The 55,178-nt window shown below is 70.2% G+C and carries 54 protein-coding genes and 1 rRNA gene; 35 read left to right on the plus strand and 20 right to left on the minus strand.

Going from position 1 to position 55,178, the window contains the following annotated elements; genetic code table 11:
• A 5S ribosomal RNA gene (rrf, locus tag ACIA6A_RS21565) occupies positions 1-88 on the plus strand; the annotation flags it as partial.
• Between the two features lie 65 nt (positions 89-153).
• On the opposite strand, the gene ACIA6A_RS21570 is transcribed toward rrf, so the two are convergent.
• Genes ACIA6A_RS21570 through ACIA6A_RS21585 form a run of 4 tightly spaced genes read right to left on the minus strand, consistent with a single transcriptional unit; the run spans position 154 to position 2,161 of the window.
• Positions 154-933 carry an SAM-dependent methyltransferase gene (locus ACIA6A_RS21570; RefSeq protein WP_396099559.1) on the minus strand — a complete coding sequence of 260 codons (780 nt, stop codon included), beginning with the start codon at positions 931-933 and terminating at the stop codon, positions 154-156.
• 51 nt (positions 934-984) lie between these two features.
• Positions 985-1,107, minus strand: a complete 123-nt coding sequence (locus tag ACIA6A_RS21575; protein WP_396099561.1) for a hypothetical protein — start codon at positions 1,105-1,107, stop codon at positions 985-987.
• On the minus strand, positions 1,088-1,315 hold the full coding sequence (locus tag ACIA6A_RS21580) for a hypothetical protein (protein ID WP_396099562.1): 228 nt from the start codon (positions 1,313-1,315) through the stop codon (positions 1,088-1,090). Before ACIA6A_RS21580 ends, ACIA6A_RS21575 begins: the two co-directional genes overlap by 20 nt.
• Positions 1,316-1,369: 54 nt before the next feature.
• The gene (locus tag ACIA6A_RS21585) at positions 1,370-2,161 is read right to left on the minus strand and encodes a L,D-transpeptidase family protein (RefSeq protein WP_396099563.1); all 792 of its coding nucleotides are present in this window, start codon (positions 2,159-2,161) and stop codon (positions 1,370-1,372) included.
• Positions 2,162-2,290: 129 nt separating this feature from the next.
• Here ACIA6A_RS21585 and ACIA6A_RS21590 point away from each other — a divergent pair, with 129 nt between their 5' ends.
• A complete protein-coding gene (locus tag ACIA6A_RS21590) occupies positions 2,291-2,920 on the plus strand; it encodes a CGNR zinc finger domain-containing protein (RefSeq protein WP_396099564.1) in 630 nt (209 codons plus the stop codon).
• A 73-nt stretch (positions 2,921-2,993) separates the two neighbouring features.
• On the plus strand, positions 2,994-3,830 hold the full coding sequence (locus ACIA6A_RS21595) for a zf-HC2 domain-containing protein (RefSeq protein WP_396099565.1): 837 nt from the start codon (positions 2,994-2,996) through the stop codon (positions 3,828-3,830).
• 17 nt (positions 3,831-3,847) lie between these two features.
• On the opposite strand, the gene ACIA6A_RS21600 is transcribed toward ACIA6A_RS21595, so the two are convergent.
• The 3 genes from ACIA6A_RS21600 to ACIA6A_RS21610 all read right to left on the minus strand — a co-directional run bounded on the left by ACIA6A_RS21600 (position 3,848) and on the right by ACIA6A_RS21610 (position 5,043).
• The gene (locus tag ACIA6A_RS21600) at positions 3,848-4,081 is read right to left on the minus strand and encodes a hypothetical protein (RefSeq protein WP_396099566.1); all 234 of its coding nucleotides are present in this window, start codon (positions 4,079-4,081) and stop codon (positions 3,848-3,850) included.
• Between the two features lie 55 nt (positions 4,082-4,136).
• Positions 4,137-4,577, minus strand: coding sequence for a large conductance mechanosensitive channel protein MscL (gene mscL / locus ACIA6A_RS21605; RefSeq protein ID WP_396099960.1), 441 nt, complete (start codon positions 4,575-4,577; stop codon positions 4,137-4,139).
• 112 nt (positions 4,578-4,689) lie between these two features.
• Complete coding sequence (locus ACIA6A_RS21610) at positions 4,690-5,043, minus strand: STAS domain-containing protein (RefSeq protein WP_015618359.1); 354 nt, start codon at positions 5,041-5,043, stop codon at positions 4,690-4,692.
• A gap of 188 nt (positions 5,044-5,231) precedes the next feature.
• On the opposite strand from ACIA6A_RS21610, the gene ACIA6A_RS21615 reads away from it, so the two are divergent.
• The 8 genes from ACIA6A_RS21615 to ACIA6A_RS21650 all read left to right on the plus strand — a co-directional run bounded on the left by ACIA6A_RS21615 (position 5,232) and on the right by ACIA6A_RS21650 (position 12,320).
• Positions 5,232-6,080 carry an STAS domain-containing protein gene (locus tag ACIA6A_RS21615; protein ID WP_396099567.1) on the plus strand — a complete coding sequence of 283 codons (849 nt, stop codon included), beginning with the start codon at positions 5,232-5,234 and terminating at the stop codon, positions 6,078-6,080.
• Complete coding sequence (locus tag ACIA6A_RS21620; RefSeq protein WP_396099568.1) at positions 6,080-6,487, plus strand: STAS domain-containing protein; 408 nt, start codon at positions 6,080-6,082, stop codon at positions 6,485-6,487. Before ACIA6A_RS21615 ends, ACIA6A_RS21620 begins: the two co-directional genes overlap by 1 nt.
• On the plus strand, positions 6,484-6,885 hold the full coding sequence (locus ACIA6A_RS21625) for an ATP-binding protein (RefSeq protein ID WP_396099569.1): 402 nt from the start codon (positions 6,484-6,486) through the stop codon (positions 6,883-6,885). Before ACIA6A_RS21620 ends, ACIA6A_RS21625 begins: the two co-directional genes overlap by 4 nt.
• Positions 6,882-7,913: a SpoIIE family protein phosphatase gene (locus ACIA6A_RS21630; protein ID WP_396099570.1), complete on the plus strand. Its 1,032-nt coding sequence runs from the start codon at positions 6,882-6,884 to the stop codon at positions 7,911-7,913. The genes ACIA6A_RS21625 and ACIA6A_RS21630 overlap by 4 nt, the downstream gene beginning before the upstream one ends.
• Positions 7,910-9,253, plus strand: coding sequence for a sensor histidine kinase (locus ACIA6A_RS21635; protein WP_396099571.1), 1,344 nt, complete (start codon positions 7,910-7,912; stop codon positions 9,251-9,253). Before ACIA6A_RS21630 ends, ACIA6A_RS21635 begins: the two co-directional genes overlap by 4 nt.
• Entirely contained in the window at positions 9,250-10,800 is a 1,551-nt protein-coding gene (locus ACIA6A_RS21640; protein WP_396099572.1) for a SpoIIE family protein phosphatase, read from the plus strand. The genes ACIA6A_RS21635 and ACIA6A_RS21640 overlap by 4 nt, the downstream gene beginning before the upstream one ends.
• A 114-nt stretch (positions 10,801-10,914) precedes the next feature.
• On the plus strand, positions 10,915-11,721 hold the full coding sequence (locus ACIA6A_RS21645; RefSeq protein WP_396099573.1) for an alpha/beta hydrolase: 807 nt from the start codon (positions 10,915-10,917) through the stop codon (positions 11,719-11,721).
• Positions 11,722-11,780: 59 nt separating this feature from the next.
• Positions 11,781-12,320: a TIGR03086 family metal-binding protein gene (locus ACIA6A_RS21650; RefSeq protein ID WP_396099574.1), complete on the plus strand. Its 540-nt coding sequence runs from the start codon at positions 11,781-11,783 to the stop codon at positions 12,318-12,320.
• Here the strand turns inward: ACIA6A_RS21650 and ACIA6A_RS21655 are convergent.
• Positions 12,317-12,979, minus strand: a complete 663-nt coding sequence (locus tag ACIA6A_RS21655; protein ID WP_396099575.1) for a hypothetical protein — start codon at positions 12,977-12,979, stop codon at positions 12,317-12,319. The genes ACIA6A_RS21650 and ACIA6A_RS21655 overlap by 4 nt on opposite strands.
• Before the next feature lie 52 nt (positions 12,980-13,031).
• Here ACIA6A_RS21655 and ACIA6A_RS21660 point away from each other — a divergent pair, with 52 nt between their 5' ends.
• Genes ACIA6A_RS21660 through ACIA6A_RS21670 form a run of 3 tightly spaced genes read left to right on the plus strand, consistent with a single transcriptional unit; the run spans position 13,032 to position 15,696 of the window.
• Positions 13,032-13,568 carry a PadR family transcriptional regulator gene (locus ACIA6A_RS21660; RefSeq protein ID WP_396099576.1) on the plus strand — a complete coding sequence of 179 codons (537 nt, stop codon included), beginning with the start codon at positions 13,032-13,034 and terminating at the stop codon, positions 13,566-13,568.
• The gene (locus ACIA6A_RS21665) at positions 13,565-14,254 is read left to right on the plus strand and encodes an ABC transporter ATP-binding protein (RefSeq protein WP_396099577.1); all 690 of its coding nucleotides are present in this window, start codon (positions 13,565-13,567) and stop codon (positions 14,252-14,254) included. Before ACIA6A_RS21660 ends, ACIA6A_RS21665 begins: the two co-directional genes overlap by 4 nt.
• Positions 14,251-15,696: an FtsX-like permease family protein gene (locus ACIA6A_RS21670; protein WP_396099578.1), complete on the plus strand. Its 1,446-nt coding sequence runs from the start codon at positions 14,251-14,253 to the stop codon at positions 15,694-15,696. Before ACIA6A_RS21665 ends, ACIA6A_RS21670 begins: the two co-directional genes overlap by 4 nt.
• Positions 15,697-15,730: 34 nt before the next feature.
• Here ACIA6A_RS21670 and ACIA6A_RS21675 read toward each other — a convergent pair whose 3' ends face one another.
• On the minus strand, positions 15,731-17,818 hold the full coding sequence (locus tag ACIA6A_RS21675; protein ID WP_396099579.1) for a S9 family peptidase: 2,088 nt from the start codon (positions 17,816-17,818) through the stop codon (positions 15,731-15,733).
• Between the two features lie 125 nt (positions 17,819-17,943).
• Between ACIA6A_RS21675 and ACIA6A_RS21680 the strand changes: the two genes are divergently transcribed.
• Positions 17,944-19,113 (plus strand): FAD-binding oxidoreductase, encoded by a 1,170-nt coding sequence (locus ACIA6A_RS21680; RefSeq protein WP_396099580.1) that lies wholly within the window; start codon positions 17,944-17,946, stop codon positions 19,111-19,113.
• Between the two features lie 42 nt (positions 19,114-19,155).
• Positions 19,156-19,869: a class I SAM-dependent methyltransferase gene (locus tag ACIA6A_RS21685; protein WP_396099582.1), complete on the plus strand. Its 714-nt coding sequence runs from the start codon at positions 19,156-19,158 to the stop codon at positions 19,867-19,869.
• A 16-nt stretch (positions 19,870-19,885) separates the two neighbouring features.
• Here the strand turns inward: ACIA6A_RS21685 and ACIA6A_RS21690 are convergent, their stop codons facing one another.
• On the minus strand, positions 19,886-20,509 hold the full coding sequence (locus ACIA6A_RS21690; RefSeq protein ID WP_396099583.1) for a dihydrofolate reductase family protein: 624 nt from the start codon (positions 20,507-20,509) through the stop codon (positions 19,886-19,888).
• Between the two features lie 58 nt (positions 20,510-20,567).
• Positions 20,568-21,215, minus strand: a complete 648-nt coding sequence (locus ACIA6A_RS21695) for a TetR/AcrR family transcriptional regulator (protein WP_396099584.1) — start codon at positions 21,213-21,215, stop codon at positions 20,568-20,570.
• Positions 21,216-21,295: 80 nt separating this feature from the next.
• Between ACIA6A_RS21695 and ACIA6A_RS21700 the strand changes: the two genes are divergently transcribed.
• Positions 21,296-22,393 carry an FAD-dependent oxidoreductase gene (locus ACIA6A_RS21700; RefSeq protein ID WP_396099585.1) on the plus strand — a complete coding sequence of 366 codons (1,098 nt, stop codon included), beginning with the start codon at positions 21,296-21,298 and terminating at the stop codon, positions 22,391-22,393.
• On the opposite strand, the gene ACIA6A_RS21705 is transcribed toward ACIA6A_RS21700, so the two are convergent.
• Entirely contained in the window at positions 22,390-24,405 is a 2,016-nt protein-coding gene (locus ACIA6A_RS21705; protein WP_396099586.1) for a SpoIIE family protein phosphatase, read from the minus strand. The genes ACIA6A_RS21700 and ACIA6A_RS21705 overlap by 4 nt on opposite strands.
• Before the next feature lie 113 nt (positions 24,406-24,518).
• Here ACIA6A_RS21705 and ACIA6A_RS21710 point away from each other — a divergent pair, with 113 nt between their 5' ends.
• Both ACIA6A_RS21710 and ACIA6A_RS21715 read left to right on the plus strand, forming a co-directional pair.
• Positions 24,519-28,937, plus strand: a complete 4,419-nt coding sequence (locus ACIA6A_RS21710; protein ID WP_396099587.1) for a HAMP domain-containing protein — start codon at positions 24,519-24,521, stop codon at positions 28,935-28,937.
• Positions 28,930-29,478 carry a two-component system response regulator gene (locus ACIA6A_RS21715; RefSeq protein WP_396099588.1) on the plus strand — a complete coding sequence of 183 codons (549 nt, stop codon included), beginning with the start codon at positions 28,930-28,932 and terminating at the stop codon, positions 29,476-29,478. Before ACIA6A_RS21710 ends, ACIA6A_RS21715 begins: the two co-directional genes overlap by 8 nt.
• Here ACIA6A_RS21715 and ACIA6A_RS21720 read toward each other — a convergent pair whose 3' ends face one another.
• Positions 29,479-30,453: a zinc-binding alcohol dehydrogenase family protein gene (locus tag ACIA6A_RS21720; protein WP_396099589.1), complete on the minus strand. Its 975-nt coding sequence runs from the start codon at positions 30,451-30,453 to the stop codon at positions 29,479-29,481.
• Between the two features lie 62 nt (positions 30,454-30,515).
• Between ACIA6A_RS21720 and ACIA6A_RS21725 the strand changes: the two genes are divergently transcribed.
• Positions 30,516-31,211, plus strand: a complete 696-nt coding sequence (locus tag ACIA6A_RS21725) for a TetR/AcrR family transcriptional regulator (protein ID WP_396099590.1) — start codon at positions 30,516-30,518, stop codon at positions 31,209-31,211.
• Here ACIA6A_RS21725 and ACIA6A_RS21730 read toward each other — a convergent pair.
• Entirely contained in the window at positions 31,182-31,508 is a 327-nt protein-coding gene (locus ACIA6A_RS21730; RefSeq protein WP_396099591.1) for an STAS domain-containing protein, read from the minus strand. The genes ACIA6A_RS21725 and ACIA6A_RS21730 overlap by 30 nt on opposite strands.
• Positions 31,509-31,642: 134 nt before the next feature.
• Here ACIA6A_RS21730 and hemL point away from each other — a divergent pair, with 134 nt between their 5' ends.
• Genes hemL through ccsB form a run of 6 tightly spaced genes read left to right on the plus strand, consistent with a single transcriptional unit; the run spans position 31,643 to position 37,636 of the window.
• On the plus strand, positions 31,643-32,989 hold the full coding sequence (gene hemL, locus ACIA6A_RS21735) for a glutamate-1-semialdehyde 2,1-aminomutase (protein ID WP_396099592.1): 1,347 nt from the start codon (positions 31,643-31,645) through the stop codon (positions 32,987-32,989).
• A 2-nt stretch (positions 32,990-32,991) separates the two neighbouring features.
• Entirely contained in the window at positions 32,992-33,651 is a 660-nt protein-coding gene (locus ACIA6A_RS21740) for a histidine phosphatase family protein (RefSeq protein WP_396099593.1), read from the plus strand.
• 46 nt (positions 33,652-33,697) lie between these two features.
• The gene (locus ACIA6A_RS21745; protein WP_396099594.1) at positions 33,698-34,261 is read left to right on the plus strand and encodes a TlpA family protein disulfide reductase; all 564 of its coding nucleotides are present in this window, start codon (positions 33,698-33,700) and stop codon (positions 34,259-34,261) included.
• Positions 34,261-35,055: a cytochrome c biogenesis CcdA family protein gene (locus ACIA6A_RS21750; RefSeq protein ID WP_396099595.1), complete on the plus strand. Its 795-nt coding sequence runs from the start codon at positions 34,261-34,263 to the stop codon at positions 35,053-35,055. Before ACIA6A_RS21745 ends, ACIA6A_RS21750 begins: the two co-directional genes overlap by 1 nt.
• Positions 35,052-36,662, plus strand: coding sequence for a cytochrome c biogenesis protein ResB (locus ACIA6A_RS21755; protein WP_396099596.1), 1,611 nt, complete (start codon positions 35,052-35,054; stop codon positions 36,660-36,662). Before ACIA6A_RS21750 ends, ACIA6A_RS21755 begins: the two co-directional genes overlap by 4 nt.
• On the plus strand, positions 36,662-37,636 hold the full coding sequence (ccsB, locus tag ACIA6A_RS21760; RefSeq protein ID WP_396099597.1) for a c-type cytochrome biogenesis protein CcsB: 975 nt from the start codon (positions 36,662-36,664) through the stop codon (positions 37,634-37,636). The genes ACIA6A_RS21755 and ccsB overlap by 1 nt, the downstream gene beginning before the upstream one ends.
• Here ccsB and ACIA6A_RS21765 read toward each other — a convergent pair.
• Positions 37,633-38,307 (minus strand): hypothetical protein, encoded by a 675-nt coding sequence (locus ACIA6A_RS21765; protein WP_396099598.1) that lies wholly within the window; start codon positions 38,305-38,307, stop codon positions 37,633-37,635. The two genes, ccsB and ACIA6A_RS21765, sit on opposite strands and share 4 nt — an antisense overlap.
• A 319-nt stretch (positions 38,308-38,626) precedes the next feature.
• Between ACIA6A_RS21765 and ACIA6A_RS21770 the strand changes: the two genes are divergently transcribed.
• Genes ACIA6A_RS21770 through ACIA6A_RS21790 form a run of 5 tightly spaced genes read left to right on the plus strand, consistent with a single transcriptional unit; the run spans position 38,627 to position 43,321 of the window.
• Positions 38,627-40,078, plus strand: coding sequence for a menaquinone biosynthesis decarboxylase (locus ACIA6A_RS21770; RefSeq protein WP_396099599.1), 1,452 nt, complete (start codon positions 38,627-38,629; stop codon positions 40,076-40,078).
• Positions 40,075-40,971, plus strand: coding sequence for a menaquinone biosynthesis prenyltransferase MqnP (gene mqnP, locus ACIA6A_RS21775; RefSeq protein WP_396099600.1), 897 nt, complete (start codon positions 40,075-40,077; stop codon positions 40,969-40,971). The genes ACIA6A_RS21770 and mqnP overlap by 4 nt, the downstream gene beginning before the upstream one ends.
• Before the next feature lie 31 nt (positions 40,972-41,002).
• Positions 41,003-41,530, plus strand: coding sequence for a SigE family RNA polymerase sigma factor (locus ACIA6A_RS21780; RefSeq protein ID WP_396099602.1), 528 nt, complete (start codon positions 41,003-41,005; stop codon positions 41,528-41,530).
• A 1-nt stretch (position 41,531) separates the two neighbouring features.
• Positions 41,532-42,632 (plus strand): hypothetical protein, encoded by a 1,101-nt coding sequence (locus tag ACIA6A_RS21785; protein ID WP_396099603.1) that lies wholly within the window; start codon positions 41,532-41,534, stop codon positions 42,630-42,632.
• 17 nt (positions 42,633-42,649) lie between these two features.
• Positions 42,650-43,321 carry a UbiX family flavin prenyltransferase gene (locus tag ACIA6A_RS21790; protein ID WP_396099604.1) on the plus strand — a complete coding sequence of 224 codons (672 nt, stop codon included), beginning with the start codon at positions 42,650-42,652 and terminating at the stop codon, positions 43,319-43,321.
• Here ACIA6A_RS21790 and ACIA6A_RS21795 read toward each other — a convergent pair.
• Positions 43,294-43,575 carry a BldC family transcriptional regulator gene (locus ACIA6A_RS21795; RefSeq protein WP_396099605.1) on the minus strand — a complete coding sequence of 94 codons (282 nt, stop codon included), beginning with the start codon at positions 43,573-43,575 and terminating at the stop codon, positions 43,294-43,296. The two genes, ACIA6A_RS21790 and ACIA6A_RS21795, sit on opposite strands and share 28 nt — an antisense overlap.
• 220 nt (positions 43,576-43,795) lie before the next feature.
• Between ACIA6A_RS21795 and ACIA6A_RS21800 the strand changes: the two genes are divergently transcribed.
• From ACIA6A_RS21800 to ACIA6A_RS21810, 3 genes are read left to right on the plus strand one after another with little or no spacing between them, the layout of a single operon-like run.
• Entirely contained in the window at positions 43,796-44,251 is a 456-nt protein-coding gene (locus ACIA6A_RS21800) for an Lrp/AsnC family transcriptional regulator (protein ID WP_396099607.1), read from the plus strand.
• Complete coding sequence (locus tag ACIA6A_RS21805; RefSeq protein ID WP_396099608.1) at positions 44,251-45,330, plus strand: PLP-dependent cysteine synthase family protein; 1,080 nt, start codon at positions 44,251-44,253, stop codon at positions 45,328-45,330. Before ACIA6A_RS21800 ends, ACIA6A_RS21805 begins: the two co-directional genes overlap by 1 nt.
• 59 nt (positions 45,331-45,389) lie before the next feature.
• Positions 45,390-46,811 carry a hypothetical protein gene (locus tag ACIA6A_RS21810; RefSeq protein WP_396099609.1) on the plus strand — a complete coding sequence of 474 codons (1,422 nt, stop codon included), beginning with the start codon at positions 45,390-45,392 and terminating at the stop codon, positions 46,809-46,811.
• A 90-nt stretch (positions 46,812-46,901) separates the two neighbouring features.
• Here ACIA6A_RS21810 and ACIA6A_RS21815 read toward each other — a convergent pair whose 3' ends face one another.
• The 4 genes from ACIA6A_RS21815 to ACIA6A_RS21830 form a co-directional block, all read right to left on the minus strand.
• Positions 46,902-47,513, minus strand: a complete 612-nt coding sequence (locus ACIA6A_RS21815) for a putative glycolipid-binding domain-containing protein (protein WP_396099610.1) — start codon at positions 47,511-47,513, stop codon at positions 46,902-46,904.
• Between the two features lie 87 nt (positions 47,514-47,600).
• Positions 47,601-49,496 (minus strand): DEAD/DEAH box helicase, encoded by a 1,896-nt coding sequence (locus tag ACIA6A_RS21820; protein ID WP_396099611.1) that lies wholly within the window; start codon positions 49,494-49,496, stop codon positions 47,601-47,603.
• 242 nt (positions 49,497-49,738) lie between these two features.
• Positions 49,739-50,695, minus strand: a complete 957-nt coding sequence (locus ACIA6A_RS21825) for a hypothetical protein (protein WP_396099612.1) — start codon at positions 50,693-50,695, stop codon at positions 49,739-49,741.
• Between the two features lie 1,362 nt (positions 50,696-52,057).
• On the minus strand, positions 52,058-53,815 hold the full coding sequence (locus ACIA6A_RS21830; RefSeq protein ID WP_396099613.1) for an NlpC/P60 family protein: 1,758 nt from the start codon (positions 53,813-53,815) through the stop codon (positions 52,058-52,060).
• Between the two features lie 163 nt (positions 53,816-53,978).
• Here ACIA6A_RS21830 and mqnE point away from each other — a divergent pair, with 163 nt between their 5' ends.
• A complete protein-coding gene (gene mqnE, locus ACIA6A_RS21835) occupies positions 53,979-55,148 on the plus strand; it encodes an aminofutalosine synthase MqnE (RefSeq protein ID WP_396099614.1) in 1,170 nt (389 codons plus the stop codon).
• Positions 55,149-55,178: the final 30 nt, after the last annotated feature.

The following is a 55,178-nucleotide window of genomic DNA, read 5'->3' on the forward strand; positions in this document are numbered from 1 at the left end:
CGGTCTCATTCCGAACCCGGAAGCTAAGCCCTCCAGCGCCGATGGTACTGCACTCGGGAGGGTGTGGGAGAGTAGGACGCCGCCGGACTCAACGTGACGGAACGCCCGTCCGAACCTTTAACCAGGTTCGGACGGGCGTTTCTGCGTTTGTACCTAGGACTGCTTACGCGCTACGGCTCCGTAGGCGTCGATATGCACGGCATCCGGATCTGCCACGCGCCATTTGGTGATCTGTGCCAGGCCCGGCTCGACGAGTGTCAGACCCTTGAAACAGCTTTCGATCTCCTCGGGGGAACGCAGGATGTACGGCACGCCGCCGCTCTGGGCGAGGCGTTCCGCTCCCTCGACCACGGCCGGCGTGGTGTTCGTGCCGTCCCAGAAAACCAGGTAGCTGCCCGGGACCGTCCGGCTCATCATGGTTTCCACGATGGACCGGACCACCTGGAGGTCGGGTTCGTAGCCCATGACACCCATGAACATCACCGCCACCGGCTGGTTGAAGTCGAGCGTTTTCGCTGCCTCGGTGAGGATGTGGACCGGGTCGTGGTAGTCGGCATGGACGTAGGTGGTCGCGTCGTCGGTCAGCAGGGCCCGGGCGTAGGCGAGGACCAGCGGGTCGTTGTCCACGTACACGATGCGGGCCTCGGGGGTGATCTCCCGGGCGACCTCGTGGGTGTTCTGCATGGTGGGCAGGCCGGTGCCGATGTCGAGGAACTGGCGGATGCCGGCCTCGGCGGTCAGGTGGCGCACCGTACGGATGAGGAAGCCGCGTGATTCGCGGGCCATGTCGACGATCTCGGGATAGACCGTGGCGACCGCGTCACCCGCGGCCCGGTCAGCGGCGAAGTTGTCCTTGCCGCCCATCCAGTAGTTCCAGATACGTGCCGCGTGCGGCACCTCGGGCTGCAGGTTCGGGGCCTCGCCGTCAGTCATGCGGATGTTGTATGCCCGGACCGGTCCGTTCGCAAGGGACAAAGTGGATGGTCAGGGAGCGGGATCGCCGAAGGCCAGATTGAGTACGGCATGCGCGACCCAGATGGCGTGCTCCTTGGTGTCGTACGGCCCGACCCGCAGCTCGACCGCCTTGTCACCGAACAGGGCGCGCACCGTCCAGCTGTTGGGGGTGGCGGTCGTCCTCGCGGCTGTGGTTGACGATCACCTGGGTGGACGCGCGGACGTTGACCACCGACCATTTTTCGTCACCGGTCGGCCAGGCCCGGAACCAGCCGGGGGCCACCGCCATGGCTTCCTTCTTGGCCTCGGTGAGCGCCCACTTCAGCTCGTCCGGCAGCGCGGCCGGCATGTCGTTTGTCACCCGTACTACCCCCGTAGTCCCTATGCCCTGAATGTCAGGATAAGGGACCGGTGGTCAGTACACCCAGACCTTGGTATCGAGCGGGATCTTGTCGTTGCTCCAGAGGTAGTTCATCGCCGAGATCGACAGGCGGGCACAACCGTGCGAGGCGGGGTACGGGGGGACGCTGTTGGCGCCGTGCACCGCGATCCCGCCGTTGAAGTATTTCGGGCGCCACAGCATCCCGAGCGGCGCGTTGCGCCAGCCGTCGATCTGGCGGGACACGGCGAACCTGCCGCTCGGGGTCGCCGCGGTGTGCGTCGCGCCATCCTGCTGATACTGCTGGTAGGAGCCCGTGGACGTGTTGAACGTCTGGGTCACTTCGCCGTCCTTGACCAGCATCAGCAGTTGGCGCTTCTTGCTGATCTCGATCACATAGCCGGTGTCGCTCTCGGCTTTCGGGCGTACCCCCTGGTCGAGAGCTTTTTGGGTCTTGGTGCCGACGACCCCGTCGCGGGTCAGGCCGGCCGCCTTCTGCAGGGCGAAGACCGCCTGCTGGGTCTGGCCGCCGAACGAGCCGTCCGCCTTGCCGTTCCAGTAGCCGAGTTCGGTCAGACGCTCCTGCAACGCGGTGACCCGGTCGCCCTCCGCGCCGCGGCGAAGCTTGTCCGGTGTGGGGTCCGCGGTGGGGGTCGCGGACGGCTCCGGGGAAGCCGAGGTGGACGGCGTGCCTGTGGACGGAGCTGTGGATGGAGCTGTGGAAACGGGCGCCGGCGTCGCGGCCCGGTCGGCGTCGTCCGAGTCGCAGCCGGCTGCCAGGGTCGCCACCGCGGCGACCGCCACGACGAAAGTCAGAGCTTTGCGCACCGCTGATCCCCTCCCCGCTCGATCATCACACGCGAGAAACTTTTCAGTGTGCCAATGATGCGTCAAGCCCCGGAACCCCGCCCCGACCTGCGGCTGAGGAAGTGAAAAAGAATCAAGTACCCTTCGCCTATGTCATGGAAGGCGAGTGCGCGGCACGGCGTACGTGAGGCACCGGCCGGACTCGCCCTGCTGCAGGACCTCCTCAACACCCGTGGGTCCATGTCGTACGCGCCTGACCTGCTCGCCAACCCGGACGATGCCCAGCGGTGGCTGGGTGACGCGCTGGCCACCTGGTCCCGGGTCGCCGCCCTTCCGGCCCCCGTCCTGCTGCTCTCGTCGACCGACATGCGGTCGCTGCGCCGGCTGCGTACCACGTTCGAAGGGGTGATTCTGGCCGCCGGTGGCCGGGACCCCGGGCAGGACGGTGCGCTGCCGCCCGCCGATGTGCCGGTGACCCTGGTGCCGGAGGCCGACGGCTGGGTGCGGATCGTGCCGGCCGGTCGTGGCACCCGCTGGCTGGCCTCGGCGCTGTGGGCGGAGGCGCTGCTCGCGCAGCAGGCGGGGCTCTGGTCGCGGCTCAAGCTCTGCAACAACGTCGAGTGCCGGGCGGCGTTCTTCGACACGTCCCGCAACAACAGCGGGGTCTGGCACGACGTGAGCACCTGCGGCAACACGGCCAATCTGCGCGCCTTCCGCGAGCGGCGGCGACTGATGGGCGGTACGGGTGGCTCGGCCGTCCAGCCGCCCGAAATGTCCTGATCTGTCGATCGGGTGGAGTGATGACCCCGGTCCGGGTGGGAACTACCGGCGCGCCGCGCGCGACTATGGGGATATGGCGTGTGAGCAGTGGCGCGAAATGCTGTCCGCGCAGTTGGACGGCGAGGACGATCCGGCCGATCGGGTACGGGTCGACGAGCACCTGTCCGGCTGTGCCGGTTGCCGGGAGTGGCTGGACCGGGCGGCCACGGTCAACCGGCTGACCCGGACGGGTCTGGTCGCCGAGGTCCCGGACCTCAGCGCCGCGATCATGGCCGCCCTGACCGGCGGCCCCGCCGCGGTGCCGTCCCCCGCCGCGATGCCGGCTGGGCGTGCGTGGAGGCTGGGGGAGCGGTTCTGGCGGGGGCGGGAGGCCCGGGCCGCGGCGGTGCTCTATGTGGCGCTGGCCGTGGTGGGCGCGGTGCAGCTCATCCTGGGGCTCGCTCAGGTCGGTGGCGGGGCCAGCAGCCTGCATGTGCACACCGGGCTGGACGCGACGCCCGGGCATCTCTGGCACGAGTCGGCCGCGTGGAACGTCGCCGTGGGCGCCGGGTACCTGTTCATCGCGCTGCGGCGGAGCCGGCCTACCGGGCTGGTGCCGATGCTGACCGCGTTCGTGGGGATGCTCCTGCTGCTGTCGGTCAACGATCTGTCGGCCGCCCGGGTCGACGGGGCGCGGCTGATCAGCCACGGGTTCGTGATCATGGGGTATCTGATCGTGGTGGCGCTGTCGCGGGTCGCCGGCGGATTCGCCCAGCCGCCGGGGGATCGGGTGTCCGGTGGCATCGGGTGGCACCTGGTGCAGGACGACGAGGCCGGGGAGGCGCCACGTCAGACTCGGCTACGGCTGGTGCCCCGCGGGCCGCTGACCGCGCAGTACGACGGCGACCGGGAGCGTCAGGAGGCCGCCTGAGGCCTCGGGAGGGGTCGTCAGCGGGGCCGAGGGCGGACGGAGAGCTCACGCCAGGGGTCGGGGCCGGTCAGCAGGGCCCGGACCATGTCCGTCGCGGTGTCCTCGGAGTCGTACTCGAAGAAATGGGACACCCCGTCGGTGCCGCCCGCTCGCTGTTCCACGTACCACTGGTCGCCGCTGGTGCGAAGGTAGACGTCCTTGCGGGCGACGTGTCCCCATTTGCCGTTCCACCAGTGCTTACGCTGCTCCATCCCGGCACTGTATCGAACATTTGTTCGAACAGTGCCGGGTGGGTTGATCTTTTGGTCAGCGGGGCGGCTGCTGCTCGTGCCGGCCGAGGATGTCGTTGACCGCGCCGGGGGCCACCTGCTGGCGGACCAGGGCGTCGCGGATCTCGGTCAGGAGCTTGACTTCCTCGCTGGGGGCCTCCGGCGGCGGCTCCTCGCCACGCTTGCGGCGCTCGGCGAGCCGGTTGAGCGGGAAGACCACCAGGAAGTAGAGGACCGCGGCGGTGAGCAGGAACGTGATGACCGCGTTGATGAACACGGCCCACTCGAACCGGACGTCGCCGACCGTCCAAGCGCCGGCGTTCACTCCGGTGTCGCCACCCAGAAGCTGGATCAGCGGCTTGAGGAACGCGTTGGTGAACGCGGTGACGACCGAGGTGAAGGCGGCGCCGATGACGACACCGACCGCCAGGTCGACGACGTTGCCGCGCATGATGAAGTCTTTGAAACCTTTGAGCATGGAACTCACGAGCACTCCTGCGTTACGGGGGGTCGAGGGTGTCGACGGCGCAGTTGCCCGCGACCGACCAGCGACAAACTACGCTGATCGGCCACTTCATGGAACGTCTGTCTCAGTCGAGGGCCGGTTCCTCGGCGGTTACTGCCTCATCGACCGTCGGGTATGTGTGCAACACCTCGACGAGGCCGCTGACCTCGAGGATGCGCAGGACGCCGCGTTGCGGGGCGGCCAGGCGCACGACGCCACCCGCGTCGTCCGTGCTGTTCTTGGCGCGGACGAAGACCGACAGCCCGGTGGAGTCACAGAACGACACCTCGGCCAGGTCGAAGACCAGACGGGTGCGGCCCTTCTCCAACAGATCACTGATCTGGTCCTGCAGCTGCGGGGCAGTGGCCATGTCGAGCTCACCGCCGACAGACACGACGACGACGTCGCCCCGCTGTTCCGTTTGTACCGTCAGGGACATTCAGGACCTCCCGGTTATGCGCTGAACGTTACTCCACGCGGCGGGAAGACCGCAGAACGGGGAGACGCGGCTGAGCATGGAATATTAATTGGTCTAAGGCAAGTAAAGAACAGCCCGATGGTAAAGTCCGCCGCGGCTGCCCGCGACCTGCGGCAGGCTCAACCCGGCGAAGGTTACGGGAGGCAGCGGTGGCGCTGAGTTCGCATGAGGGAAGTCGCTTCGCCGACCTGCTCAAGGAGCACGAGGAAACCCTCGTCAAGTCCTGGGCGGAAGAGGCGTCGAGGTCGTTGCGCGGCCGGCTGAGTCACGCCGAGCTGCAACGACAGGTAGGGGAGTTGCAGAAGGGCTTCCTGGGAGCACTCGAGGGCGGCGCGCGGGAACTCACCGACGACGCGGCCGCCGAGCTGCGGGCGCAGCTCAGCGAGCTGTCCAGCACCCGGGCGCGGCAGGGCTTCACCGCCAACGAGACCGCGGTGAGCGTGTTCGCGCTCAAGGACGCGGTGCTCAAGGTGGTCGACAGCGAGGGCGGCGCGGACGCGCAGACGCTGCGTGACTACGTGAGCTTCTCCACGTTCGTGGACCGGGCCGCGCTGTTCACCTTCGACAGCTACGTGCGGATCCGCGAGGAGCTGATCTCCGACCAGGCCGAGCAGCTTCTCGAGCTCTCCACCCCCGTGGTGAAGCTGTGGGACGGCGTGGTCGCGGTGCCACTGGTCGGCACGCTGGATTCGGCGCGGGCCCAGGTGGTCATGGAACGGCTGCTGCAGACGCTGGTCGACACCGGGTCCCCGTACGCGATCATCGACATCACCGGTGTGCAGGCGGTGGACACCCAGGTCGCCCAGCACATCCTCAAGACCGTCGTCGCCGCCCGGCTGATGGGTGCGGACTGCATCATCTCCGGCATCCGGCCGCAGATCGCCCAGACGATCGTCGCGCTCGGCATCGAATTCGGTGACATCGCGACCAAGGCCACGCTCGCGGACGCGCTGCGGCACGTCCTCAAGCTGACCGGGACCAGGAAGCAGGAGCGCTAGTGGAGCGCGTACCGGTTCTGAAGATCGGCGGCATCCTGCTGGTGTCGATCCAGATCGACATGGAGGACCAGGTCGCCCTGCAGCTGCAGGAGGACCTGGCCGACAAGATCGTGGCGACCGGCTGTCACGGTGTGATCATCGACATCAGCGCGCTGGACATCGTCGACTCGTTCGTCGGGCGGACGCTGGCCACCATCGCCTCGGTCTCGAAGGTGCTGGACGCCGACACCGTGGTGGTCGGGATGCGCCCCGCGGTCGCGATCACCCTGGTCGAGCTGGGGCTGTCGCTGCCGGGCATCCGGACAGCGCTCAACGTCGAGCTCGGCATGGCGCTGCTGGCCCGCGAACGCGTCACGATCGACCTGGACGACCTGGACGACGACGAGCCGGTGGTCACCAACCCATGACGACCGGCGAGCAGCTCGCGATCGGTTCCGACCAGGATGTCGTCCGGGTCCGGCAGCTCGTACGCACCCTCGCCGTGGCGGTGAAGCTGTCGCTGGTCGACCAGACGAAGATCGTTACAGCGGCGAGCGAGCTGGCCCGTAACACCCTGGTCTACGGTGGCGGTGGGACGGCGGAGGTGTCACGGGTCGACAACGGCCGCCGGCCCGGGATCCGGATCGTGTTCGCGGACGAGGGGCCCGGCATCCCGGACCTCGACCTGGCGCTCACCGACGGCTACACCACCGGCGGTGGCATGGGTCTGGGCCTGAGCGGTGCACGGCGGCTCGTTGACGAGTTCGAGATCGACACCGAGGTCGGGCGGGGTACGACCATCATTGTTACCAAGTGGTGCCGATGAGCGGAGGCGCAGTGGCGTCAATCCCCGAGGGCCTGCTCGACGAGGGCGTGTGGTTCCGGGTGGAAGCCGCGAGCACCGCCGCCGCCGTCCGGCGCGCCGCCGAGCGCCTCGCCACCGAGCTGGGCATCCCCGAGAAGGACATCGCCGACCTTTCGATCGTCGTCGCCGAGGCGGCCGGCAACCTGGTCAAGCATGCCGATGAGGGGATTATCCTGGTCCGGCCGGTCCGCGCCCGGGAACGGGCCGGGGCGGAGATCATCGTGATCGACAAGGGCCCCGGCATGGCCGACGTGCGGCACTCCGCCGACGACGGGTATTCCACGGCCGGCACGCTGGGCATCGGGCTCGGTGCCATCACGCGTCAGGCCAGCTGGTCCGACATCCACTCCGTCCCGGGCCGGGGCACCGTGCTGGCCGCGCAGATCTGGCCCGGCGGCGAGCCCGAGCAGGCGTGGGCGGCGGGGATCACCCGGCCGCTGACCGGCGAGCAGGTGAGCGGGGACGCGTACGCGATCCGGGAGGTCGACGGCCGACACCAGGTGCTGGTAGTCGACGGGCTCGGGCACGGGCCGCTGGCGAACGTGGCCGCGCTGGAGGCGGTGCGGGTGTTCCGGGCCGCACCGGCGGTGCCGCCGGCCGCGCTGGTGGAGACGTTGCACCGTGCCCTCAACCACACCCGCGGGGCCGCGCTCGCCGTCGCGGAGCTGGACCTCGGCCGGGGTGTGGTCCGGTATGCGGGCCTGGGGAACATCTCCGGCACGATCTTCGCACCCGACGGATCCCGCAAGGGCCTGGTCTCGCTGCCCGGTATCGCCGGGCACCAGAAGCGCCAGATCCGGGAGTTCGACTACCCACTGGCCGCGGAATCGGTGCTGCTCATGCACTCCGACGGGATCGTCGACCGGTGGAACGCCGGCGACTACCCGGGGCTGCTCACGCACTCCCCGCAGGTCATCGCCGGCACCGTGCTGCGCGACGCCGGCGTGCGGCGCGACGACGCGGGCGTACTCGTGGCGAGGCTGTCATGACCGTCGAGTTGCTGATCCGGATCCGGGTGCGGGTGGAGCAGGACGTCTTCACCGCCCGGCAGCTCGGCCGGGAGGTGGCGCGGGAGGTCGGCCTCGAGGCGCAGGACCAGACCCGCCTCGCCACAGCGCTGAGCGAAGTGGGCCGGCTGATGGTGGCCGCGGGCCGCGAGGCCGAGGTGGTGTTCGTGGCGACCGCCGACGGGGTACCTACGCTCTCGGTGGAGATGGCACATCCGGTGCCGGGCGACGCGGAGCTCCTGGGGCCGCAGCTCGCCCAGATAGGCCGTCTGGTCGACGTGATGGAGGTAACCGATGGCGATCCCGGCACTGTCGTACGGATGTCCCGGCGGCTCCCGGCGAGCGCGCCGCCCCTGAGCGGCGACCGGATGGACGAGATACGCGAACGCCTGGCCGGGCACGTCCCGGGCACCCCGTTCGACGAGCTGACGGTGCAGAACCAGCAGCTGATCGCGGCCCTCGACGAGGTGCGCGCGCAGCGGGACGACCTGGCCCGCCTCAACGAGGAGCTCGAGGAGACCAACCGCGGCGTGATGGCGCTCTACCACCAGCTCTCCGACGAGCTGGAGGAGACGAACCGCGGCGTGGTGGCGCTCTATGCCGAGCTGGACGAGAAGTCGGTGCAGCTGCGCGCGGCCAGCGAGGCGAAGAGCCGGTTCCTGGCCAACGTCAGCCATGAGCTGCGCGCCCCGGTCACCGCGATCATCGGGCTGGGCCGGCTGCTCACCGACGAGTCCTCCGACCGGCTGACCGACGAGCAGGGCCGCCAGGTCGAGCTGATCCGCGGCTCCGCCGGAGACCTGCTCACCCTGGTCAACGAGCTGCTCGACCTGGCCAAGGCGGAGGCCGGCCGGATGGACCCGAACTGGTCCGATGTCGATCTCAAGGCGGTCTTCGGGCAGCTCCGGGGCACGCTGCGGCCGCTCGCCACGCGTCCCGAGGTGGACTTCGTCGTCGAGGAGCCCGCGGTGCCGCGGCTGCGCTCCGACGAGGTGCTGCTCGCCCAGGTGCTGCGCAACCTGCTGACCAATGCGATCAAGTTCACCGCGCGGGGCGAGGTGCGGCTCAGCGTCGCACCGGCCGGCGCCGACGTCCGGTTCACGGTCGCGGACACCGGCGTCGGCATCGCTCCCGAGCTGCACGAGCGCGTCTTCGAGGAGTTCTACCAGGTGCCCGGCAGCCATGCGCTGAGCGGCACGGGGACGGGTCTGGGTCTGCCGTACGCCCGCCGGCTGGTCGGCATCCTCGGCGGCGCCCTGCACGTCGTCTCGGAGCCCGGAAAGGGCAGTACGTTCACCGTGTCGTTGCCGGTGGCGCCATGATCGAGGCGACCGTGCTCGTCGTCGACGACAGCGCGACCAAGCGGTACCTGCTGGTGAGCTGGCTGTCGCGGGCGGGCTTCACCGTGGTCGAGGCGGAGACCGGCACCGCGGCCCTCGAGATGCTGGCCGGCGGCGACACCGGCATCGAGCTGGTCGTGCTGGACGTGAAGCTGCCGGACATGAGCGGCTTCGAGGTCTGCGAACGGATCAAGACCGATCCCGGGTACGGTGTCCTGCCGGTCATCCACGTGTCGGCGCACGCGGTCGACGTGGTGGACCGGACCCAGGGACTCAACCGGGGAGCGGACGCGTACCTCGTCGAGCCGATCGAGCCGGATGAGCTCATCGCGACGTCGCAGGCCGTGCTGCGGTACTACCGGGCCCGGCAGCGCGCCGAGTCGCTCGCCGCGCGGATGGTCCGGCTCGCCGAGACCACGCTCGCGATCAACTCGGCGCCGACCCTGGCCGCCCTGCTGCAGGCGGCGGCGGACGGGGCTCACGGGATCTTCGGTGGCCCGGCGGTGGTGGTCACCGAGACCGCGGAGGGTGACAGCCTGGCCGCCGTCGCGACCGGAGGACCGGCGTCGGTGCGGCCCTGGACGGTCGAATACCACGAGACCGCGGTCGGATCGACCGTACGCACCGAGGCGCCGGAGGACTGGAACGTCGTCGACTGGCCCGCGGGGGAGTCGGTCGCGGTCGCGGCGGCCCGGCTGCGCGACGACCGTACCCCGGTCTACGTCGCGGTGCCGGCCAGCTCGCAGAGCGCCGGTTTCCCGGTGCTGCGTCAGCTGTCCCAGGCCGTGGCCGCGGCGGTGGAGGCGCAGCGCTCCTTCGACGAGGAGCACCGGATCGCCGTCACCCTGCAACGCAGCCTGCTGCAGTCCCGCCTGCCCGACGTGCCCGGCCTGGAACTCGCCGTGCGCTACGAGCCGGCCGGAGCGCAGACCGAGGTGGGCGGCGACTTCTACGAGCTGACCATGTTGGACGGACGGCTCCTGGTCGCGATCGGGGACGTGGCCGGCCACTCGCTGCACGCGGCCACGGTCATGGCCGAGGTGCGGCACGCCGTGCGCGCGTACGCGGTGGAGGGTCATCCGCCGGGTGCGGTGCTGGAGCTGGTCAACCGTTTCATGCGGACGGTGCTGCCGGCCGAGTCGGCGACGTTGTGCCTGCTGACCCTCGAACCGGACACCGGCCGGATCCGGCTGGCCAGCGCCGGCCACCTCCCGCCGCTGCTGCACGTGGCCGGCGAGGGCGCCCACTTCCTGGCGCCGCGCGGCCCGTTGCTGGGCATCAACGCGCCCCGCCCGGTGGATCTCGAGTTCGTCCTGCCCCCGGGCGGCACCCTGGTGCTGTACACCGATGGCCTGATCGAGCGCCGGGACGCGGACATCGACGTCGGGCTGGCCGCGCTGGCCGAGTGCTCGGCCCGGGTGGAGCCGAGCCTGGACGCGTTCTGTCAGCGGCTGCTGGGCACCCTGGCGACGGCCGAGGATCAGGCGGACGACATCGCGGTGGTTGCGCTGCGCCGTACCGCCGTCTAGGTAGAACGAACGTTCTTTCTCTCACATCTTCTTGTGGTGCCTGCTCCGCCGTGGTTCTCTGTGTCCGAGGGAGAACGAACGTTCTTTCTCCCAGGATCAACCGGGAGGCCCGCCATGTCCACCACCCCCGTTCTCTTCGTCCACGGCCTGTGGATCCACGCCACCGCCTGGCAGCCCTGGATCGACCTGTTCGGCGCCGCCGGCTACGAGTCGCAGGCTCCCGGCTGGCCCGGCGACGACAGCACCGCGGCGCTGACCCGCCAGGCCCCGGCCCGCGTCGCCGGCATCGGCATCCAGGACGTCGTCGACCATTACACCCGCCACATCGCCGGGATGCCAGCGAAGCCGATCGTGATCGGCCACTCGTTCGGCGGCCTCATCGCGCAGAAGCTGCTCGCGAACGGCCAGGCCGCGGCCGCGGTCGCCATCGACCCGGCGCCGATCAAGGGCGTCAAGGCGCTGCCGTTCTCGCAGATCCGTGCGGCGCTGCCGGTGCTCTCCCGCAGGGCCAACCGGGACCGGGCGATCATGCTGACCCGCCGCCAGTTCCGCTACGGGTTCGGCAACGCGCTGAGCAGCCAGGAGTCCGACGAGCTCTACAACCGGTGGGTCATCCCCGGCCCGGGCCGGCCGATCTTCGAGCTGACCGGTGCCAAGAAGGACCCGGCGTCCCCCGCCGCCGTCGACCTCGACGACAGCCGTCGCGGCCCGCTGCTCGTCATCGGCGGCGAGCGCGACCACACCGCGCCGGAGATCGTCGCGCGGCAGACCGCCGAGCTCTACCGGCCCGGCACCAACACCGAATACCGCAAGCTCGACGGCAAGGGTCACTCCCTGGTGTTCGACAGCGGCTGGCGCGAGGTCGCGGCGCCGGTCCTGGAATGGGTACGCCGTCAGGACCGCGCCGCGACGAAGCGCTGAAGGCCGAAAAACGGTCGCGACTGGAGACACGGGTTTGCGCGGGACAATAAGGTGTCACCGTGAGCGCGGCGACCGTTGATCAGTTGGCTGTGGTGGCCGATCGGGTGGGGCTGTTGATCTCCGGCATCAAGCCGGACCAGTGGGACGATCCGACACCGTGCCCCGAGTGGGACGTGCGGGCCCTGGTCCGGCATCTGGTGCTGGGCAACGTCATGGACACCTCCGGCCTGCTGACCAGGCCACCCGCGCACCGGGAGCTGCTCGCCGGCTTCGACGAGACCGCGGTCGCGTTGCTGGCCGCCTTCCGGGTGCCGGGCGTCGCCGACCGGATCCTCGAGGTGCCGTTCGGCCGGGTCTCCGGGCTGATGGCGCTGCATCTGCGGCTGACCGAGCTGCTCGTGCACGGGTGGGACATCGCCCGGGCGACCGGTCAGGAGACCGCGTTCCCGGACGACGTGATCGAGCAGGAGCTGGGCTTCACGGCCCGGGCGCTGGCCTCGATGCCGTCGCCCCGCCGCCCGTTCGCCCCGGCGATCGCGTCACCCGCGACCGCACCCGTCCTCGACCAGCTCGTCTGCTCCCTGGGCCGCGTCGCCTAAAGATCCCCGTCGCGGTAGGGGAGGCCTTCCATCCAGCCGGGGGCGAGCCTGATCCGCGCCTTGTCCGCCTCCGGGTCGTCCGGGTAGTGCGGGCCGAACTGCGCCCAGAAGCTCGCGAAGACCCAGGGATTGTCCACGCCGGAGCGATCCTCCGGGAAGGCCTTGCCGTGATCGACGAACTCGCCGTCGTGGTCCAGGTCCGCATGCACCAGGTACGGCGCGAGCTGCGCCGTCGTGCAGCCGACGGCCGCGGCCACGACCGCCGGGTGCCCGGCGAACCTCGCGCGTAGCCGGGCCACCTCGCCCGGGTCGTCGGTGAAGTACTCGGGCATGCTCGCGAACCTGTCCAGCACGTCGCCGTCGCGCAGCAGGACATGGCGCCAGTAGTCGCCGTCGTGGACCCGGACGGAGCTGGCAAGGACGCCGAGGCCGCGCGACATGAACCGGGCCGCCGCCTCCTCGATGAACGAGGGCGGCCACAGGACCACCGTCCAGCCGTTCTCCGGAGCGAAGACGCGGATGTCGTCGGCTGTCGCCGCGCCGTTGCCGGTTATCTGCTCGGTGGGCCAGGAGTTCGTGCGGAAGAAGATGGGCACGGCGTCGAGCACCGCGTCGAGGTCCTCGGTCCGGAACGCGGATGTTGCCAGGAAGAGGCCCATGAACGCGAGAGTATCTTGACGGCAGCTATTCACTCAGTGAATAGTAACGGCCATGTCGACCTCGCACGTGCTGCTCGGGCTGCTGGCCGCCGGGCCCCGGCACGGCTACGAGCTCAAACGAGCCCACGACGAACGGTTGCCGCAGGCCAAGCCGCTCGCCTTCGGCCAGGTCTACGCCACGCTCGGCCGCCTCGAACGCGACGGCCTGGTCGAGCAGAGCGGCCAGGATCGCGACGGTGGTCCGGACCGCACGTCGTACGTGCTGACCGCGGCCGGGCGGGCGCACCTGGACGCCTGGCTGTCCGCCGTCGAACCGCCCGCACCGTATGTGACCAGCGCACTCTTCGCCAAGGTGGTGGTCAGCCTGCTCGCTTCCGGCGAGCGGACGACCACCGGGTACCTCGTCGCCCAGCGGGCCGCGCACACCGCCCGGTTGCGCGAGCTGACCGCGATCAAGACCGACCGTGACGCCGGCGTCGGGGACGTCGTCGCCGCCGACTACGCCATCGCCCACCTGGACGCGGACCTGCGCTGGTTGCAGACCACGCTGCTGCGCGTCGCCGACCTCCACCACGAGGTGAATCAATGACCACTCTGCTGCAAGGAACCGGCCTGCACCGCGCGTACGGGAACACGCCCGCCCTGCGCGGCATCGACATCGAGATCGCCGAGGGCGAGACGGTCGCCGTCACCGGGCCGAGCGGCTGCGGCAAGTCGACGCTGCTGCACTGCCTCGCCGGGATCATGCGGGTCGACTCCGGCGAGGTCCGCTACCGCAACGAGGACATCGGCCGGTGGTCGGAGGCGGAACGGTCGCGCTTACGGCGTACCGAATTCGGGGTGTTGTTCCAGTTCGGCCAGCTGGTGCCCGAGCTGACCGCGGGGGAGAACGTCGCCTTGCCACTGCTGCTCGCCGGTGCGAAACGGCGCGAGGCGAAGGTGGTCGCCCAGCGGTGGCTCGACCGGTTCGGGGTCGGTGAGCTGGCCGGCAAGCTGCCCGGGGCCATGTCCGGGGGTGAGCAGCAGCGCTGCGCGGTGGCACGGGCGCTGGTCACCGAGCCGCGGGTGCTGTTCGCCGATGAACCGACGGGTGCCCTCGACGTGCTGACCGGCGAGCAGGTGCTGACCGGGATCGTGCGGGTCGCCCGGGAAGAGGGGATGGCGGTGGTGCTGGTCACGCACGAGGCGCAGATCGCCGCGTACGCGGATCGGGAGATCTCCCTGCGCGACGGTGCCCTCGATCCCACCGGTCTCGGCCTGCGGACCGGCGCATGAGGCCGGCGACGCTGTGCCGGCTCGCGGTGGCCGGGAACCGGACCGATCATCTGCGGACGGCCCTGACCGCCGCGAGTTCCGCGACCGCGGTGGTCGCGTTGCTCGCCGCGGCGACCGTGCTCGCGATCGAACGCGCCCCGGATGTGATCCTTCCGGGCGGCGGGATCGAGGCCGGGCCGAACGCGCACTACTCGACGACACTGCTCGCCGAGGCGGGGCTGCGGGTCGGGGTGGTCATCGCCCTGGTGCTGCTGACGCTGCCGGTGCTGGCGCTGGCCGGGCAGGCCGTCCGGCTCGGCGCCCCGGCCCGGGACCGCCGGCTCGCCGCGATCCGGTTGGCCGGTGCCACACCCGGCGAGGCGATGCTGATCGCCGGGGCCGAGACGGTGGTGGCCGCCCTGCTCGGGTCGGTCGCCGGTCTCGGCGTCTTCCTGCTGCTGCGGGTGGTGCTCGAGCGCCGCGACGCCAACGGAGACCTGCTGCTGCCGACGGACGTGCTGCCGTCGCCGCTGTGGATCGTGGTCCTGACGCTCCTGATCCCGGTCGTGGCGGGGGTGGTGGGCGCGGTGCTGCTGCGGCGGGTCGCGATCGGCCCGCTCGGCGTGGTGCGGCGGACCCGATCGCGTGGTCCCCGGCCGTGGCCCGGGATCCTGATCATCGCCGGGCTGCTGATGTTCGAGCTGCCGAGAGTGGTGACGGGGCTCGTGGCCGGCACCCGGAGCTGGGCGGTGGCCCTCGGCAGCGGTGCCGTGCTGACCGTCGTCGGGGTGGTGCTGGGCACCGGCTGGATCTCGTACACGACGGGCCGGTTGTTGCAGCGCTCCGGGCGCCGTCCGGCGATGCTGCTGGCCGGGCGCCGGCTCATGGCCGACCCGTGGAGTGGCAGCCGGACGCTCGGCGCCCTGCTCGCCACCGTGATCGTCGGGGCCGTCGCGCTGCGCTACCGCAGCTACCTGCTCACCGAGTTCGAGGCCTACGACCGGTATTACGCGGTGCACCCCGCGGAGCGGGCCGGGTCCGGCGCGGACGAGGGCTTCTACACCGGGGCGATCGACCTGATCATGGTCGCCGTGGGGATCGGGGTGGTCATCGCGGCGGCCGGGATGCTGATCTCACTGGCCGAGGGGATCGTGGCGCGGCGGCGGTCGTACGCGGCGCTCACCGCGGTGGGGGTGCCGGGCCGGACGCTCACCGAGTCGGTGCTCTGGCAGACGATGCTGCCGTTGGTGCCGGCCCTGCTGCTCGCGCTGACGTCGGGGAGCGTCTTGATGCGCTCCACCCGCGAGATCAGAGCCGGGGACATCCGGCTCCAGGTGCCCGTACCGCTGGAGTCTTTGGCTCTGCTCGGGGGTGGGGCTTTCCTCATCATGCTGATCATGACCGGGGTGGGCCTGCTGGTGCTGCGGTCCAGCACCGATCTCGAGGAACTGCGGGTGGGCTGACGCGGAAGGGGGCCGCCGGGCCCCCTTCCGAAGGTCAGGCCAGGCCGACCGTGTCCAGGGTCCAGGCGAGCACGAACGCCTCTTCCTTCCAGGCGTCGTAGCGCCCGCTCGGCCCACCGTGGCCGGCACCCATCTCGATCTTGAGAAGGTACGACCCCTCGGGCGCCGTGGACCGCAGCCGCGCGACCCACTTGGCCGGCTCGTGATACAGCACCCGGGTGTCGTTGATGCTGGTCACGGCCAGGATCGCGGGGTAGTTCTGCTTGGTGACGTTCTCGTACGGGCTGTACGACTTCATGTACGCGTAGACGTCCGCGCTCTCCAGCGGGTTGCCCCACTCCTCCCACTCGGTGACCGTCAGCGGCAGCTCCGGGTCGAGGATCGAGGTCAGCGGGTCCACGAACGGCACCTGGGCGACGATGCCGGCGAACGCGTCCGGAGCGAGGTTGGCGACCGCGCCCATCAGCAGGCCACCCGCGGAACCGCCACGCGCCACGATCTTGTCAGCGCTGGTCCAGGACGACCGGGCCAGGGTGCGCGCGGCCGCGATGAAGTCGGTGAACGTGTTGCGCTTGGTCAGCATCTTGCCGTCCTCGTACCAGCGGCGGCCCATCTCACCACCGCCACGGACGTGCGCAATCGCGTAGACCATGCCGCGGTCCAGCAGCGACAGCCGGGCGACCGAGAAATACGGATCCATGCTGATCTCGTACGAGCCGTAGCCGTACAGCAGCAGCGGCGCCGAACCGTCCCGGGGGACATCCTTGCGCGCCACGATCGAGATCGGCACCTGGGTGCCGTCGTCCGCGTGCGCCCACTCCCGGAACTGCTCGTACTCCTGCGGGTCGTAACCGCCCAGCACCGGCTTGCGCTTGCGCAGCTCCATGCCGCGGGTGATCAGGTCCACGTCGTACACCGAGTCAGGGGTGATCATCGACGTGTAGCTGATGCGGACGAGATTGGTGTCGTACTCGGGGTTGTTGCCGAGCCCGACGCTGTAGAGCGGCTCGTCGAACGCCATGTCGTAGCTGTCGGTGCTGCCGTCGGCGAGCACCCGCAGCCCGGTCAGGCCGTCGCGGCGCAACGAGACCACGATGTGCCGCTGGAACGCGTCGACGGACTCCAGGCGGGTGCCGGGGGTGTGCGGGATCAGCTCCACCCAGTCGCCCGGGGCGTCCGCCGAGGTGTACGCGAGAGCGAAGTCCTCGGCGTTCTCGTTGTGCAGCACCAGGAAGCGGTGACCGTGGTGGTCGATCGAATACTCGACGCCCTGCACGCGCTCGCGGATCACGGCCGGCTCGGCGGTCGGCTGATCGGCCGCGATGACGCGTACCTCCGAGGTGACCTTGCTGCCGGCCTCGATGACGATGAACTTCTCGCTGCGGGTGAGCTCGACACCCACCCAGAAGCGCTCGTCCGGCTCCTCGAAGACCACCACGTCGTCGGCCGCGTCCTGCCCGACGGTGTGCCGCGACACCCGGTAGGGCCGCCACGCCGCGTCGACGGTGATGTAGAACAGCGTCGAGCCGTCCGCCGACCAGGCGCTGCCGTAGAACGTGTCCGGCACCTCGTCGGCCAGCGTCTCGCCGGTGACCAGGTCCTTGACCTTGAGGACGAAGCGTTCGTCGCCGTCGAAGTCCACCGAGTAGGCCAGGCGGTTGCCGTCCGGCGTCACGTCGAACGTGCCGAGCGCGAGGAAGTCCTTGCCCTCGGCCAGCTCGTTGCCGTCGAGCAGCACCTCCTCGCCGGGCAGCGGGGCGCCGTCGCCGGTGGCCGGCGGGTTCACGTCGTCCGGTGCGGCCGCGACCCGGCACTGGATGCCGTATTGCTTGCCCTCGACCGTGCGCGTGTAATACCAGAAGGCGCCCTTGCGCTGCGGCACCGAGAGATCGGTCTCCTGGGTGCGGCCCTTGATCTCCTCGAAGATCGTCTTCTGCAGGCCGTCCAGGTGCTCGGTCGCCTTCTTGGTCCACGCGTTCTCCGCGTCGAGATAGGCGACGGTCTCGGGGCTCTCCTTGTCGGCGAGCCAGGCGAACTCATCCGTGACGGTGTCGCCGTGGAAGGTGCGCTCGGACGGCACCTGGCGCACCGCGGGCGGTGTGGTGGGGATGTCAGTCGTCACGCTTCACCACGTTACCGGTCGGCCGGGGCCGGTGCGGCGTCGTACGCCGGTCGGGTCTCCCCGCTTCATTCGAACATGTGTACGATGTGCAGAGTGGACGAACGCATACCGCGGGGGGAGGGGTCATGGGCCCGATACGACCGGGACTTCCTGCCCGTGAGCCGCTCTTCCGGGCCCTCGTGGACATCTGTGGTCCCGACTTCGCCCGCCCGGCCACCAGCGCCGACGCGGTCGCCGGAAATCACGCGAGTTTCGTGGCCGTCCCGGCGACGACGAGCGCCGTGGTGGCCACCATGCGGCTCGCCGCGCAGCGTGGTCTGGGCGTCGTCCCGCGCGGTTCCGGGTCCAAAATCGACTGGGGCAAACCACCTCCGGGCGTGGACCTGCTGCTCGACACCGGCCGGCTCGACGGCATCTGGCACTCGCCCTCCACCGCCACGGGGGCGGTGGAGATCGGGGCCGGCACGTCGATCCGGTCGGTGCAGGCGGCGCTGGCGCTGCGAGGACTGCGGCTGGCGGTCGATCCACCGTCGGTCACGGCCACGCTCGGCGGCATGCTCGCCCTGAACGAGTCGGGTCCGCTGCGGCATCGCTTCGGCACCCCCGCGGCCCAGGTCGCGAGCGTCAGCTATGTGACCCGGGCCGGCGTCCAGGAGGAGTCCGACGGGGAGAACGGCCGTCCCGGCATCGGGGAGATCGACGGGGTCCTGCTGTCGGCGACGGTCCGGGTCCGGCCGCTGCCGGCCGCCCGGCGCTGGGTGACCGTGCCGGTGGTCGCGTCCCGCGAGATCCCCGAGCGGATCCGGCTCGCCGCCACCGCGGAGCCGAGCGCCGTCGAGGTCGACCTGCCCACCCCGGCCGGGCCGCGGCAGCCCGGCACGCTCGCCGTCCTCGTCGAGGGCGATCCGGCCGGCGTCGCCCAGCGCGCCAAGGACCTGGCCGTCGCGCTGGGCGACGGCTCGGCGGTCGCATCGACCGCGCCGCGCTGGTGGGGGCGCTACCCGTTCGAGGACGGCGACATCGGGCTGCGGCTGACCGTGCCGGTCGGGGAGCTCCAGGCGGCGGTGTACGCCCTGGCCGACGCGACCGGTATCCCGGTGCCGATCCGGGGCTCGGCGGGTCGTGGTGCCCTGCACGCCATGCTGCCGGGCACGCTCACCGCCCGCCGGGTGGAGGGCATCCTGGACGCGGTCCGCGGCGTGCTGCTGGCCCGCGACGGCCGGTGCGTGGCGGTCGCCGCCCCGCCCGCGATCAGCGCGGAGATCGACATGGCCCAGCCTCGCGACCTGTTCTGAAACTCGATCGACGGCGACGTATTTCCCGGCGAGGGTGGCGGGATGAGCCAGATCTGGGACACCGACGCGGCGCAGGCGTATGACACCCCGGGCACCGGGATGTTCGCGCCGGACCTGCTCGACGCCACGGCCGGCCGGCTGGCCGCGCTGGCCGGCGACGGGGAAGCCCTCGAGTTCGCCATCGGCACCGGGCGGGTGGCGGTGCCGCTGACCGAACGCGGGGTGCGGGTCACCGGGATCGAGCTCTCCCAGCCGATGATCGATCAACTGCGGACCAAGGTCGACGAGGCGACGATCCCGGTGCTCAGGGGCGACATGGCGAGCACGGTGGCCGACGGGCGGTTCTCGCTGGTCTACCTGGTCTTCAACACGATCTCCAACCTGCTCACCCAGGCTGAACAGGTGGCCTGCTTCCGCAACGCGGCCCGGCACCTCGGCCCCGGCGGCCGGTTCGTGATCGAGCTGTGGGTGCCGGCCCACAAGGCCGAGATCTTCGCCATCGAGTCGGGTTACCTCGGCCTCGACACGTACGACACGCTCAACCAGCGGGTGGTGTCGCACCACTTCCGCTTCGACCCCGAAGGCGGCACGCAGGCGCGGCTGTTCCGCTCGCCGCACCGCTACATCTGGCCGTCCGAACTGGACCTGATGGCCCAGCTGGCCGGCTTCTTCCTCGAGTCCAGGCACGCGGACTGGTCCGGGAGCGAGTTCACCGGGGAATCCCGGTCGCACGTCTCCGTCTATCGGCTCGCCTAGGTTCGGCCGGGCCCGTTCAGGAGAAAGCGGCGGTCGGGGTGGTGCGGCTCAGGGCGTCCGCGGCCAGGTGACGGCCCAGGTTTGCCAGGTTGCCGACCGCGTACGTGAGATATGCGAACTGGCCCATCTGGGCGACGTGGGTCAGGGCGAGCTGGTGCGAGGCGAGGTACCGGGGCAGCAGCGGAGTGCCCGCGCCCAGCGTCACCGGCGCCATGGCCAGGATGATCTCGTCCAGCAGGCCCGCGTCGGCGAACTCGGCCACCAGGTCGCCACCGCCGGCGAGCCACACGTTGCGGCCCTGGGCGGCGACCGTCATCGCCTGGTGGACCCGGCGGACGTCGCCGCTGACCATGAAGATGTTGGCGTCCGGGACCAGCGGCAGCTCCCGGTGGGTGAAGACCCAGCAGGGCACGTCGCCGTACATCTCGTGCCAGTTCTCGGGCTCCTCGAGGAGGTTGTCGTTCTTGAGGACCCACTCGTACGTCGTCGCGCCCATGGCGAAGGCGCCGACGTTCGAGAAGAAGGCGCCGAACGGATTGTCCGTGCCCTCGTCGACCTCGAAGAGCCATTCGAGCGAATTGTCCAGATCCGCGGTGAAGCCGTCGATGCTGGACGCCGTGTAGTACTGAGTCGTCGCCACGAGAAACACGATGCCATGACCTGGCCGACAAAAGGTGCGGATCGGTCAGGTATCCGGATCATCGGCGGGCGGTGATGCCGGCCAGGAAGATGTCCACCCCGGCCAGGAACTGTTCGCGGTCGTCGTGTTCGAAGGACGGGGTGGGATCCAGGTCGTCCGGCGCCCACTCCGCGGCGATCGTCTCCAGGTATACCTGCCGGGCGGCCTCATCGGGGGCGCGGCGGGCGCCCGCCGCATATTGCGCGGCCGCGCCGAGGACGTAGTTGACCAGTGCCGAGCCGGCGTCGGACCGTGCCGATCCGGTGATGCCGAGGCGGGTGAGCTGAGCCCCGACGCCCTTCCAGATCTGGACGACGGCGGGTTGCCAGGGCTCGCGGGCGAGCTGCCTCCCGGCCCAGGGGTGCGCGTCGATCACGTTGAAGATGCCGAGCGAGAGCGCGCGGATGGCGCGCTCCGGATCCTCGTCTGCGGCGATCTGCGTCAGCATCCGGCCGATGACGCCGTCGGTGGCCGCGGACAGCAGGTCGTCCTTGCTGGTGACGTGGTGGTAGATCGCGCCGCGACCGGTCGACAGGTGGGCGGTCAGCGCCCGGACCGTCAGGTCGGTCTCGCCCGCGGTGTCGAGGAGCTCGATGGTCGCCTCGACGATGCGCTCCCGGGAGAGCGCCTCGGTACGCCTCGGACTTCGCGGTGCCGGACCTGTCATGGACACCATCTTGACACAGATGGACCAGCGGTCCAACCTAGCTATGGACCAACGGTCCAATCGTCTCGTGGAGGTTCACCATGACTGTCATCAGCATCATCGGCGCGGGCCTCGGTGGGCTCACCCTCGCCCGGGTCCTGCACCTGCACGGCATCCCGGTCACCGTCTACGACGCGGAGACCTCCGCTGCCGACCGCACCCAGGGCGGCCAGCTCGACCTGCACGAACACAACGGCCAGCGGGCCCTCGCCATGGCCGGCCTCACCGCTGAGTTCCGCTCGATCATCCATCTGGGCGGGGCATCACAGCGGGTTCTCGACCCTCGGGGCGCGGTGCTCGCCGAACTGCCCGACGACGGTTCGATGACCCATCCCGAGGCCCTGCGCGGCGACATCCGGCGCATCCTGCTGGATTCACTGCCGGCCGGCACCGTGCGGTGGGGCCGGAAGTTCCGGTCAGCCACCGCGCTCGGCCGGGGCCGCCACGAACTGAGCTTCGCCGACGGCTCGACGGTCACCACCGACGTCCTCGTGGGCGCCGACGGCACCTGGTCCCGAGTGCGGGCGCTGCTCTCGGACCAGACGCCGGCCTACGCCGGCATGAGCTATGTCGACACCTATCTGCACGACGTCGACAACCGCCACCCCGCCTCGGCCAAAGCGGTCGGCGACGGCGCGATGTACGCCTTCGTCCCGGGCAAGGGCTTCCTCGCCCACCGGGAAGCGGGAAACGTCATCCACACGTACGTCGTGCTGAGCCGCCCGGTCGCATGGTTCGCCGACGCCGGTGCCATCGCGGCCGAGTTCGAGGGGTGGGCGCCCGAGCTCGTCTCCCTGATCGCCGACAGCGACCGCCCACCGGTGGTCCGCAGCATCTATCAGCTCCCCGACGCGCACCGCTGGGACCGCGTGCCCGGTGTGACCCTGCTCGGCGACGCCGCACACGTGACCGTCCCGGGCGGGGAGGGTGCCAACATCGCGATGCTCGACGGTGCCGAGCTCGGTCAGGCGATCGCCGCGCATCCCGGTGACATCGAGGCCGCGTTCGCCGCCTTCGAGGAGGTGATGTTCCGCCGCGCCGAGGCCGAGGCGACCGCCGCCCGGGAGACCGTCGACATGATCTTCGGCAGCGGCGCGCCCCACGGGCTCGTCACCCTGTTCAGCGGTGGCGAGGACTAGAGGGCGTCGTTGCGGAGGACCAGGATCGCGATGTCGTCGCGGGGTTCCTCGACCGAGTAGTTGATCGTGGTGGAGCGCAGGCGGGCCGCCATCACGTCCGCCGGATAGCCCGCGAGCGGGGCCGCCGCCTCGCGCAGGCGGGCGGTGCCGAACAGTTCGCGGCCGCGGCGGCGTTCGGTGACGCCGTCGGTGTAGAAGATGAGCGAGTCGCCGGGGTGCAGGGTCACCGCCGCGTCCGGGGAGGAGATGCTCTCCAGCAGGCCCAGCGCCGTGCCGCCCTCGCCGACGAACGAGGTCTTGCCGTCCGCGCGCACGAGGACCGCGCGGTCGTGGCCGGCCAGGTGGAGGCGGACGGCCAGGTCGGTGCCGTCGCGGATGACCGAGGCCATGGCCAGGGTGCAGTACCGCCCGCCGCCGCGCTGGACGAGGGTGCGGTTGACCCGGCAGAGGATCTCGGTCATCGGCTTGTGGTCGTCGACCAGGATGCGGATCACGTCCCGGACGAGGCCGGTGACGGTCGCCGCCTGGACGCCCTTGCCGGACACGTCGCCGACGACCACGATCCAGCCGTCCTCGGCGGGGACGACGTCGTAGAAGTCGCCGCCCACCTCGGAGCCGGTGGGGACGTACTCGGCGGCGAAACCGACCCCCTCGACGTGCGGCAGGGCCGGGGGCAGCAGCGACGCCTGCAGGGTCCGGGCGACCTTGCGGCGTTCGTCGTGGATGCGAGCGTTGTCGATGGCCAGGGCGGCCCGGCGGGCGACGTCCTCCAGGACCGCGACCTCGTCGGCGTCGTGGCGGTGGCGCAGGTGCCGGCCCACCGCGAGGGTGCCGAGCCGCTGGCCGCGGGCGACCAGGGGGACCGCGAAACCGTCGCTGGGGGCGCCGAGCATGACCTGCTGGCCGAGGCGCGACGCCTCCTCGAGCCGGGACAGGATCGAGTCGGGGCCGGTCTCCGACAGCGTGCCGTGCAGCTGGGTGACGGCTTCCTCGTCGGCGTGGGTGGCGGCGGCGAGCTGGAGGCGGCCCCAGGCGTCGGTGGTGTGCACGGCGCACCACTGGCCGAGGCGGGGCACCACCAGCTGGGGGATCAGCGCCATCGTGAGGTTGACGTCGAGGCTCTGGGCGAGCAGCTCGCTGGCCTCGGCGAGGAACGTCAGCCAGGTCTGGCGGCGCAGGTCGGTGCGCCGGAGCCGGTCGTTCTCGAGGTGCAGCGAGAGCCGTTCGGCGACGATCGTGGCGAGCGGCTGCGCGTACCCCTCGGGGGAGGCGTCGAGCTCCAGCTCACCGATGTAGGGCCGGTGCACGGAGAGCGGCACCCGGATCGTGGCGGCGTCGTCGCGGGGGGCGCGGCCGTGCCGGGCGAGCAGTTGCCGCCCGAAGCCCTCGCCGCGGTCGAGCCGCACCACGCCGCCGGTCGCGCCGGTGAGCCGGGCGAGGCGGGCGAGCAGTTCGGTGGCGAATTCGGCCAGGCCGTCGTCGGTGTTGCGACCCGGGTCGACGTCGAGCAGCGCGGTCAGCTCCCCGACGCTGGGGGTGGGGTCACCCTCGACGACCGGCAGCGCGGCGACGGGAGGGGCATCCGCCTTGCTCTCCAGACGGAACCACACCCCCTTGCCGGTGCCCTCGTGCACGGTGCCCCAGCGGCTGGCGAAGTGGTCGACCAGCAGCAGTCCGCGACCGCGTTCGGCCACCTCGCCGATGTCGGTCTTGTCGTTGCGCGGGCCGACCGCGAGCTCCTCGACCGGGCCCGGGGCGAAGTCGGTCACCGTGACCGTCAGCCCGGCCTGGTCGGCGGTGACCTCGATGTCGAGCTCGGTGCCGGCGTGCACCACCGCGTTCGTCGACAGCTCGGTGGTGAGCAGCAGCGCCTCGTTGATCAGGGGCTCGAGCCCGGCCTCCTCCAGCAACGAGCGCACCAGGGCACGCGCGGCCGCCGGGGTCCGCCTGTCATTGGGCAGCCGGACCCGGCGCGTCAGGGCCCCCGCTGCTTGTCCCACCTCGACCGGCACGCATGCATCCTCTCCCGGGAACGGCCCGATGCACAAAGCCACATCTCGCAATGACCCGCCCGGGCGAGGGATGATGGAGCGCCCAGCCCCGTCGGACAGCGAATGAGGACAGCATGACTACGGCCAACGAGGTCGGCGTCGGTCTGACTGACGAGACCGCCCTGCTCGGCGAGGTCGCGGACGCCCTGCGCCGGGTCCGCCAGGGCGATCTCAAGGTTCGCCTGGCCCGGCGCAACGGAACGTTCGGCGAGCTCGTCGACGCGTTCAACGAGGTCGTCTCGCTGCAGGAACAGCAGAACCTCGACGTGCGCCGGATCAGTCGCACCGTCGGACGCGAGGGCCGGCTGACCGAACGCCTCGACGACGAGGGGCTCGACGGGTCCTGGGCGGACAGCGTCCGCTCGGTCAACTCGCTCATCGACGACCTGGCCCGGCCGACCACCGAGATCTCCCGGGTCATCGTGGCGGTGGCCGACGGCGACCTCTCCCAGCACATGGCGCTGGAGATGGACGGACGACCCCTGCGGGGTGAATTCCTCCGGATCGGCCGCACGGTGAACACGATGGTGGATCAGTTGTCCTCGTTCGCCGACGAGGTGACCCGGGTGGCCCGCGAGGTGGGCACCGAGGGCGAGCTGGGCGGTCAGGCCGACGTCCGCGGGGTGGCCGGCACGTGGAAGGACCTCACCGACTCCGTCAACACCATGGCGTCGAACCTGACCCACCAGGTGCGGTCGATCTCGCAGGTGGCGACCGCGGTGGCCCGCGGCGACCTGTCCCAGAAGATCACCGTCTCGGCCCGTGGTGAGGTGGCCGAGCTGGCCGACACCATGAACGGCCTCACCGACACGCTGCGGTTGTTCGCCGAGCAGGTGACCCGGGTGGCCCGCGAGGTGGGCACCGAGGGGAAACTGGGCGGCCAGGCGGACGTACCCAATGTCGCGGGCACCTGGAAGGACCTCACCGATTCGGTGAACTCCATGGCGTCCAACCTGACCAGCCAGGTCCGCAACATCGCCCAGGTCTCCACCGCGGTCGCCAAGGGTGACCTGTCGCAGAAGATCACGGTGGCCGCCCAGGGCGAGATCCTGGAGCTCAAGGACACCGTCAACACGATGGTGGACCAGCTGTCCGGCTTCGCCGACGAGGTGACCCGGGTGGCGCGCGAGGTCGGCACCGAGGGCCGGCTGGGTGGTCAGGCCCAGGTCAGAGGCGTGTCGGGTACGTGGCGTGACCTCACCGAGAACGTGAATCAGCTCGCCGCCAACCTGACCAGCCAGGTCCGTAACATCGCGTCAGTCTCCACGGCGGTGGCCAAGGGTGACCTGTCGCAGAAGATCACGGTCGACGCCCGGGGCGAGATCCTGGAGCTGAAGTCGACCGTCAACACGATGGTGGACCAGCTGTCCTCGTTCGCCGACGAGGTGACCCGGGTGGCTCGCGAGGTCGGCTCGGAGGGCAAGCTCGGCGGTCAGGCCCAGGTCAAGGGCGTTTCGGGTACGTGGCGCGACCTCACCGACAACGTCAACTACATGGCGTCCAACCTGACCAGCCAGGTCCGTAACATCGCCTCGGTCACCACGGCGGTGGCCAAGGGTGACCTGTCGCAGAAGATCACGGTCGACGCCCGGGGCGAGATCCTGGAGCTGAAGTCGACCGTCAACACCATGGTCGACCAGCTGTCCTCGTTCGCCGACGAGGTGACCCGGGTGGCCCGCGAGGTCGGCACCGAGGGCAAGCTCGGCGGTCAGGCCCAGGTGCGTGGCGTGGCCGGCACGTGGCGTGACCTGACCGACAACGTCAACTCGATGGCGTCCAACCTGACCGCGCAGGTCCGCAACATCGCCCAGGTCTCCACCGCGGTCGCACGAGGTGACCTGTCGCAGAAGATCACGGTCGACGCCCAGGGCGAGATCCTCGAACTGAAGATGACCGTGAACACGATGGTGGACCAGTTGTCGTCGTTCGCCGACGAGGTGACCCGGGTGGCCCGCGAGGTCGGCTCGGAGGGCAAGCTCGGTGGTCAGGCCCAGGTGCGTGGCGTGGCCGGCACCTGGCGCGACCTCACCGACAACGTCAACTACATGGCGTCCAACCTCACCGCGCAGGTCCGCAACATCGCCTCGGTCACCACCGCGGTGGCCAAGGGCGACATGACGCAGAAGATCACCGTCGACGCCCGGGGCGAGATCCAGGAGCTCAAGGACACCGTCAACACCATGGTGGACCAGCTGTCGTCGTTCGCCACCGAGGTCACCCGGGTCGGCCGGGAGGTCGGCATCGAGGGCAAGCTCGGCGGTCAGGCCGAGGTCAAGGGCGTCTCGGGTACGTGGCGTGACCTCACCGACAATGTCAATCAGCTCGCGTCCACGCTGACCACCCAGCTGCGCGCGATCGCCGAGGTGTCCACCGCGGTGGCCCGGGGCGACCTGACGCAGAGCATCGCGGTCAAGGCGCAGGGCGAGGTCGCGGAGCTCAAGGACAACATCAACCAGATGATCGTGGCGCTGCGGGAGACCACCACCGCCAACGCCGAACAGGGCTGGCTCGACTCCAACCTGGCCCGGATCAGCGGTCTGCTGCAGGGCCAGCGGGATCTCGGCGAGGTCTGCCGCATGATCATGACCGAGGTGACGCCGCTGGTGTACGCGCAGCTCGGAGCGTTCTTCCTGGTCGACAACGAGGAAGCGGTGATGCGGCTGCGGCTGGCCGCGTCGTACGGCTACGTCGCCCGCAACCACGAGGTGACGTTCGGGCCGGGCGAGGGCCTGGTCGGGCAGGCCGCGGTCTCCCGCCGCACGATCCGGGTGCGGGCGACCCATGACGGCGTGCTGACCATGCGCTCGGGCCTGATGTCGATGCCACCGAACGATCTCGTGGTGCTGCCGGTGCTGTTCGAGGGCGAGATGCTCGGCGTCATCGAGTTCGCGTCGGTCGCCTCGTTCTCCGGGCTGCACCTGACGTTCCTGGAGCGCCTCGTCGCCACGATCGGGATCGCTCTCAACACCATCCAGGCCAACCGGCGTACCGAAGAACTGCTCTCGCAGTCGCAGCGCCTGGCCCGGGAGATGCAGGACCAGTCGGCGGAGCTGCAGCGCACGAACGCTGAGCTGGAGGACAAGGCCCAGCTGCTCAGCGAGCAGAAGGGCAACATCGAGACCAAGAACCGGGAGATCGAACTCGCCCGGCTCGGCCTCGAGGAGAAGGCGCAGCAGCTGTCCCGTGCCTCCGCCTACAAGACCGAGTTCCTGGCGAACATGAGCCACGAGCTGCGTACCCCGCTGAACTCGTTGTTGCTGCTCGCCCGCCTGCTCGCGGACAATTCAGACCGCAACCTGACCGAGAAGCAGATCGAATTCGCCCGTACGATCCACAGCGCCGGTTCCGACCTCCTGTCGCTGATCGACGACATCCTCGACCTCAGCAAGATCGAGGCGGGCCGGATGGACGTGGACACCGATCAGGTCGACTTCGACGGCGTGCGCAGTTACGTCGAGCAGGCGTTCCTGCCGCAGGCGAACGAGAAGAACCTCGACTTCCGGGTGGAGGTCTCGCCCGAGCTGCCCGACTCGATCGTCACCGACGAACAGCGGCTCCAGCAGATCCTGCGCAACCTGCTCTCCAACGCCGTCAAGTTCACCGACAGCGGTTCGGTGACGCTGAGCATCTACCCGGCGCCGGAGGACAGCTACTTCGACATGCCGGCGTTGTCCGCGGCCGATCAGGTGGTCGCGTTCGCGGTCACCGACACCGGCATCGGCATCTCCGACGAGAAGCTCAGCCTGATCTTCGAGGCGTTCCAGCAGGCCGACGGCACCACCAGCCGCAAGTACGGTGGCACCGGCCTGGGCCTGTCGATCAGCCGGGAGTTCGCGGCGCTGCTCGGCGGCACGATCGTGGTCTCGTCCGCACCCGGTGAGGGCTCCACCTTCACCCTGTACATGCCGGACGTCCCGGTGCCGGACATGGTCCCGGTGCCGAGCATGCCCGGCCTGCCGCAGCTGCTGCCCGCGGTGGAGGTGCCGGTGTCGCCCCGGCCGGCATCGCTGAGCTCGCTGGATCTGCCACTGTTCAGCGCGCCGCCGGAGCCGGAGCCGGTCCCGGTGAGCGCGGCCGGCCGGCAGCTCGACGGGGCCACCGTGCTCATCGTGGACGACGACGTACGCAACGTGTTCGCCCTGACCAGCGCCCTGGAGATGCACGGGCTGAACGTGCTGTACTCCGACAACGGGGTGGACGGGGTGCGCCTGCTGGCCGAGCACCCCGAGGTCGACATCGTGCTGATGGACGCGATGATGCCGGACCAGGACGGCTACGAGACGACCCGGGGGATCCGCCGTAATCAGCGCTTCCAGGATCTGCCGGTAGTGTTCCTGACGGCCAAGGCGATGCCCGGTGACCGTGAATCGGCCCTCGCGGCGGGCGCGAGTGACTACATCACCAAGCCCGTCGACCTGGACCAGCTCATCGAGCTCATGGCCCGCTGGGTCAACGCCTCCGAACGGTCGGGAACGGAGAGTGAGCGTGGCTGAGAAGGCCAAAGCTCTGCTGGTCGATGACCGGCGTGACAACCTGCTCGCACTGGAGGCGATCCTGCAGGGTCTCCCCGTGCAGGCGGTGGCCGTGGAGAGCGGCGAGGCAGCCCTGAAACAGCTGCTCACCGACGACTTCGCGGTGATCCTGCTGGACGCCCAGATGCCGAACATGGACGGTTTCGAGACGGCCGGGCACATCAAGCGCCGCGAGCGGACCCGGCACGTCCCGATCCTGTTCCTCACCGCCGCGGACCGTGACGCTCAGTTGGCGTTGCGGGGTTACGCCGTGGGTGCGGTGGACTATCTGACGAAGCCGTTCGACCCCTGGGTGCTGCGCGCCAAGGTTGCCGTCTTCGTCGAGCTCTGGACCAAGACCCAGCAGCTCAAGGCCCAGGCGGAAGCGGCCCGGGAACGCGAGAGCCAATGGCAGCGGCTGACCGACCTGGTCGACGAGGCCACCCGCACCCTGCGCGCGGGCGGCGACGAGGCCTCCGCCGAGGCCCTGGAGCTGCTGGAGAAGGCCCGCTGGGGCACCTGATCAGGGCCTGAGCAGGATCCGGCCGAGGTGCGACCTGCTCTCCAGCAGGCGATGCGCCTCGGCCGCTTCGCTCAGTGGCAGCTCGGTGGCCGCACCGCCGGTGAGCCGGCCGGCCGCGACCATCCGGGCCAGCTCGTCCATCTCGGCCCGGGCCCGGTCCGGCGCGGCGGCCCGCCAGGCCAGCAACGAGAACCCGGCCACAAAACGCAGGGCATAGAGGCTGGTCACCGGCACGTCGCTCAGGTCACCCGAGGCGGCCCCATAGGTCACCGCTTTCCCGTACGGACGGAGCAGCTCGACGCTACGCCGCAGCACATCCCCGCCGACCGCCTCGACGACCACGTGCACGCCGTCCGGAGCGGCTTCGCGTACCTGATCGGGCCAGTCCTGCGCGGTGTAGTCGACGGCGATGTCCGCCCCCTCGCGCCGGGCGGCCGCGAGCTTCTCCGAGGTGCTCGCGGTGCCGATGACCAGGCCCGCACCCGAGATCCTGGCCAGTCGCAGCGCGAGCCGGCCGATGGTGCCGGCCGCGGAGTGGACCAGCACGGTGTCGCCGTATCCGAGCCCGCCGGTGCGCAGGACCCGCAACGCCACCGGGGCGGCGGTCGGCAGCATGCTCGCGCTCACGGCGTCCATGTCGTCCGGGACGACGGTGACCCACCGCGCTTGCGTGACGGCGAAGTCGGCGAACGCGTCCTCGGCGAGGGCGGCCACCCGGCGGCCCAGCAGGGATGGATCAACCCCTTCGCCGAGTTTGTCCACCACGCCCACGACGTCGCCGGTGAGGGTGCCGGGCAGGGGGCGCCGGAAGATCGCTCCGCTGGACGGTCCACGACGGAACCTGGTGTCGACGAAATTCGCCCCGATCGCCTCCGCGCGGATCAGCACCTCGCCCGGGCCCGGGGAAGGGATGCCGGTCTCTTCGAGCGTGAGGACGTCCGGGTCGCCGTACTCGAAAAAGCGCACTCGCCGCATGATGCCGCTCCCCGGAGACTAAGTTGACTGCCGGTCAATTTAGCAGAGAGGAGGATGGCCGGGTGACGCGTGCCGACGCCCTGCGCAACCGACGCGCGATTCTGCTGGCCACCGAGGAGCTGCTGACCCGGCACCGCCCGGCGCAGATCTCGATGGACCAGGTCGCGGCCGCCGCGGGGGTGGGCAAGGGCACGATCTTTCATCGGTTCGGCTCCCGGGCCGGCCTGATGACCGCGCTCATGCAGGACCGGGCGATGGCGCTCAGCGCGTCGGTGACCAGCGGTCCGCCGCCGCTCGGGCCCGGGGCGGAACCCGCGGTGCGGCTGATCGCGTTCCTCGATGCGGTGGTCGAGGTGGTCGCCCGCAACAAGGGCCTGCTCGCCGCCCTCGGTCAAGCGACGGCCGATTCCCACCGCCAAGAATCGGATGATCGGGACGGGCATCCGGTCTATGGCTTCTGGCACGGGCACATCGCTGGGCTGCTCGCGGAGGCGTGCCCGGGGCTGGATGCCGCCGTGCATGCCGACCTGCTGCTCGCGCCGCTCTCCAGCGGGCCGGTCCTCAGGCTCCTGGAGCGGGGAGAGGCCGGACGGGTCGCCGGCGCGCTGCGAACGGCCGCATCGGCCCTGCTGGCCGTGTCATCCGCGGTCGGGCCATCCGCGGCCGGGCCGTCGGCGGCCGGGCCGTCGGTGGCCGGGTCAGCGGCGGTGTCGACGCCGACCGGAGGGTCAGGCGGTGGAGGAGATCATCAGGGCTGAGCGCAGGCCGGTGATGTCCAGGACCCGCAGCAGGAAATCGCCGACGTTGGTGAGGGCCAGCAGGGATCGGGCATGCTGGGCCTTCCGACTGAGCACCACCAGGGTGCCCAGGCCCTGGGAGTCGCAGAAGGTCACGCCGGACATGTCGAGGATGATCCGGGCCGGGGGCTCCGCGAGGATCTCGTTGACCATGGCGGAGAGCCGGGCCACCGTGAGCACGTCGATCTCCCCGGCGAGACGGAAGATCGCCTCGTCGGGAGCGCGCTCCATCGTGATGGACAGCTCCGGTCGTTCCACCCCGTCACCCTATCGCGGGCAACCGGGATCGGCCTGCCGGGCGCGGTGCGGTGCGGCTCCCGGGTGGGCATCGATCGTGACCAAGCCAACGCCCGGCGGGGCTGATCGGACGTGCGCGGACCCGCGCTGACAGAATGGGAGTCGCTGTGACCACCTCATACCGCGCCGAGGGCATTCCTTATCCGGATGATGCCCCGGTCTCCCAGGCCCTGTTCGACCGCGCCCAGGCCATCGTGCCCGGCGGGGTCAATTCACCCGTGCGTGCGTTCAAGTCCGTCGGCGGGACGCCGCGGTTCATGGCTCGCGGCACCGGACCCTGGCTCTTCGACGCCGACGGGCGACGCTATGTCGACCTGGTCTGCTCGTGGGGGCCGATGATCCACGGCCACGCGCATCCCGAGATCGTCGCCGCGGTGCAGGCCGCCGCCGCGCTCGGCACCAGCTTCGGCACACCCACCGAGGGTGAGGTCGACCTGGCCGAGGAGATCGTCCGGCGCACCCCGGTCGAGCAGGTCCGCCTGGTCAGCTCCGGCACCGAGGCGACGATGACCGCGATCCGGCTGGCCCGGGGTTACACCGGCCGCGCCAAGATCGTGAAGTTCGCCGGCTGCTACCACGGCCACGTCGACGCGCTGCTCGCCGCGGCCGGCTCCGGGGTCGCGACGCTCGGCCTGCCCGATTCGCCCGGGGTCACCGGTGCGTCGGCCAGTGAGACCATCGTGCTGCCCTACAACGACATCAGCGCGGTCGAGGCCGTGTTCGCCGAGGAGCCGGGTGAGATCGCCGCGATCATCACCGAGGCAGCGGCGGGCAATATGGGGGTCGTCGCCCCGCGCGAGGGCTTCAACCGGCGGCTGGCGGAGATCGCCCACGCCGACGGCGCGCTGCTCATCGTCGACGAGGTCATGACCGGGTTCCGGGTGTCGGCGGGCGGCTGGGCCGGGCTCGAGCCGGTGGACGCCGACCTGTTCACGTACGGGAAGGTCATGGGTGGGGGTCTGCCCGCCGCGGCCTTCGGCGGTCGCACGGAGATCATGTCCCGCCTGGCCCCGTCCGGTCCGGTCTATCAGGCCGGCACCCTCTCGGGTAACCCGCTCGCCTGCGCCGCCGGGCTGGCCAGCCTGCGCCTGGCCGACGACGCGGCCTACCAGCGCCTCGACGAGCTGTCGGGCACGGTCAGCTCGCTGGCCTCCGAGGCGCTGGCCGCCGCCGGAGTGACCCACCGGCTGTCGACCGCCGGGAACATGTTCTCGATCTTCTTCACCGACGTCGACGTGGTGGACTACGACTCGGCGAAGACGCAGGACCCGGCCGTGTTCAAGGCGTTCTTCCACGAGATGCTCCGGCGCGGTGTCTATCTGCCGCCGAGCGCGTTCGAGTCGTGGTTCGTGTCGACGGCGCTGGACGACGAGGCCTTGGAGACGATCCGAACGGCACTGCCGGCAGCCGCCGCCGCTGCCGCGGCAGCAGCGGGGAGCTGACCATGAGCGACGAGCCCACCAGGACCACCGTGCACGTGCTGCGGCACGGCGAGGTGCACAACCCGGCCAAGATTCTGTACGGCCGGCTGCCCGACTTCCACCTGTCGCAGCTGGGCCGGCAGATGGCGGTGGCCGCGTCGGAGCATCTCGCCGGGCGCGACATCACCCACGTGGTGGCCAGCCCGCTGGAACGCGCGCAGGAGACCGCCGAGCCGTTCGCCGAGCAGTTCAAGCTGGAGACCGCGACCGACGTCCGGCTGATCGAGAGCGCGAATTTCTTCGAGGGCAAGCGGGTCGCGGTCGGTGACGGCGCGTTCGGCAACCCGCGCAACTGGTGGGTGCTGCGCGACCCGATCACGCCGAGCTGGGGCGAGGCCTACCTGGTGATCGCCCAGCGGATGTTCGCCGCGATCCAGGCCGCGCGGGTCGCCGCCGAGGGTCACGAGGCGGTCTGCGTGTCACATCAGCTGCCGATCTGGACGCTGCGCCGATACATCGAGAAGAAGCGCCTCTGGCACGACCCGCGCAAGCGGCAGTGCGGGCTGGCGAGCCTCACCTCCTTCCACTTCGAGGGTTCCAAGGTGGTCGGCTTCGACTACGCGGAGCCCGCCGCCGCTCTGGTGGCTATGTCGCCCACCGCTCGGACGGCAAAGGGCGCGTGATGAAGTGCACCGAGCGCAGCGACAGCACGCACAAGGCTGGCAGAGCATGAGAGCGCGCCGGCTTGTGGCAGCTCTGCTCACCGCCTCGGTCGCGGCCGGTGCACCGGCGGGTTGCGGCAGCAAAAGCTGGGAGAAGGACTGCACGACCGGCGCGAACGACGTCATCGAGTGCACGCCCGAGCAGCGCCCCCAGGCCCGCGAGGTCACCGGGGAGCTGCTCGACGGCGGGACGTACGACGTGGCGAACGACCGTGGCAAGGTCATCGTCGTCAACTTCTGGGGCTCGTGGTGCAACCCGTGCCGGGCCGAGGCCGACGACCTCGAGCAGACCTACCAGGCCACCAAAGCCAGTGACGTCACGTTCATCGGGGTCAACTCGCGGGACGACCGGGACGCCGCCAAGCGCTTCGAGGTCGGCCGGGTGACGTACCCGAGTATTTTCGACCCGAACGGCAGCGTCGCGCTGAAGTTCGACGTGACCCAGGTCAGCACGCCCGCGACGCTGATCCTGGACCGGCAGGGCCGGATCGCCGCCGCGATCCGCCGCTCGACCACCGTCGCCGAGCTGCGCCCGCTGGTGGAGAAGTACGCCGCCGAGGGAACCGGCTGATGGGTGCCTCCTTCGCCGACGTGGCCCGCAGCGGTCCCCTGCTGCTGGCCGTCCTGGTCTCCGCACTGGCCGGCCTGGTCAGCTTCCTGTCGCCGTGCGTGCTGCCGCTGATGCCGGGATACCTGTCGTACGTGACCGGCCTGGCCGGCTCCGACCTGGACGACACCCGGGAGCCCTCGCCGGGCGGTGTCGCGGTGCTGGAACGCACCCGGGTCAAGGGCCGCATCCTGGCCGGCACCAGCCTGTTCGTGCTCGGCTTCGCAGTGGTCTTCACCCTGATCTCGACGCTGGTCGCGGGCATCGGGATGACGCTGCTGACCCACAAGCGCACCCTCGACATCGTGCTCGGCATCCTGGTGATCGGGCTGGGCCTGGCGTTCCTCGGGGTGGTACCGGGCATGCAGCGCGAGTTCCGGATCCACAAACTGCCCAACGCGGGCCTGATCGGGGCACCGGTGTTCGGCGCGCTGTTCGCGCTCTCCTGGATGCCCTGCGTCGGCCCGACCCTCGGCGCGGTGCTCGGCCTGGCCACCCGGGCCGGCGAGACCGACCGCGCGGTGGTCCTCGCGCTCGCGTACAGCCTCGGGCTCGGCATCCCGTTCGTGCTCTTCGGCCTGTTCTTCCGCCGGCTGCTCGGGGTGTTCAAGGCGATCCGGCGCAATAGCCGCTGGGTCACCCGGGTCGGTGGCGGCCTGCTCATCGTCGTCGGCGTCGCACTGATCACCGGCGGCTGGAACAGCTTCCTCATCTGGCTGCTGACCACGTTCAACTTCGACTCCGGGACCCTGCTGTGACCGCTGTCGAGCAACGCCCCGCGCCCTCCGCCGAGCCGCCGGCCCGCCGCCCCAACCGGGCCTGGGCGCTGCTGCGCAATTCCTGGCGCCAGCTCACCAGCATGCGGACCGCGCTGGTGCTGCTGTTCCTGCTGGCGATCGCCGCGATCCCCGGTTCGGTGCTGCCCCAGCGGGCGGTCTCGCCGGAGAAGGTGACCGCGTACTACGCCGCGCACCCCGATCTGGCGCCGACGGTGGAGCGCATCGGTGGGTTCGCCGTCTACGCGTCACCGTGGTTCGCCGCCATCTACCTGCTGCTGTTCACGTCGCTCGTGGGCTGCGTGTTCCCGCGGCTGATGGATCATTTTCGCGCGCTCAAGTCCGTACCCCCGGATGCTCCCCGGCGCCTGGAGCGACTGCCGCAGCATGCGAGTCCGCACGAGCGGGCCGACGACCCGGCCGATGCGGCGAAAGCCGCCGCCGAGGCGCTGCGGGCGCAGCGTTTCCGGACCAGGGTCCGTGAGCACGGCGACGGCAGCTGGACGGTCTCCGCGGAGAAGGGCTACCTGAAGGAGACCGGCAACCTCTTCTTCCACTTCGCCCTGCTCACGGTGCTGGTCGGGGTGGGTTTCGGACATTGGTACGGCTGGCACGGCAACCGGATCCTCGTCGAGGGCACCGACCAGGGCTTCTGCAACTCGGTCACGCAGTACGACGAGTCCTCCCTCGGCCCCCGGATCGACGCCGCCGACCTGCCGTTCTTCTGTCTGCGACTGACCGATTTCGCGGCGAGTTACCAGCCCAGCGGCCAGCCGAAGAGCTTCGACGCCGACGTCGAGCTGCAGACCGCGCAGGACGGCGCCTGGCGGCCGGAGCACTTCACGGTCAACGACCCGCTGCGGTTGTCGCAGGCCAACGTCTATCTGCTCGGCCACGGCTACGCGGTCGAGCTGCGCTACACCGACCGGTACGGCGTCCAGCAGACCAAGGTCGTCCCGTTCCTGCCCAAGGACGGCCTGTTCACCAGCGAGGGCGTCGCGTCGTTCCCGGACGTCAACATCGACCCGAAGACGAACAAGCGCGACGTCAACCTGCAGGTCGGGTTCGAGGGTGTGTTCCTGCCGACGGTCGACCCCAACGGCGGCGCGGCCTCGGTGTTCCCGGCCGAGAACGACCCCGTGCTCTTCCTCACGGCGTACCGCGGCGATCTCGGTGTCGAGGTCGGCAACCCGGGCTCGGTGTACGCGCTCGACCAGGGCCAGCTCGCCAACGGTGAGCTCAAGAAGGTCAGCGGCGACCGCCCGCAGCGCCTCCAGCCGGGCCAGTCGTGGACCCAGGACGACGGCACCAAGGTGGAATTCCTCGGCACCCGGCCGTTCGTGACCGTCTCGGTCCGCTCCGACCCCTCCTCGATCTACGTGCTGGGTGGCGCGGTCGTCGGGCTGATCGGGCTGATGCTGTCGCTGTCCGGGCACCGGCGCAGGATGTGGTTCCGGATCTCGCCCCGGGAGGGGTCCGGTAGTTTGGTGGAGGCCGGTGGCCTGCCTCGCACCGACTATCCGGGCTTCGGTGACGAGTTCGGACAGGTTGTGGGGGCCGCTCGCGGTCCGGATGGAGGGACGCCCTGATGGCGGATGTGTCGGATCAGTTGATGGCCTTCACTGTGCTGGCCTACCTGGCGGCGATGGTGCTCTATGCCGCCGAGTACGCGTTCGGCGACAAGAGCCACATCGGCCGCGCGGCCCAGCGGCCCGCTCGCCAGCTGGTGGGAGCGGGTGCGCCGGTCTCGGATGACGACCACGTCGCGACGGACGAACCGGTCGCCCCGAAGCGGGACCGTGGTGTCCTGGTCGGACTCATCGCGGTCGGCGTCAACTGGCTGGCGTTCGCGCTGCACCTCGGCACGGTGATCACCCGGGGTCTCGCGGCGGACCGCATGCCCTGGGGCAACATGTACGAGTTCACGCTCACCGTGACGCTGGTCGGCTCGGCGGTCTGGCTGGGTCTGCTCACCCGCAAGCCGGCCGTGCGGCACCTGGGCCTGTTCGCTTCACTGGCGCTGGTGGTGCTGCTCGGCGCCGACGCGCTCGTGGCGTACGCGCCGGTCGGGCCGCTGGTGCCCGCGCTGAACTCCTACTGGTTCATCGTGCACGTCTCGACGATCATCATCTCCAGCGGCATCTTCCTGATCGGCGCGGTCCCGGCCGCCATGTTCCTCATCCGCTCCGGCTACGACCAGGGCAAGCGCACGTTCCCGTACACCCTCGGCGCCCGGGTCGGCGACGCGACGACGCTGGAGCGGCTGACGTTCCGCCTGCACGCGTTCGCGTTCCCGCTGTTCATGTTCGGCGCGCTGATCGCCGGCCCGCTGTGGGCCGAGGCCTCCTGGGGCCGTTACTGGGGCTGGGACCCCAAGGAGGTCTGGGCCTTCATCTCCTGGGTCGTCTATGCGGCGTACCTGCACGCCCGGGCCACCCCGAGCGTGAAGCGCACCACCGCGACCTGGATCGCGCTGCTGGGGTTCGCGACGATGCTGATGAACCTGTTCGGCGTGAACCTGTTCTTCTCCGGCCTGCACTCGTACGCGAACGCCGGGGGTTAGCAGTTACCGGCCTTCCAGGTGTTCCATAGGGCCACCCACTCCAGACACAGGCCGGAGCCGTCTTTCGGGGGGTTGCTCCCGGTGACGGTGGGCACGTCCTCGTCCCACGGGACGAGATCGGGGTCGGATCCGTACAACTGGACGTAGTTCGTGCGGACCTCGGGCACGCTCACCCGGGCGGGCTTGCGCGGGTCGGCGTACACCTCGAGGTACTGCTCGACGTAGGCGCCGGCCCCGAGCGGCAGCTTCTGGGCGGTCAGCAGGTTCCAGCGGTTGTTCCACCAGAGCCACGCCTGCCAGATGTCGTTGCCGTCGGTGTGGATGTCGATCCAGGGCTTGTCACCCGGCCGGATCTGGTACTGGTCGTAGAACTGCCACTGCATCGTGTTCGTGTTGAACGTGTAGATGTGCTGCCGGCCCTGACCGGCCCAGCCGGTCTCCGCCCAGCCGGCCTCCAGCCAGGCGATGTTGCCGTTGCCCTGGCCGCGTTTGACCATGAAGCGGTTGGCGATGAAGTCGTAGGTCCAGCCCCGGACCCCGCCGTCCACGACGGAGAGCCGCCCGTTGACGCCGGTCCAGGTGCCCCCGGTGCCGGCGCCCAGGTGGGTGTAACCGCTCATGGCCTGACCGGCGCCGGCCGCCCGGCTCATCCGGCCGGTGGATCGGTGCACCGGTCCGTCCGCCCGGCAGGCTTTCGGCGCGCCCGGGCCGGGCCGGGACGTCGGCGGTCTCGTCGAGGCCGAGCCCTTCGTGCACGCCGGAAGCTTCGCGGCGGCGAACACCGGTTCCGGAACTGCCAGACCTACGGTCGTGATCAACCCCGCGAGGGCACCCCATCGTGCCAACGATCGGAAATTCACGCCGTCCACCTCGTCTTCCTCGCTGCCGAAACTGAACCGCTGACTCAACGCCGGACTCGATCATCGGGTGACGGCCGCAGGTGCAACGGCCTCGTGATCCCCGGCACGGGGCGGGTGGGAGACTGGGAGCATGGGTGCTCCGTTCCACGACCTGCAGGGCTTCATCTCAGCGCTGGAGAAGGCCGGTGAGTTGCGCCGGGTGCGCGTCCCGGTCGATCCGACGCTGGAGATCAGCGAGATCGTGACCCGGACGGTCCGGGCCGGCGGCCCCGCGCTGCTCTTCGAGCGGCCCACCCGTGGTGACATGCCGATCGTCGTCAACCTCTTCGGCACCGAGAAGCGGATGGCGATGGCGCTGGGCGTGGATTCGCTCGACGAGGTCGGCGACCGGATCGGTGACATGCTCAAGCCGGAGCTGCCGGTGGGCTGGTCCGGGATCCGTGAGGGCCTCGGCAAGGTGCTCCAGCTGAAGTCCCTGCCGCCGAAAAAGGTCAAGACGGCGCCCTGCCAGGAGGTCGTGCTCAAGGGCGACGACGTCGACCTGAACCTGCTGCCCGGGCTGCAGGTGTGGCCTGGTGACGGCGGGATCTTCCACAACTTCGGGCTGACCCACACCAAGCACCCCGAGACCGGCAAGCGCAACCTCGGGTTGTACCGCCTGCAGCAGCACTCGAAGAACACGCTCGGCATGCACTGGCAGATCCACAAGGACTCCACCGCCCACCACGCGGTCGCCGAACGGCTCGGGCAGCGGCTGCCGGTGGCCGTGGCGATCGGCTGTGACCCGGTGGTCAGCTACTCCGCGAGTGCACCGCTGCCCGGCGACATCGACGAATACATGTTCGCCGGTTTCCTGCGCGGCGAGCGGGTCGAGATGGTCGACTGCCTGACCGTGCCGCTGCAGGTGCCGGCCGAGGCGCAGATCGTGCTGGAGGGGTACCTCGAGCCGGGGGAGCGGGCGCCCGAGGGGCCGTTCGGCGACCACACCGGCTTCTACACCCCGGTCGAGCCGTTCCCGGTGCTGCACATCGAGACCATGACCATGCGCAAGAAGCCGGTCTACCACTCGATCGTCACCTCGAAGCCGCCGCAGGAGGACCACGGCCTGGGCAAGGCCACCGAGCGGATCTTCCTGCCGCTGCTCAAGATGCTGATCCCGGACATCGTCGACTACGACATGCCGGCCGCCGGCGTCTTCCACAACTGCGTCATCGTGTCGATCCGCAAGCGCTACCCGAAGCACGCGCAGAAGATCATGAACGCGATCTGGGGCGCCCACCTGATGTCGCTGTCCAAGCTGATCGTGGTGGTCGACGAGGACTGCGACGTCCATGACTACAACGAGGTCGCCTTCCGGGCGTTCGGCAATGTCGACTACGACCGCGACCTGATGGTCACCCAGGGCCCGGTGGACCATCTGGATCACGCCTCCTACCAGCAGTTCTGGGGCGGTAAGGCGGGCCTGGACGCCACCCGTAAGCTGCCGACCGAGGGCTACACGCGGGGCTGGCCGGAAGAGATGACCATGTCGCCCGAGGTGAGCGCCCTGGTGGACAAGCGCTGGAAGGAATACGGCATATGACAGCGGTGGCCTCCGCGCCCGAACAACCCGGCAAGATCAAGGCGTTCCTGCGCCTGGTGGCCATCGAGCACTCGGTCTTCGCGCTGCCGTTCGCCTACCTGTCGGCGCTGGTCGCGATGGACCGCGCGGGCACCGGCGTGCACTGGGCCGACCTGCTGCTGGTCACGATCGCGATGGTCGCCGGCCGTACCTTCGCCATGGCGGCCAACCGGATCCTGGACCGCAGGATCGACGCGCTGAACCCGCGTACCCAGAACCGGGAGCTCGTCACCGGTGCGGTGAGCGTGCGGACGGCCTGGACCGGCGCCGCGGTGTCGCTGGTGGTGCTGTTCCTCGCGGCGGGCCTGCTCAACTGGCTCTGCCTGCTGCTGTCGCCGCTCGCGGTCATCCCGCTGGTCGTCTACCCGTATGCGAAGCGGTTCACGAACTTCCCGCACTACGTGCTGGCGCTCGCGCAGGCCGTGGCCCCGGTCGGGGCGTGGCTCGCGATCACCGGCACGTTCAGCGGTTCCGGGCCCGCGTGGCTGCTCGGCGTCGCGGTCGGGCTGTGGATCGGTGGCTTCGACATCATCTACGCCTGCCAGGACGTCGACGTCGACCGCCGGATCGGCGTGCACTCCACCCCGGCCCGGTTCGGGGTGCGCACCGCGCTGCACATCTCCACGGTCACCCACGTCGTGACGTTCGCGCTGTTCGTGTGGTTCGGGCAGATCGTGGACCTGGGCTGGCTCTGGTGGATCGGGCTGGCGCTCACCGCCGTGGCGTTCGGGTACCAGCACATCGTGGTCACCCCGAACGACCTCTCCAAGGTCAACCGCGCGTTCTTCACCGCGAACGGGTTCGTCGGCATCGCGCTGTTCGTCTTCGCGCTCCTCGACCTGATTTTGTTGTAACCCCGGGGGCCGCTCCGTCCGTCTAGTAGCCGTGAGCGACAGAGACACGGAGTTCAGAGACTTCGTCACCGCGCAGATGGAGCCCCTGCGCGGTCTCGCCTATCTCACGTGCGGCGACTGGCAGGTGGCTGAGGACGCGGTCCTCACCGTGCTGTCGAGGCTGTACGTGAAATGGCGGCGCATCGGCAACCCGGCCAGTTACGCACGTACGGCCGTGGTGCGGGCTGCCATCGACGAAACCCGGCGGCCGTGGTGGCGGCGTGAGCACGCGCAGAGCGATGCCATGCCCGACCGGGCACTGCCGGGTGACGCCACCAGAGTGGTCGACGAAAAGCTCCGGGTCCGGGCCGCCCTGCAGAAGGTGCCGGCGCGGCTGCGCGCCGTCCTGACGCTGCGCTACCTGGAAGGTCTCAGCGTCCGGGAGACCGCCGAGGTCATGGGCTGCCCCGAAGGAACGGTCAAGAGCTACACCTCCCGCGGCCTCGAGGAGCTGCGCACCGTCCTCGGCGCGGAGGTATTCATCCTCAAGGAGAGTCGCCGTGAAGCACGAGCTGTCTGACATGTTGAACGATGCCAAGTCGGGTGCCCCCGCCCCGCGGTACACCGTCGACGACGCCCTGAAGGCCGGCCGGAAGCGCCAGAAGCAGCGCCGGGCGCTCTGGGCGACGACCGGATCGGCGGCCGCGGTGCTGGCCGTCGCCGGCGCGGTGGCCGTACCCCAGCTGATCCCTTCTTCCTCCCCCACCACGACGTCCGCTCCGCCCGCGGCGGCCCCGGCCGTACCGAAGGCCCCGGCTTTTGCCTATCCCAAGGGGGACTTGACCGGGAACATCAAGGGATACACGGCCGGTGGTCTGACCGTTTCGGACACCGTCTACGTGACCCCCGGCTACCAGATGGCGGTCATTGTCGGGCCGGGCAAGGGCAGCACTTTCATCGACGCCGACAACGTGCGGCACGTCGAGCCCAACTCGGTCGGCAACCTCACCACGTACGCGAAGGGTGTCTTCGACCCGGTGACTGCCAAGAAGGGCAGGAAGGTCCAGGACGGCTGGTTCACGCCGAGCATCATGACCGAGGGCTCCAGCAATATGCCCGACTACTACACCGACGCCAGTTTCAGCTGGGAATACGCCACCGATTCGTGGGCGGTCGTCACCGTCAACGGCCGGCAGGGGCCCGAGGCCGAGCAGCTGGCCGCGGTCGCGAAGGGCCTGAAGGGCGGCGTCGCGGCGCAACCGCAGACCGTCGGCTTCAAGCTGAACTACCTCCCGAAGGGCTACTCGCTCCTGGAGGCCGGTCACGCCGACAACATGTACCTGACCCCCCTCGACGGGCAGTCGTCCCTGATCCTGGCCAAGGGTGATTTCGCGTACAAGGGCCTCACCGAGCCGCTGCTGGACGACTACGTCACGAACGGCGAGCCGGTCCCGACGGTGCAACTCACGGTGTTCCCGTCCTGGTACAGCAAGCACACCGGCCCGGCCGACAAGGCGTGGTGCGTGCCGGACAACCTTTGCTACCGCTTCGTCGACGGCGGCCAGCACTACATCGAGGCCAGCGGTGGCGGCTTCGTTCCGGATGTCGAGCTGCAGAAGATCCTCGACCAGGCGACGTTCGCGGACCCGTCCGACGAGTCGAGCTGGTTCACCGTTTCCTGATTGGGCATGCTGGGGGTATGCGTACCCCGTGGATCATCGGTGTCTCAGGAGCGTCGGGCACGCCTTACGCCAAGGCTGTGCTCGGCGCGCTCCTGGACGCCGGCGAAGCGGTCGACCTGGTCATCTCCAGGGCCGCCCGGCTCACCCTGCTGGACGAGACCGGCGCGACCGTCCGGGACGCGCACTGGAAGGACGACGTCACCGCGTGGCTGGGCCGCGACGTCGCCACCGCGGACCTGACCTACTGGCCGGCCGGCGACCTCGCCGCCGGGCCCAGCTCCGGGTCGTACCCGGCGAAGGGCATGGCCGTGGTCCCGGCCAGCACCGCGTCGTGCGCGGGCATCGCGATCGGGTTGTCCAAGGACCTGCTGCAGCGCGCCGCGGAGGTCAACCTCAAAGAACGCCGCCGTACGGTCGTCGTGCCCCGGGAGACCCCGGTGACCCGCAGCCACCTGGAGCACCTGATCGCCCTGCACGACGCCGGAGCCGTGGTCCTCCCGGCGTCACCGGGTTTCTACGGCTCCGGGGCGGACGCCACGGCACAGCAGCTCATCGACTTCGTGGCGGGCAAGGTGCTCGACGCGCTCGGCGTGCCGCACGATCTCTCCGCCCGCTGGCGCGGTGAGCTGGGCCAGCGGGATCCGGGCCAGCGGGACTCGGGTCAGCGCAACCCGTTGGGCGGGCCGTAGCCCTGCCCCGGGTTCTGCGGCCCGGCGTTGCGGGGCCGGTTGTTGGCGTCGTCCTCGCGCATTTCCTCCACCACGGCGGCACCCTCGCCCTCCAGCAGGGCGCGCACCTCTGACTCCCGGAACCGGCGATGGCCACCCGGAGTCCGGATGCTGCCGATACGACCCGCGGCTGCCCATCGCGTGACAGTTTTGGGGTCCACCCGGAACAGCGCGGCAACCTCCCCGGGCGTCAGCAGTCGATCTCCTGTGTCCACGGCCCTCTCCTTGCGTCGTGTTGGAGCACCGGTGGTCACGGAAAGTGTCGGCGTGCTCGATCGGGACGTAAAGCCATTAGAGCATCGGCCAAAACAGCAAGTCGCTGAAATGCGGAAAAAGCCCCGATTGCGACGTTGGCCATTATCCTTGCCTGTCCTGGCCGTCGCTGTCCGCTACCGCCTGTGACCCCCTGGAGGGGTCACACTAATCTCTCAGCCTATGGACGCTATCGACCTGCGCCTGATCGACCTCTTGCGGGACAACGCTCGCTCCTCGTACGCGGAGCTGGCCCGTCAGGTAGGGCTCTCCGGCCCGGCCGTGCACGAGCGCGTCGGCAAAATGGAAGCAGCCGGGACCATCCGGGCATACCGTGCGGAGGTCGAGCCCGAGACGATCGGGCTCGGCGTGACCGCACTCATCGGCATCATCGAGGACTCCGGCGCCGACACCGACGACGTGCTCACCGCGCTGCGCGTCATGCCGGAGATCGAGTCGTGCTATTTCATGGCCGGCGTCGAGTCGTACCAGCTCACGGTCCGGGTCGGCACCATCGCCGAACTGGAACAGCTGATCGTGCGGATCAACCGGACCGCGGGCGTCGCATCGACCCGGACCGCCATCGCGCTGTCCACGAAATGGGAGAACAGGCCGCAGCCCGGCCGGGAGGCAGCCTGATGACCGCCCCCGACCGGGAATGGGCGCGTACCGCCATCACGCTGGTGGAAGCTGACGCCAACCGATCCGCGGACACCCACCTGCTGCCGTTCCCCCTGCCCGGCGCCTGGGGCATCGACCTCTATCTCAAGGACGAATCCTCACACCCCACCGGTTCACTCAAGCACCGGCTGGCGAGATCCCTTTTCCTGTACGCGCTCTGCAACGGCTGGATCGGGCCCGGCACCCCGATCGTCGAAGCGTCGTCGGGATCCACCGCGGTCAGCGAGGCCTATTTCGCCAGAATGCTCGGGCTCGAATTCATTGCCGTCATGCCCGCGTCCACCTCGCCGGAGAAGATCTCGCTCATCGAGTTCCAAGGCGGCAAATGTCATCTCGTCGCCGACCCGACCACGGTCGTGGCCACCGCCCGCACCCTCGCCGGTGAACTCGGCGGACACTTCATGGACCAGTTCACGTACGCGGAACGGGCCACCGACTGGCGCGGCAACAACAACATCGCCGAATCCATCTACGCCCAGCTGGGACACGAGCGGCATCCCGTACCCACCTGGATCGTGGTCGGAGCCGGCACCGGCGGCACCAGCGCGACCATCGGCCGGTACGCCCGCTACCGGCGCTTCGACACCCAGCTCTGCGTGGTCGACCCGGAAGGCTCCGCGTTCTGGCCCGCATACCAGAGCAGGGACTGGACCATCTGCACCGGCCGCGGCTCCCGCATCGAGGGCATCGGCCGCTCCCGCGTTGAACCGTCGTTCCAGCCCTCGGTCGTCGACCGGATGACCCAGGTGCCGGACGCGGCCTCCCTGGCGGCCATGCGCGCCGGTTCCGCCGTCCTCGGGCGCAAGGTGGGGGGCTCGACCGGCACGAACCTGTGGGGCGCGTTCGGCCTGATCGCGGAGATGCGGGCGGCGGGCCGCACCGGCTCGGTCGTCACCCTCATCTGCGACGGCGGCGAACGCTACGCGGACACGTACTACTCCGACGAGTGGGTCGCCGCGCAGGGCCTGGAGCTGGCTGGTCCGGCCGCGACCATCCAAGCATTTCTCTCCACCGGTATCTGGCCGGAGGGCGCCTGACAGCGTTGGTTCGTGGGAGGATCGGGACGCAAAGGGATTCACGTTGGAGGAGCCCGCCCGTGCCCGACGGCGACGACGTCACCACTCCGCCCGCCATCCCCCAGCAGCGTGCCCCCGTCTGGTATCAGGTCCCGCCCGCCGCCGAGCCTTTCCCCGCCGCCGTGCCCGCCTCGGGGCCTTTTCTTGCGTCCGTCGCGGGGCCCGAGCTGTTTCCGGCACCCGCCCGGTCGGGGCGCCGCGCTCTGACCGGCGGCATATTCGCGCTGGTGGCCGCGCTGATCCTCGCCGGCGGCGCCCTGTACGTAGCCAACCGGAACCAGCTCGCGGCCCCCGCCGAGGCCGCCGAGAATCCCCGCCCCCGCACCCCGCTCGAAGCCGCCGACGCCGCGCTGAACCTCCAGGCCGCCGCGCTCGTCCGGGGAGACGAGAAAGCCTGGCTGGCCGCCGTCGACCCCGGACAACCGAAGCTGCGCACCCGCTACCGATCGATGTTCCGATCGCTGCGCACCCTCGGCGTGAGCGCGTTCGAATACCAGACCTCCCGCGACGGCACCGCCCAGGACAGGGCCGTCAAACTCGAGGCGTACGCCGTCTACTGCCTCAAGGACAACACCTGCCCGGCCGACGCCAAACCCGCGGTACTGCAGAAACTCACCCTGAAAATCGTCAAGGACCAGTGGCTGATCACCGCCTCGACGACCCCACAGAACGACGACACCCTGCAGCCGCCCCCGTGGGAGGACGGCGGCCTCGTCACCGTCAAAGGCAAACGGGTCACCCTGGTAGCCCTGCCGAGCGAGAAAAAGTACTTCAAGAAGATCCTCCCGATCGCCGACGCCGCGGCCGCGGTCAACGACCGCTTCGCCGCCATGGTCGACAACCCGCAGAAGCGTTACCGCATCTACCTCGCCGGCAACAAACAATGGAAGAGGTGGTACGGCGGCATCACCGACGAATGGGTCGTCGGTTACGCCGTGCCCCTCAACGAGGCCGGGATGGACGTCGTGCTGCACATGAACGACCTCAAATCCGAGACCCGCCTCCTCGAGACCACCATCCAGCACGAACTCGGCCACGTCGTCACCCTCGGCGAAGCGCACCGCAAGTCCTGGGGCGAAGGCGACATGTGGCTCAAGGAGGGCATCGCCGAATACATCGGGTGGTACCCCCAGCCGGCCACGGCCAGTTGGCGCCGCCAATCGGTCCGCGACCACCTCCGCGGCAGCGACCGGCCCACCTCGATCGCGGTGACCGCCCTCAAATCGGACGCCCGGGTCGAGGACGGGGACGCTTTCTACGGCATGGGCCACTTCGCGGCCGACTGCATGGCCAAGAAGTACGGCCAGCGCGCACTCTTCACCTTCGCCCGCCTTTACCTCCGCGAAGAAAAGGACCTCGACCCGGCCGCCCGCCAGGCTTTCGGCCAGCCCTTCCGCACGGTCGACAAGACCTGCCTGGCCTGGATCCGCGACAAAGCCTGACCGACAACGGCACCGAGCCCCAACCGTCGCCCGCGCGGTGGGGCCGGCCGGCTGGCATTCCGCCTTCGTCCCGCGCGGCCTGGCGGCGGGTCAGCGGAGTTTGGCCAGGCCCGGGTAGTCGTGGACGAAACCCTCGTCGTCGACGGTCAGGTCGGTGCTGAAGGTTTCGCTGGCGAAGCGGACCCGGCCCTCGCCCAGCGCGGTGTAGATCTGGTCGGCCTGGATCACCTCGAGGCTGGGGAGCAGGACCCAGGCCACACTGATCCGGTGCGCGATCCCGGGTTCTGCCTCGAGCAGACCGAGCCGGCGGATGGGCAGCGTGTTTGTCAAGGGGGAGCCGGTCAGGTCCACGTCGTAGGCCCCGATCAGGCGGTCGGCGTCCTCGGTGCCGGGCAGACCGGCACCGGCGTGGCCGGCCGCGATCAGGGCCGCGTCGAGGTCACCCTGCTCCGAGGTGGTGGCCCGCCATCGCCCGCGGCCTTCGGCGGCTAGGCGCAGGGACCGGGCCCAGCCGGCGCCCTCGGTGCTGATCTCGAGCGATGTGGTGTTCCAGGCCGGGTCGGTGTGCAGCTCGTATCGGGCGGTGTAGGCGATCGGGTCGACGGCCAGTGCTGTGCCCCGGGCGACCAGGCCGGTCCTCGCGTCGAGCAGGACATGCTCGGCCCCGCTGGTGTCGCGGCGTTCCCAGAACAATGCTGTCATGCGATCCACCTAAGCACAGCAAGCAGGCCCCCAGCTTTCGCCGAGGGCCTGCCTGTGGATAACTCTGTGGATCAGTGGTGCGGCAGATCAGTGGGTGTGCGCCGGACGCCCCGACTGGTACGGACGGTTGCCCTGCTCACGACGGTCGTTGCGGCCGCTTTCCCGGCGGAAGCCACCGGTGGGACGGTCGCCGACGTTGCGGGCCGGACGGTCACCGAAGGAGCGGTCGCCCGCCGGACGGTCGCCGTAGCTGCGGTCGCCGGTGGGGCGGTCGCTGCTCGGACGGTCGGCGTACGAACGGTCGCCGGTCGGGCGCCCGCCGTAGGAGCGGTCACCGGCCGGACGGTCGCCCGTCGGACGGTCACCGTAGGTGCGCTCGCCGGCCGGGCGGTCACTGTAGGTGCGCTGCGGGCGGTCACCGTAGCCACCGCGGGAGCGGTCGCCACCGGCCGAACGATCACGGTCGCCGTAACCGCCGCGGGAGCGGTCGCCGAAGCCACCACGCTGCGGGCGGTCACCGAAACGACGCGGGCGGTCGCCACGCTCGCTGCGCTCCGGCTCGATCTTGACCGGGATGCCACTGGGCTCGCGGGCACCGGTGACCTTGGCGAGGGTCTCGTCGCCGAGACGCACGCGGAACTCGCCCGGGTCGACGCCGGCCTTCTGCATCATGGCCTGCGTGCTGCGGCGCTGCTTCGGGAGAACCAGCGTCACGACGGCACCTGACTCGCCCGCGCGGGCGGTGCGGCCGGCCCGGTGCAGGTAGTCCTTCGGGTCCTTCGGCGGGTCGACGTGGACGACCAGCGAGATGCCGTCGACGTGGATGCCGCGGGCGGCGACGTCGGTGGCGACCAGGACGTTCGTCCGGCCTTCCTTGAACTCGGCGAGCGTACGGGTGCGTACCCGCTGGGTCTTGCCGCCGTGCAGCGCGCCGGCGCGGACACCGACCGCCGCGAGCTGCTCGACCAGCCGGTCCACGCCCATCTGGGTGCGGGCGAAGACGATGGTCTTGCCCTCCCGGTTGGCGATCCACGACGTGATCGGGAACTTGTCGTGCGGCGGGATCAGCAGCAGGTGGTGATCCATGGTGGACACGCTGGCCTCGGCCGGGGAGGTCGAGTGCGTGATCGGGTCGGTCATGAACCGCCGGACCAGCTGGTCGACGTCGCCGTCGAGCGTGGCCGAGAAGAGCAGGCGCTGCGCGTTGGCCGGGGTCTTGGCCAGCAGCTCGGTGACCTCGGGCAGGAAGCCCATGTCGGCCATCTGGTCGGCCTCGTCCAGGACGGTGACCTCGACGCTGTCCAGGTTGCAGGCACCGCGCTCGATCAGGTCGCCGAGGCGGCCCGGGGTGGCGACGATGACCTCGACGCCGCGACGGAGCGCGTCCATCTGCCGGTCGTAGGGAACGCCACCGACCGCGGTCTTGATGAAGACGCCGACGGACCGGCCGAGCGGCATCAGCGCGTCGGCGACCTGCATCGCCAGCTCGCGGGTCGGCACCAGGATCAGGGCCTTGGGGTGGTGCGGCAGGGCGCGGCCGCCCTTGGCGACCCGCGCGAGCAGCGGGAGGCCGAAGGCCAGGGTCTTGCCGGAGCCGGTCTGGCCACGGCCGAGGACATCCCGGCCCGCGAGGGCGTCGGGCATGGTCGCGGCCTGGATCTCGAACGGGGCGGTGATGCCCTCGCGGTTGAGCACGCGGACGAGTTCAATAGGCAGGCCCAGGTCGCTGAAGCTCACGGTCGGAACCGTGGCCTCGGCCTCATCGATCGAGACCTCGTCGCTCTGGGTCTCGTCGCTCTGTGCCTCAGCGGTCCGGGTGTCCTCACCCAAGGCCTCCGCGGTCGCCGTGCTGGCCTCCGGCCCGGTGGTGGCCGGGTCGGCGGCGACGATCTCGACGTCTGCGGTCGTCGGGTCGGCGGCGGGAGCGTCGGACTGGGTGTCGAAGACGGACGGGAACGTGCTGGGATCAGCGAAAGTGGTCAAGAGAACCTCTCTACGGGGGCGCATGCTCGCGAATGGCCCGCCGCGGCTAAATGGAGCCTGCCGCTGAATTGCCCGCAAGAACGCCCGTGGCGTGCACCTTGAGGGCACGCCAGGTCAATTACTGTCATCAGTGTACGGGTCAACGTCCTGGACACCGCCCGCATTCCGCGCCGGTAGTGGGCAGACTCACCCTCGGCGCAACCTCGCCAGCTTAGGCGGAGGATTTCTCTTCGACAACCTGATCAGGAGAAAACTCCACCGATCATGTCGCTGAACGCGTCGCCGACCGTGAACAGGAACGCCAGGCTCACGCCGAGCAGCGCGACCAGGACGAGCAGCATGGCAACGATCACCTTGACGTTGCTCTTGCGCTGCGAGTCAGGGTTGTCACGCCAGCCCTGGGCCAGGATGTGGCCGGTCAGCGAGCCGGAGACGTCGGCCGGATTGACGCTCATCGGCATGGTCATGTCGGCCGGCGCGTAATCGCCCAACCCGCCGTAGACGGTCCCGTCGCCCCGCTGCTGGGGTACGCCACCGGCCTGTCCGGAACCCGACCCGTACGTCGTGGGCCCCCCGGAGGGGACGCCGCCCGGAGCGGACGGCTGACCGAACGGCTGCCGAGAGCCGCCCGATGCATTTACCCCGTAAGAAGATCCGCCGCCCTGCACCGCCCCGGCCGAGAACGGCATGGTCGCATCCGAACCGGCCGCGGACGACGGGATCGCCATCGTGCGATCACCGGCCGGTGACGGCGGCAGCACGGTGGTGCGGTCCGACTGGTCGGCATTCTTGCTGGAGGTCTGCGTGGACTTGCGCACGGCCGACTGCGCCCCGGTCAGCTGGGACCAGGCCGCGGCGGTCTGCTCGGGGGAGGGCACCGAGTTGCGGTTGGGCGGTCCCGAGATCGGGAACGCGGGCCGCGCCGGCTTCTGCGCGGGCTTGGGCGGCGCCGGCGGCGGCGAGACCGCGGAGAGAGGCATCGTGCGATCACCCTCGGCGGCCAGGCCGGTCGCCGAGAACGGCATGGTGGCATCGGCCGGGGCGCCGGACGAAGGCACCGTGTACGAAGGCAGCCCGGTCCCGGCCGACGGGAAGCCGGAGCCACCCGGGGGGAAGCCGGTCCCGGCCGACGGACGGTCGGAGCCGTTCGGCGTCGTCCCGGCGCCGGCGGGAGTCTGGTTCGAGCTGCTGGACGACATGCCGGTTCCGTTCGAGGGAAGGCCGGCACCCGCCGAGGGGCGGCCTCCGGTCGGGATGGCCGGCGGTGCCGGGAAGGGAGGCTGCGGCGTCGGGAAGGGCGGCTGCGGCGTCGGCGGGACAGGCGAAGGCCCAGGACCCGGAGGCACCGGTCCCGGAGGCACAGGACCCGGAGGCACGGGCGACGGTGCCGGAACCGGCGGGACCGGAACGGGCCCGGGCGCCGGCGGTGCCGGGGTGGGTTCGGGCCGCGAAGGAGCCGGCGCCGGCCACGGACCAGGCGGTGCCGGTGCCGGAACCGGCTTCACCGGCTCGGGGCTGACCGGAGCCGGACGTGCCGGGCCGGTCGGCTCGGGACTGATCGGGTACGGGTGCCCGGGCGCCGGGCTGCCGGGCTCGGGCCGCGTCGGCTCGGGCTTCGCGGGCGCGGGGGCAGCCGGCTCCGGAGTCGACGGCTCGGGCAGATCGGGCGCCGCCGCGGTCAGCTTGGTGGCCTCGTCGTCGATGTCGGGGGCCGGCTTGCTGCCGTAGACCGAGCCACCCGGCCGGGCCGCCGGCGAAACCGAGCCGGCAGACGCTGAGCCGGCAGACGCTGAGCCGGCAGACGCTGAGCCGGCAGACGCTGAGCTGGCAGACGCTGAGCCGGCAGACGCCGAGCCGGCGGATGACGCGGCCGGGGCGGCGGGCTTCGTGGCGGGAGGGAAGAAGTCCGAGCGGTTACTGGGTGCAGTCGTTCCCGACGAAGGGCCGGAAACCGGCGCGTTCCGGGGCGCCGAGGCGGAATGGAACACCGAAGCCGACCCGGAGACCGGAGCGTTACCCGGAACCGAGCTGGAGCCGGGCGCCGAGCCGGAGGTGGGCGGGCTCGACGGGGCCGGGGAGCCGGTGCTGGAGACCCGGGCGGAGCCGGACACCGGTGCGGCGGCTGGTGTGGGTGTGGCGCCTGAGAAGGGTGCGATGGGTGCTTCCGCCGGGGCGGGCGTGCCGAAGACCGAGCCTGCGGCCGGCTTGCCCGCTGCGGGGGTGCCTGCTGAGCCGGGGGTGGGCTCGGGAGTCGGGGCCCAGAGGGCTCCGGGGGCGGGCGGCGGCGGGAGTTCGTACCCGTGGTCGGTTTTTGGGCGCGCTGCGGCGGGTGGGTGGTGGCCGCCGCTGTCCGGGTTCGTCCGCTGCTCGTCCATGGGTCCTCCCGATCGCCGCCACTCGGGGTGCCGACGTCAAAAATCGGACGCCGGGCAAGCCGAAAGCCGGGCGCTCGCCTCTACCGTGCCATACCAGCGCCCGTTAGCGCACCCGGCGTCAACCGGTCCCCGAGTGAAGATCAGGTGCCGGTCACCCCTGACCAGCGGGCCTGTCGGCCCGCCGGATCAGCTGGATTGTTTGGCCTCGGCCGAAGCGGCGGCCGATGAGGACGGTTCGTTTGTTTCGGCTGAGGCGCTGGCCGAGGTGGAACTGGCCGGTGCCTCGGTCGTCTCCTCCGGCGTCGAGGGCTCCGGCTCCGGCTCGGCCGACGGTGTCGTGGGCGCGGGCGTCGTGGGAACCGGGGTCGACGGCTCCGGCTCGCTCGGCGGCGTCGTGGGGTTGCTCGGTTCCGGCTCGCTCGGCGGGGTCGACGGGCTGCTCGGGTCGCTCGGCTTGGTGGGCGTGCTCGGCTTCGTCGGCGTGCTCGGCTTCGTGGGTGTACCGGGCTTGGTCGGCGTCCCCGGCGTGCTCGGCTTCGTCGGCGTCTCGCCCGGCTTCGTCGGGGTGGTGCCGGGCTTCGTCGGGGTGGCGCCCGGGGACGTCGGCGAGTGGTCGCTCGGGGTCTCCGGGTCCGGCGGGCCGAGGGTCGGGCCCTCGACGATGCCGTCGACCGCGCCGTAGATGCGGGTCGCCGCGAAGAGCCGGGTCCACCGGACCGGCGTGAGGCGGACGTCCAGGCCGGTGCGCGGGGCCTCGACCATCATGCCCTCGCCGGCGTACATGGCGACGTGGTGGATGTCCGTCCAGCTGCTCGACGAGCTGAAGAAGAGCAGGTCACCGGGGAGCAGCGAGTAGCGGTCCACCGTCTTGCCACGGGTCTGGTAATACTGGTCGCGCGACACCCGGGTCAGCGGGAAGTTGCCCGCCTGGGGCGTGCGGTAGGAGTAATACATCAGCCCCGAGCAGTCGAACTGATTCGGGCCTTCCTCCGACCAGACGTACGGGTCTCCGCGTTGAGCGAGCGCGACAGTCAGCGCCGCGACCGCACGGGGATCCGCGCCGCGTCCCTGGGTCTCGCCGGCGAGGAAGTCGGCACCCGCGACGGCATCCTGAGCGGCCTGGGCGGTGTCGGAAGCGGCGATCTCGGGGGCGTTCGCGGCCTCGAACTGCTGCTGGGCCGCGTTCTTCCGGTCGAGGGTCGCCTTCTGGGTGGTCTGGTCGGCGGTGAGCGCTGCCAGCCTCGCGGCGGCGGTCTGCTGCTCGGTGACCGCGGTGGTGTGCGCCGCCTGGGCGATGCCGAGCTGGCGGGACGCGGCTTCCTGGCTCGCGGACTCGCCGCGCTGGATCCGGGCGAGGGAGTCGAGATTCTGCAGACCCGATCCGAGCGCTCCGGGCGGGAGTGCGGCGGCGTCACGTACCGATGCTTTGACCGCGGCCTCGACCTCTGCCTCGGCGCCGGTCACGGAGGTCTGGGTGGTGGTGACCTTGAGGTCAGCGGTCGCGAGCTGCTCGCGGGCGAGCCTGAGATCCTCGTCGAGCTTGGCGAGATCCTCGCCCAGCTTCTGGACCTCGACCCGGCCGGCCTCGACCTTCTGCATGACCGGACTGACCGGCAGCGGCGACGTGATCGAGGTGATGCCGGTCGTCGGAACGCCGGTGGCCTTCTGGCCGGGCAGCGTGATGGCGCCGCCGGTGGTGAACGGACGGGAGCCGGCAGCGGGAACGGCCCCGGGGATCCCGGCCGGGGACGCGGGCTCGGCGAGCGCGGGCACGGGATTGAACAACGCGGCGATCGCCGCGACGGTAGCCGCGGACAGTGCGATCGGCCGCCACCAGGGACGTACGCGTACCACTGCGCCGCGTCGGCCCTGCCACTTCATCGCCATGTGCTCCCCGCCTGAGACCCGGTGGCCGACCGGCACGCTCGACCACATAAAGGTCATACCCCAAGACCTGCACCGGTGTCGATTGATGTGAGATGAAAGGCCGCTGTGAATCCTGAGTCGGACACGTGACCTGCGCCGCCCCTTACCGTCCGGGACCGGGGTTCTGTCGGGGGTAGGACGTAGGCTCGAAGCACGCGATCGACCCGTGAGAGGAAACCGGATGGACGTCGGACTGAAGCGCGAGCTCGAGGCGAAGGTCTATGCCGGCGAGCGGCTGACCCGCGAGGACGGCATCGCCCTCTACGAGTCCGACGATCTCGCCTGGCTGGGGCGGCTCGCGCACCACAAACGCACCGACCTGAACGGTGACCGGGTGATGTTCAACGTCAACCGGCACCTGAACCTCACCAACGTCTGCTCGGCCAGCTGTGCCTACTGCTCGTTCCAGCGTAAGCCGGGCGAGAAGGATGCGTACACGATGCGCATCGAAGAGGCCGTCAGCAAGGCCAAGGAGATGGAGGACGAGCAGCTCACCGAGCTGCACATCGTCAACGGCCTGCACCCGACGCTGCCGTGGCGTTACTACCCCAAGGTGCTGCGCGAGCTCAAGGCCGCGCTGCCGAACGTCAAGCTCAAGGCGTTCACGGCCACCGAGGTGCAGTGGTTCGAGAAGATCAGCGGCCTGGGCGCCAGCGAGATCCTCGACGAGCTGATGGACGCCGGCATGGAGTCGCTCACCGGCGGCGGGGCGGAGATCTTCGACTGGGAGGTCCGCCAGCACATCGTCGACCACAACACCCACTGGGAAGACTGGTCGCGGATCCACCGCCTCGCCCACGAGAAGGGCATGAAAACCCCTTCGACCATGCTGTACGGCCACATCGAAGAGCCGCGGCACCGGGTCGATCACGTCATGCGCCTCCGTGAGCTGCAGGACGAGACGGGCGGTTTCGCGGTCTTCATCCCCCTGCGCTACCAGCACGACTTCGTCGACTCGGCGGACGGCAAGATTCGCAACCGCATCCAGGCGCAGACCACGATGGCGGCACCGGCGGAGTCGCTGAAGACGTTCGCGGTGTCCCGGCTGATGTTCGACAATGTGCCCCACGTGAAGTGCTTCTGGGTCATGCACGGCCTGTCGGTGGCCCAGCTCTCGCTGAACTTCGGCGTCGACGACCTGGACGGGTCGGTCGTGGAATACAAGATCACCCACGACGCCGATTCCTACGGCACTCCCAACACCATGCACCGCACGGACCTGCTCGACCTGATCTGGGACGCCGGCTACCAGCCGGTGGAGCGCAACACCCGCTACGAAATCGTCCGCGAATACGACAAACCGACGTCGATGGCCGAGCGTCGCAGTGAGCCGCAGAAGATCTGGGCGTAAGGACCGCGGTCCGGATTCGGGCCTGTCGGG

This window comes from Actinoplanes sp. NPDC051494, assembly GCF_044454705.1.
In the GTDB taxonomy this organism is placed as follows: domain Bacteria; phylum Actinomycetota; class Actinomycetes; order Mycobacteriales; family Micromonosporaceae; genus Actinoplanes.

Bases quoted from the DNA above. Each gene is read 5' to 3' on its own strand.
- ACIA6A_RS21570 (WP_396099559.1), bottom strand. From the start codon at position 933: ATGACTGACGGCGAGGCCCCGAACCTGCAGCCCGAGGTGCCGCACGCG.
- ACIA6A_RS21590 (WP_396099564.1), top strand. From the start codon at position 2,291: ATGTCATGGAAGGCGAGTGCGCGGCACGGCGTACGTGAGGCACCGGCC.
- ACIA6A_RS21595 (WP_396099565.1), top strand. From the start codon at position 2,994: ATGGCGTGTGAGCAGTGGCGCGAAATGCTGTCCGCGCAGTTGGACGGC.
- ACIA6A_RS21600 (WP_396099566.1), bottom strand. From the start codon at position 4,081: ATGGAGCAGCGTAAGCACTGGTGGAACGGCAAATGGGGACACGTCGCC.
- mscL (WP_396099960.1), bottom strand. From the start codon at position 4,577: ATGCTCAAAGGTTTCAAAGACTTCATCATGCGCGGCAACGTCGTCGAC.
- ACIA6A_RS21610 (WP_015618359.1), bottom strand. From the start codon at position 5,043: ATGTCCCTGACGGTACAAACGGAACAGCGGGGCGACGTCGTCGTCGTG.
- ACIA6A_RS21625 (WP_396099569.1), top strand. From the start codon at position 6,484: ATGACGACCGGCGAGCAGCTCGCGATCGGTTCCGACCAGGATGTCGTC.
- ACIA6A_RS21630 (WP_396099570.1), top strand. From the start codon at position 6,882: ATGAGCGGAGGCGCAGTGGCGTCAATCCCCGAGGGCCTGCTCGACGAG.
- ACIA6A_RS21635 (WP_396099571.1), top strand. From the start codon at position 7,910: ATGACCGTCGAGTTGCTGATCCGGATCCGGGTGCGGGTGGAGCAGGAC.
- ACIA6A_RS21640 (WP_396099572.1), top strand. From the start codon at position 9,250: ATGATCGAGGCGACCGTGCTCGTCGTCGACGACAGCGCGACCAAGCGG.
- ACIA6A_RS21645 (WP_396099573.1), top strand. From the start codon at position 10,915: ATGTCCACCACCCCCGTTCTCTTCGTCCACGGCCTGTGGATCCACGCC.
- ACIA6A_RS21655 (WP_396099575.1), bottom strand. From the start codon at position 12,979: ATGGGCCTCTTCCTGGCAACATCCGCGTTCCGGACCGAGGACCTCGAC.
- ACIA6A_RS21660 (WP_396099576.1), top strand. From the start codon at position 13,032: ATGTCGACCTCGCACGTGCTGCTCGGGCTGCTGGCCGCCGGGCCCCGG.
- ACIA6A_RS21665 (WP_396099577.1), top strand. From the start codon at position 13,565: ATGACCACTCTGCTGCAAGGAACCGGCCTGCACCGCGCGTACGGGAAC.
- ACIA6A_RS21670 (WP_396099578.1), top strand. From the start codon at position 14,251: ATGAGGCCGGCGACGCTGTGCCGGCTCGCGGTGGCCGGGAACCGGACC.
- ACIA6A_RS21680 (WP_396099580.1), top strand. From the start codon at position 17,944: ATGGGCCCGATACGACCGGGACTTCCTGCCCGTGAGCCGCTCTTCCGG.
- ACIA6A_RS21685 (WP_396099582.1), top strand. From the start codon at position 19,156: ATGAGCCAGATCTGGGACACCGACGCGGCGCAGGCGTATGACACCCCG.
- ACIA6A_RS21695 (WP_396099584.1), bottom strand. From the start codon at position 21,215: ATGACAGGTCCGGCACCGCGAAGTCCGAGGCGTACCGAGGCGCTCTCC.
- ACIA6A_RS21700 (WP_396099585.1), top strand. From the start codon at position 21,296: ATGACTGTCATCAGCATCATCGGCGCGGGCCTCGGTGGGCTCACCCTC.
- ACIA6A_RS21710 (WP_396099587.1), top strand. From the start codon at position 24,519: ATGACTACGGCCAACGAGGTCGGCGTCGGTCTGACTGACGAGACCGCC.
- ACIA6A_RS21720 (WP_396099589.1), bottom strand. From the start codon at position 30,453: ATGCGGCGAGTGCGCTTTTTCGAGTACGGCGACCCGGACGTCCTCACG.
- hemL (WP_396099592.1), top strand. From the start codon at position 31,643: ATGGGAGTCGCTGTGACCACCTCATACCGCGCCGAGGGCATTCCTTAT.
- ACIA6A_RS21740 (WP_396099593.1), top strand. From the start codon at position 32,992: ATGAGCGACGAGCCCACCAGGACCACCGTGCACGTGCTGCGGCACGGC.
- ACIA6A_RS21745 (WP_396099594.1), top strand. From the start codon at position 33,698: ATGAGAGCGCGCCGGCTTGTGGCAGCTCTGCTCACCGCCTCGGTCGCG.
- ACIA6A_RS21750 (WP_396099595.1), top strand. From the start codon at position 34,261: ATGGGTGCCTCCTTCGCCGACGTGGCCCGCAGCGGTCCCCTGCTGCTG.
- ccsB (WP_396099597.1), top strand. From the start codon at position 36,662: ATGGCGGATGTGTCGGATCAGTTGATGGCCTTCACTGTGCTGGCCTAC.
- ACIA6A_RS21770 (WP_396099599.1), top strand. From the start codon at position 38,627: ATGGGTGCTCCGTTCCACGACCTGCAGGGCTTCATCTCAGCGCTGGAG.
- mqnP (WP_396099600.1), top strand. From the start codon at position 40,075: ATGACAGCGGTGGCCTCCGCGCCCGAACAACCCGGCAAGATCAAGGCG.
- ACIA6A_RS21785 (WP_396099603.1), top strand. From the start codon at position 41,532: ATGTTGAACGATGCCAAGTCGGGTGCCCCCGCCCCGCGGTACACCGTC.
- ACIA6A_RS21790 (WP_396099604.1), top strand. From the start codon at position 42,650: ATGCGTACCCCGTGGATCATCGGTGTCTCAGGAGCGTCGGGCACGCCT.
- ACIA6A_RS21800 (WP_396099607.1), top strand. From the start codon at position 43,796: ATGGACGCTATCGACCTGCGCCTGATCGACCTCTTGCGGGACAACGCT.
- ACIA6A_RS21805 (WP_396099608.1), top strand. From the start codon at position 44,251: ATGACCGCCCCCGACCGGGAATGGGCGCGTACCGCCATCACGCTGGTG.
- ACIA6A_RS21815 (WP_396099610.1), bottom strand. From the start codon at position 47,513: ATGACAGCATTGTTCTGGGAACGCCGCGACACCAGCGGGGCCGAGCAT.
- ACIA6A_RS21825 (WP_396099612.1), bottom strand. From the start codon at position 50,695: ATGTCGTCCAGCAGCTCGAACCAGACTCCCGCCGGCGCCGGGACGACG.
- ACIA6A_RS21830 (WP_396099613.1), bottom strand. From the start codon at position 53,815: ATGACCTTTATGTGGTCGAGCGTGCCGGTCGGCCACCGGGTCTCAGGC.
- mqnE (WP_396099614.1), top strand. From the start codon at position 53,979: ATGGACGTCGGACTGAAGCGCGAGCTCGAGGCGAAGGTCTATGCCGGC.